The following is a 56,434-nucleotide window of genomic DNA, read 5'->3' on the forward strand; positions in this document are numbered from 1 at the left end:
TCGAGCAGCTGCAGCAGCCCCTCCACCACCTGGCGGCTGACGCCCGAATGGCCGTGGCTGTAGTTGACCACCGCGCAGCAGATGATCGCCCGTACCTGCTCGGCGCGCAGCGGCGCGCCGATGCCGCAGGCGTGGCTCATCAGGGTATGGCGCGACAGGCGCTGCAGCTCGTCGGGCGCCAGCACCACGTTGCACAGCGCGCCCAGCCCGGTATTGATGCCGTAGTGCGCCTGGCCCGAACCGGCCATGGCCAGCACCGCCGCCCGCGCCTCGTCGATGCGTGCCCAGGCCCCCGCCGACAGGCGCAGCGGCCGGCGCTGGCGGGCCACGGCCACCACCTGCTGCCAGTCGACCGCGCCGTCGCCGATGACGATTTCCGCCAGACTATTCATTCACCACTCCCGCCAGCGGCGCCGGCTCGTCGACTCGTTCGCCGTTCGGCTCGTGCCGCTTGAAGATAAACACCCGGGCTGCCGCGGCGACAATCAGGATGAACAGGAACAGCACGCTGAAACCGCCGGCCGCGGCCAGGTACTTGATGCCCTCGACGCCCTGCGCGCCACCGCCGTAGGCGACCATGATGAAGGCAATGGCGCCGATCGACAGGCCCCAGATCACCTTCTGCCGCTTCGGCGACTCCTCGTCCGCACGGATGTCGTGGGTGCAGATCGAGGCGATGGTCGAGGTCATCGAGTCGGCCGCGGTGGCGAAGGAGAGGATCAGGGTGAAGATCGCCAGCGGCACCAGGATGATGGCCAATGGCAGGTGCTGGAGGAAGCCCCAGAGCCCGGCGACCGCGCCGTTCTCGCTGACGATGCGCACCAGGTCGAGGGTGCCGTCGAGCTGCCACTTGATCGCCGAGCTGCCCCAGATGGCGAACCAGACGATGCCGAACAGCGACGGCAGGATCCAGTTGATCACCAGGAACTCGCGCAGGGTACGGCCGTAGGAGATGCGCGCGAGGAACAGGCCCATCAGCGGCGCATAGGCGATCCAGATCGACCAGTCGTACATGGTCCACCAGGTCACCAGCGCCTCGCCGCCGGACTCCTTGGTGTCGAACGACCAGAGGAAGAAGTTGCTCAGCCAGTAGCCGATGGAGGTGGTCGACAGGCTGAGGATGTAGCTGATCGGCCCGACCACCAGCAGGATGACCACGAAGGCGTAGAAGATGTAGGCGTTGATCGACGACAGCAGGCGGATGCCGCGTTTGAGCCCCGACAGCGCCGAGGCGATGAAGATGGTCGCGATCACCAGGGTCAGCAGCAGCCAGGTCATCGGCGTCGGGCGGATGCCGTACTGCGACTCGATGCCCGAACTGATCAGCGCCAGGCCGGCGCCGAGCGACGAGGCCAGACCGAGGGCGATGGCCAGCACCGACACCACGTTGACCAGCGAGCGCACCAGCGGCCGCTGTTCGTGACGGCCGATCACCGGAATCAGGGTCGAGGCGATGGAGAACGCCTGGCGGCGGTTGTAGTGCATGTAGCCGATCATCAGACCGACCACCGAATACATGGCGTAGGGAATGAAGCTCCAGTTATGGAAGCAGCGCGCCAGGGCGAAGATCGCCGCCTCGGCGCTGCCGGGGGCGAAGGTCTGGTTGCCGATCTCGCCGTAGACGTTGCCCAGGTAGATGATCGGCTCGTTGACCGAGTAGGTCACCACGCCGGTGGCGATGCCGCCGGTCAGCGCCATGGCGAAGGTGGTGGCCATGGAAAACGCTGGTTTGGCGTGCGCCCCACCGAGGCGAATGTCGCCGGCCTTGGAGAAGAAGATGTAGGCGGTGACCGCCAGTGCGGAAATGGCCAACAGCTGGTAGAGCCAGGCGAAATCGACCAGGGAGAAGTAGAAGATGCCCTTGGCCACCCGGACCAGGGCCGCGTTGTCGACCAGCCCCAGGACGACCGCGAGAAGAATGATGGTGAAGGCGGGGACGAACACCCCCACGTTCAGGCGTTTACGGCTACTTGTATTCATTGTTGCCTGCCTTTTCTGGGAACAGCGTTAGGAGGTCTGCCGACGCCGTGGGCCTCTGCCGCCCACGCCGCCGGCGTTGCGCACGATGCTCAGAGCATCGGCAGATCGAGGCCCTGTTCCCTGGCGCAATCGATGGCGATCTGGTAACCGGCATCGGCGTGACGCATCACCCCGGTGCCCGGGTCGTTGCGCAGCACGCGGCCCAGGCGGGCGCGGGCCTCGGGCGTACCGTCGGCGACTATCACCACCCCGGAATGCTGCGAATAGCCCATGCCCACGCCGCCGCCATGGTGCAGCGAGACCCAGGTGGCGCCGCCGGCGGTGTTGAGCAGGGCGTTGAGCAGCGGCCAGTCGGACACGGCGTCGGAGCCGTCCTGCATGGCCTCGGTCTCGCGGTTGGGGCTGGCCACCGAGCCGGAGTCCAGGTGGTCACGGCCGATCACCACCGGCGCCTTCAGCTCGCCGCTGGCGACCATGTCGTTGAACGCCTGGGCCAGGCGCGCGCGGTCCTTCAGGCCGACCCAGCAGATGCGCGCCGGCAGGCCCTGGAAGGCGATGCGCTCGCGGGCCATGTCCAGCCAGCGGTGCAGGTGCTCGTCGTCCGGGATCAGTTCCTTGACCTTGGCGTCGGTCTTGTAGATGTCCTCGGGGTCGCCGGACAGCGCGGCCCAGCGGAACGGGCCGATGCCCTGGCAGAACAGCGGACGGATATAGGCCGGGACGAAGCCGGGGAAGTCGAAGGCGTTGGCCACGCCCTCCTCTTTCGCCATCTGGCGGATGTTGTTGCCGTAGTCGAAGGTCGGCACGCCCATCTTCTGGAAGTCGAGCATGGCGCGCACGTGCACCGCCATCGACTGCTTGGCGGCCTTGACCACCGCCTCGGGCTGGCTCTTGCCGCGGGCCACGTACTCCTCCCAGCTCCAGCCGGACGGCAGGTAGCCGTGCAGCGGGTCGTGGGCACTGGTCTGGTCAGTGACCATGTCCGGACGCACGCCGCGGCGCACCAGCTCCGGCAGCACGTCGGCGGCGTTGGCGCAGAGGGCGATGGACACCGCCTTGCCCTCGGCGCAGTACTTGTCGATGCGCGCCAGGGCGTCGTCGAGATCGCTGGCCTGCTCGTCGACATAGCGGGTGCGCAGGCGGAAGTCGATGCTCGACTGCTGGCACTCGATGTTCAGCGAGCAGGCGCCGGCCAGGGTGGCGGCCAGCGGCTGGGCGCCGCCCATACCGCCCAATCCAGCAGTCAACACCCAGCGGCCCTTGAGGTTGCCGCCGTAGTGCTGGCGGCCGGCCTCGACGAAGGTCTCGTAGGTGCCCTGGACGATGCCCTGGCTGCCGATATAGATCCAGCTGCCGGCGGTCATCTGCCCGTACATGGCCAGGCCCTTGCGGTCCAGCTCGTTGAAGTGCTCCCAGTTGGCCCAGTGCGGCACCAGGTTGGAGTTGGCCAGCAGCACGCGCGGGGCGTCCGGGTGGGTCTCGAACACGCCCACCGGCTTGCCGGACTGGATCAGCAGGGTCTGGTTGTCTTCCAGGCGCTTGAGCACCTCGACGATCTTGTCGAAGCACTCCCAGTTGCGCGCGGCGCGGCCGATGCCACCGTACACCACCAGCTCCTTGGGGTTCTCGGCCACCTCGGGGTCGAGGTTGTTCATCAGCATGCGCAGCGGCGCTTCGGTCAGCCAGCTCTTGGCGGTCAGCTTATTGCCGCGCGGGGCGCGGATTTCGGTATCGCGGAACTTGGTCATCTTGCGGGCTCCTGTGGAGAACGAGTTAAGGGTGGGCGGTCAGAGCCAGCCCAGAAATTGTGCGAGGTAGGCCAGGGGAATGGCGAACAGCAGGCTGAGCAGGGTGCGCTGCAGCCAGATCAGCAGCAGGTGGCCCAGGCTCAGGGGAATCCGCGTGGCCAGCACGCAGGGAATCGAGGCGGAGAGAAACAGCACGCTGCTGACCGAGACGATGGCGGTGACGAACTTCACCAGCACGTCGGCGTCCTTGAGCAGCATCGCCGGCAGGAACATCTCCGCCAGGCCGGCGGAAATGGCGCGGGCCACCTGCATCGGCTCGTCCAGGCCGAACAGCCAGGTCAGCGGGTAGAGCAGCACGCCGAGCGCATCGAACAGCGGGGTGTACTTGGCCGCGAGCAGCCCGAACAGGCCGACGGCGAGAATGCTCGGCAGGATGGCGGCGGTCATGCGCAGGCCATCGAGGAAGGTTTCACGCAGGGCCGAGCCCAGCGATGGCGCGTTGCTGGCCTGCTCCATCCCGGCGCGCCAGGCGCTGCCCAGGCGGCTTTCACCGGGCTGCAGCGGCGCCTCGGGCGTGGACTCGGACGGCAGTCGCGACAGCGGGTAGATGCGCGCGCTGACCGCCGTCACGGCGAAGGTCACCGCCATGGCGCCCCAGAAGTACAGGTTCCACTGCCCCATCAGGCCCAGGGTCTTGGCGATGATCACCATGAACGGCGCCGACACGGTGGAGAAGCCGGTGGCGATGATCGCCGCCTCGCGCACGCTGTAGTGCCCCTGCTGGTACATGCGGTCGGTGATCAACAGGCCCACCGAGTAGCTGCCGACGAAGGAGGCCACGGCATCGATGGCCGACTTGCCCGGCGTGCGCCAGATCGGTCGCATCACCGGCTGCATCAGCACGCCGATCAGTTCCAGCAGGCCGAAGCCGATCAGGAACACCAGCGCCAGCGAGCCCAGCGGCACGATCAGCGCCAGGCTGAGCACCAGTTTCTCGAACAGAAACGGCAGCATGTCCGGCTGATACAGCGCCTGCGGACCGAGTTGCAGCAGGTAGGCGGCGCCGATCAGCAGGCCGAGCACCTTGAGCACGCTGAACACGCTATGGGTCAGGCTGCGACGCCAGCTGCCGTCGAACCAGGGCGCCAGCGCGCCGTAGAGCATGAACAGCAGCGCCACGCCGATCACCAGCGGCCGCGCATGCAGCTGCAAAGCGCTGGCGGCGTGGTCGAGGAGAATGGTCGAACGCCCGCCGAGCTCGAACGGCACGAAGAACAGCAGCAGGCCGATCAGGCTATAGCCGAGCAGGCGCGCCAGGGCCCGCGAGCGCGACACGCCGGCGCTCAACGGCAGGGACTCAGACATGGCGCGGCTCCTGGCCGCGGCGGCGGGCGGTGGTGAACATGGTGGTTTCCTCGTAGTTGTTGTTGTGCGGGAAAGGGCCGGGCTTGCGTGCTCAGAGGCTGAGCAGGTGGATCAGCCGCGCCGCCACGCGGGCGGTGCGGTTGTCGATGTCGTATTCGGGGTTGAGCTCGGCGAGATCGGCCAGGCGCAGCTTGCCGCTGCCCTTGAGCCGCTCGATCAAGGGCTCGAGCAGCTCCAGGCGCACCCCGCGCGCGGCCGGGGCGCTGACCCCGGGGGCCTCGCAGGCCGGCAGCACGTCGATGTCGATGGTCAGGTAGAGCACGTCGCAGGCGGCGGCAAAGGCCTCCAGCTCGGCGCCGATGGCGTCGAGGCTCGACTCGCGAATCTCGCGGTCCTCGCGCACCAGCACGCCGAGGTCGGCGGCCCGCTGGAACAGCGCGCGGGTATTGCTGGCGCGGCTGACACCAAGGCAGGCGTAGCGAAACGGCCAGCCGCGCGCGGCGCACTGCTCGGCGATCTGCGCGAAGGGGGTGCCGGAGGAATGCACATGGGCCGGGTCGCGCAGGTCGAAATGGGCGTCGAAGTTGACGATGCCGATCCGCGGGGCATGGTTGCCGGAGAGGTGCTCGGCCAGGCCGGACCAGCTGCCGAAGGCCACTTCGTGGCCGCCGCCGAGCACCACGGGGAAATGGCCGGCATCCAGCAGCGCGCAGACGGTGCGCCCGAGGCGGGCCTGGGCCGCTTCCAGGTCGCCGTCCTCGCAGACCACGTCGCCAGCATCGTAGGCCGGTGCCTGGCGGTGCCAGGCCAGGTTGGCCAGGGCCTTGCGCATCGCCAGCGGCGCGGCGGCGGCGCCGACCCGACCATGGTTGCGGCGCACGCCCTCGTCGCAAGCGAAGCCGAGCAGGGCCAGGCCCGGCTGGCTGTCGCGGCCAAGGGCGCGAATGCGCTGGTGCCAGCGCGGGCTGTCCGGCTCGGGGTCGGTACGCCCGCCCCAGGCCTCCATGGAATGGCGATCAGCGTGCATGAACGAGTTCTCCGTTGAAGATGCGCTGGCGCAGGCGGCCGGCCTGGACGGCGTAGGCCAGTTCGGCCGGGGACAGCACATCCCACAGGCACAGGTCGGCGGGCGACCCGACCTCGATCCGCCCCAGGTCGGGGCGGCCGAGGGCGCGGGCGGCCTGGGCGGTCATGCCGCTCAGCGCCTCGCGCGGAGTCAAGCGAAACAGGGTGCAGGCCAGGTTGGCCATCAGCGTGGGCAGGCAGATCGGCGAGGTGCCGGGGTTGGCGTCGCTGGCCACGGCCATCGGCACCTGGTACTGGCGCAGCAGCGCGATGGGCGGCAGCTGGGTTTCGCGCAGCACGTGGAAGGCGCCGGGCAGCAGCACGGCAACGGTGCCGGCCTCGGCCATGGCGCGCACGCCGGCTTCGTCGAGGTACTCGATATGGTCGGCCGACAGCGCGCCGTAGCGCGCGGCCAGGGCGCTGCCGCCGAGATTGGACAGTTGCTCGGCATGCGCCTTGAGCGCCAGGCCATGGGCCTGGGCCGCCTGGAAGATGCGCTCGCACTGCGCCGGGGAGAAGCCGATGCCCTCGCAGAACACGTCCACCGCATCGGCCAGGCCCTCGGCGGCGGCCGCCGGGATCATCACGTCGCAGACCAGGGCCACGTAGTCGTCGGCGCGGCCGGCGTACTCCGGCGGCAGGGCATGGGCGCCGAGCAGCGTGGTCAGTACGCGCACTGGGCGCAACTCACCAAGACGACGGGCCACGCGCAGCATCTTCAGCTCGTCCGCCAACGTCAGGCCGTAGCCGGACTTGATCTCCAGCGTGGTCACGCCATCGGCCAGCAGCGCATCGAGGCGCGGCAGGCTGGCGGCGATCAGCTCGTCCTCGCTGGCCGCGCGGGTGGCGCGCACGCTGCTGAGGATGCCACCACCAGCGCGGGCGATCTCTTCGTAGCTCGCCCCCTCCAGGCGCTGCTCGAACTCGCCGGCACGGTTACCGGCGTAGACCAGGTGGGTATGGCAATCGACCAGGCCGGGGGTCATCACCCCGCCGCGACCGGCGCAGGCGGCGCCCTGGGCGAACGCCTCATCGAACTCGCGCACCGGCCACAGGCCGGCGATGCGCTCGCCTTCGACCAGCAGATTCATCGGCTCGTCCAGCTGGGTCAGGCCATCGAAGACCCGCACGTCGCGCCACAGCTGTTTCGGGGTTGGGAATGCCGGCATGGGATTCTCCGCATTTATTTTGTATATACAATATGAGCCATCCGGGCGAGCGTCAAGCCATGCGAGGGAAAATGACCAGATGGTCAAAGGGCCTTTTCAAACCGATGGATACTGGCTGAATCAGCCTAAATAGAGCGATCAAAGCCGCCAAACAAGGTGACAACGGCCGCGCACCGAGCAATGACCGCTGGTCGCCCGAGCTTAATGTATATACATTAAGCTAAAGACCGCCCAGGAGGCTGCCATGCCCCATAGCCTGCTCGACCTCGCCACCGCCCATGCCATGCCCTGGAAGAACGGCGGCGGCGAAACCCTGGAACTGGCCATCGCCCCGGCGGGCGCCGGCCTGGACGACTTCGCCTGGCGCATCAGCAGCGCGCGGGTCGCGGCGGACGGGGCGTTCTCGCGCTTTGCCGGCGTCGATCGCAGCCTGGCGTTGCTCAGTGGCGCGGGGCTGCGCCTGCAGCGGGGCGACGGACGGGTCGAGGAATTGTTCAGCGGCGGCGCGGTGGCGCAGTTTCCCGGCGAGGAGGCGATCGCCGCGACGCTGGTGGACGGCCCGGTCGGCGACCTCAACCTGATGACCCGACGCGGTGTCTGGCGCCATCGCCTGGCCCCGCTACAGCTGCATGGGCGACAGGAATTGCACAACGATGCGGCGGTGATGCTGCTCTGGTGCCAGGCTGGCGCGGGCATCGAGTGCCGGCTGCCGGACGGCGAGATGCAGCGGCTGGAAAGCGGCCAGGGATTGCTGCTGGAAGACCAGCCCGGGCCACTGGCGCTGCAGGCGCCGCAGCCCGCCCTGCTCTATCTGGCCTGGCTGTATCGGCAGGGTTGACGCCCGCGGCAGCTGTCCCGCGCCCGCGAACGAAAAAAGGCGCAGCCCCTTGCGAAGCTGCGCCTCGGTCCTGCCAAGCTGGCCGCTAGAGCACGCCGATCTCCCGCGCGGTCTGGTCCACCGCCAGCTTGGTCTTGCTGACCAGCTCGTCCAGGTCGCTGCGCGTGGCCACCAGCGCCGGGGCCATGATCATGCGCCCGCCGGTGGCGCGGATGATCAGGCCGTTGTCGAAGCCGATGCTGCGGCAGCGCCAGGTCAGCTCGGTTTCGTTGGCGAAGCGCGTGCGGCTGGCCGGGTCCTCGCTGAACTGCAATGCCGCGACCAGGCCGCTGCCCTGGATCTCGCCGATCAGCGGGTGGCCGGCGAACGTCTCGCGCAGGCACTGCTGCAGGTAGGGGCCGGTATCGGCCTTGACCCGCTCGACCACGCCTTCGTCGCGCAGCGCCTTGATATTGGCGATGGCCACCGCCGCCGCCACCGGGTGGCCGGAATAGGTCAGGCCGTGGGCGTAGACCCCGCCCTGCTCCACCAGGGTGCCGGCGATGCGCTTGCTCAATACCAGACCGCCCATGGGGATATAGCCCGAGGTCAGGCCCTTGGCGATGGACAGGGTGTCGGGCTGGAAGCCGAAGTGCTGGTGGGCGAACCACTCGCCGGTGCGGCCGAAGCCGCCGATCACCTCGTCGGCGCACAGCAGCACGTCGTACTGGCGGCAGATGCGCTGGATCTCCGGCCAGTAGCTTTCCGGCGGGAAGATCATGCCGCCGGCGCCCTGGAAGGGCTCGGCAATGAACGCTGCGACCTTCTCGGCGCCCAGTTCGAGAATCTTCTCCTCCAGCTGCAGCGCGCAACGCCGGCCGAACTCAGCCGGGCTCAGCTCGCCGCCGGCGGCGAACCAGTATGGTTCGTCGATATGCGCAATATCGGGGATCAGTCCCCCCATCTCGTGCATAAATTTCATCCCGCCCAGCGCGGTGCTGGCCAGTGTCGAGCCGTGGTAGCCGTTCCAGCGGCCGATCATCACCTTCTTCTGCGGCTTGCCGACAATCTGCCAGTAGCGGCGCACGGTGCGGATCAGCACCTCGTTGGCCTCCGAGCCGGAGTTGGTGTAGACGGCGTGGCTGTAGTGGCTCGGCAGCAGGCTGAACAGCTGCTCGGAGAGCTCCACCACCGCCGGGTGAGTGGTGTGGAAGAACATGTTGTAGTACGGCAGCTGCTCCAGCTGGCGGCTGGCGGCGGCGGCCAGGTCCTTGCGGCCGTAGCCGAGGTTGGTGCACCACAGGCCGGACATGCCGTCGAGGTAACGCTGGCCGTCGTTGTCCCACAGCTGCAGGCCTTCGCCGCGCACCATGACCCGCGGGCCTTCGGCATTCAGCGCCTTCTGGTCGACGAAGGCATGGATGTGGTGGGCCGCGTCCAGTTGCTGATAGTCGCGGGTGGTACGGCTGGGGATGTGGGGGACTGTCATGGCAGTGACCTCGCCTCGATGGGTTGTCGGGTGCCGGGGCCAAGCCCCGGCGGAAATCGGTTAGTTACGGGCCAGCACCTGCTCCAGCGGCTCCGGGGTGAACAGCGGTTTGCGCATCACCAGCTTGATCCACAGCACCGCGATCAGCGACACCAGGCCAAGCACCGCGCCGGCGCTGTAGAAGATGCTCGCGGTCATCTCCGGGCTGGGCGAGACGTAGTAGATCGACACCAGCATGCCGGCGATGCCGAGCAGCTGCGGCAGCGGGTAGAACGGCGTCTTGAACGGCCGCGCCAGGTCCGGGTAGCGGCGACGCAGGGCGATCACGTCGAGGTGGCAGATGATGTAGGCCAGCAGCCAGGCGATGGCCGCGGCCAGCAGCAGCAGGCCGATGGCGCCCGGGTCGTCGCCCATCAGCAGCACCGGTGCGCCGGTGATGGCGGCGACGAACAGCACCGCCACCCAGGGCGTGTTGAAGCGCTTGCTGAGCCGCTTGAACTGCGGGAAGGCCTGGCCGTTGACCGCCATGCCCAGCAGCATGCGCGGGATGGCCGCCAGCGAGGTGTTGACCGTGCTGCAGGTGGCGGTGACCGCGGCGATCACCAGGAAGATCTTGCCGCCCTCGCCGAGCAGCGCGGTGGCGAACAGGTAGTGCGGCAGCGCGGCGCCGGCCAGCTCCGCCTGCGGCACGTAGAACAGCGCGCCGATGGAGTACAGGGCGATGGTGACGAAGATCACCCCGACGCCGAGCATCATCGACCAGGGAATGTTGCGCTCCGGCTGCTTGGATTCCTCCACCAGCGGGCAGACGAACTCGGCGCCGACAAAGCCCCAGATGGCCAGCGCCACCAGGGTCAGCACCCCGGCGCCGAGCGGGTTCCAGTCGTTGCTCAGCACCCCCTCCAGCGCCGGCTGGCTGCCGCTGCCGGTCACCGCGGTCAGGCCCAGGGCCAGCAGCACGATTACCATCACCAGCGCCAGGGCCGACTGCAGGCGGGCGAACAGGTCGATGCCGAGCAGGTTGAGCAGGGTGAACAGGATCAGCACGCCATAGGCGATGCTCATGCTGGGCAGCGCCCCGGGGTAGACCTCGCCGATGATCAGGTCGAGCAGCAGCAACTCGGCCGACAAGGCGAACATCGCCACCACCACGTAGCCGGAGAAGGTGGCGAGGATCGCCGGGAAGTGCCCCAGGGCCACCTCGGTGTAGCTGCTCAGACTGCCGGCGCGGGGAATCATCAGCGCCAGTTCGGAGAACGACATGACGTAGGTCAGAGCGAGGAAGAAGGCCAGGGTCAGCGGGATCAGAAAGCCCAGCCCGGCGATGCCGGCGCCCTGTAGCATCAGCACCATCACGCCCTGCGACACCACCAGGCCGATGGCCACGGCGAGCAGGGCGCCGAGGCCGAGGCGGGCCCGGGGCTTGGCGACGGGCCGCTCCGTGGCCAGGGTGGAAGCGAGGCTGATATCGGGATCGATCATGGTGGTTCTCCTGCAATCTTGTTGTTGTGACAGGTGGAACGACGGGCCCGCGCGCGGCTCAGCCGCGCAGTTGAACCCAGGTGGTTTTCAGCTGGCTGTACTTGTCGAAGGCGTGCAGCGACAGGTCGCGGCCGAAGCCGGATTGCTTGCAGCCGCCGAACGGCACGCAGACGTCGAGGGCGTCCACGGTGTTCACCGACACGGTGCCGGCGCGCAGGCGCCGGGCCAAGCGGTGGGCGCGGTTGAGGTCGTCGGTCCACAGCGAGGCGGCCAGGCCGTAGCAGCTGTCGTTGGCCAGGCGCAGGGCCTCGTCCTCGCTGTCGAAGGCGCTGACCGCCAGCACCGGGCCGAACACCTCCTCGCGGGCCAGGCGCATCTGCGGCCGCACGCCGGTGAAGATGGTCGGGGTGATGAAGTTGTCCGAGCCGCCCACGCGCAGGCGCTGGCCACCGCAGGCCAGCCGCGCGCCCTCGCCCTGGGCCTGGTCGATAAAGGCCATGATCCGTTCGGTCTGCCGCGCCTCGACTATGGCGCCCATGCGGCTGGCCGGATCCAGCGGGTCGCCCGGCTGCCAGTCGCGCGCCTTGGCCAGCAGGCGCTCGACGAACTGATCGTGGATGGAGCGCTCGATCAGCAGCCGCGAGTTGGCCGAGCACACCTCGCCCTGGTTGAAGAAGATGGCGAAGGCGGCCTTCTCCGCCGCCAGGTCGAGGTCCTGGCAGTCGGCGAACACCAGGTTGGGGCTCTTGCCGCCGCACTCCAGCCACACCTGCTTGAGGTTCGACTGCGCGGCGTAGGCCATAAAGTACTTGCCCACCTCGGTGGAGCCGGTGAAGGCCAGGCAGTCGACGTCCATATGCAGGCCGAGGGCCTTGCCGGCCGTTTCGCCCAGGCCCGGCACCACGTTGAGCACGCCCTCCGGCAGGCCGGCCTCCAGCGCCAGCTGGGCCAGGCGCAGGGCGGAGAACGGCGACTGCTCGGCGGGCTTCAAGACCACCGAGTTGCCGGCGGCCAGCGCCGGGGCCAGCTTCCAGGCGGCCAGGTCGAGGGGGAAGTTCCACGGCACCACCGCGCCGATCACCCCCAGCGGTTCGCGGCCGATGGTGGCCAGGGCATTGCTGGCGGTGGGCGCGACCTGGTCGTAGAGCTTGTCCAGCGCCTCGGCGTACCAGGCGAAGACCTGCGCGGCGCCCGGCACGTCGAGGTTGTAGGCATCCAGCACCGGCTTGCCCATGTTCAACGAATCGAGCAGCGCCAGCTCCTCGCGGTGGGCCAGGATCAGCTCGGCCAGGCGCAGCAGCACCGCCTTGCGTTCGCGCGGCGCCATGCGCGGCCAGGGGCCCTGCTCGAAGGCGCGGCGGGCGCTGGCCACGGCGGCGTCCACATCGGCGCCGGCGCAGGCGGCGACATTGGCCAGCAGCTTGTTGGTCGCCGGGTTGATCGACGCGAAACTGGCGCCGGATGCGGCCGGGCGCAGACGCCCGTCGATCAGTGCGCCGGTGGGGAAAGCCTGGGCGGCAGCCCGCTGCTGCCAGTCGGAGAGTTGCAACATCGCCTCGATCCTCGCCACGGCCGTGATGGGCGGCCCTTGTTGTTGTCGAGGTCGATGGTGGCGCAGGGGGGAAAACAGCGAAATTAGTAAATATATGCTCGCGACTTATGAAAAAACTGGGCTGCTGGCGACGGGCGCTGGAGTATGTTGAGGCCTGGAAATCCATGACAAGACGGGTCTGCAGATCCGCGCCTGAGGAGCCCAATGGCCACCTACACCTTGCGTCAGCTCAAGTACTTCGTGACCACCGTGGAATGCGGCAGCGTGGCCGAGGCCTCGCGCAAGCTGTATATCGCCCAGCCGTCGATCTCCACCGCGATCAAGGGCCTGGAGGACAGCTTCGGCCTGCAGCTGTTTATCCGCCACCATGCCCAGGGCGTGTCGCTGACCCCCGGCGGCGCGCGCTTCTACAAGAAGGCCCAGGAACTGCTGCGCATGGCCCGCGAGTTCGAGCAGAACGCCCTGGCCGACAACGACGTGATCGCCGGGCAGATCGATATCGGCTGCTTCGAGACCGTCGCCCCGCTCTACCTGCCGCGCCTGATCGCCGGCTTCAACGCGCTCTACCCCGGGGTGGAGATCCGCATCCGCGACGGCGAGCAGCAGGAGCTGGTGCAGGGCCTGACCGCCGGGCGCTTCGACCTGGCCATCCTCTACGCCCACGACCTCGACGCCACCATCGACAGCGAACCGCTGATGGCGCCGCAGAAACCCTACGCCCTGCTCCCCGAAGGCCACCGCTTCACCGGCCAGGCCCAGGTGTCGCTGCGCGACCTGTGCCTGGAGCCGATGATCCTGCTCGACGTGCTGCCGAGCCGCACCTACTTCGTCAGCCTGTTCGAGGAGCTGGGCCTGACGCCCAACATCGTCTTCAGCTCGCCGTCGATCGAGATGGTGCGCGGCATGGTCGGCCAGGGCTTCGGCTTCTCCCTGCTGGTCACCCGCCCGCACTCGGAATGCACCTACGACGGGCGAAAGGTGGTGATGGTGGACATCGCCGAAGAGGTCAGCGGCTCCGGCCTGGTCGCCGCCTGGCTCAAGCGCGCGCAACTGACCAAGCCGGCGCAGCTGTTCGTCGAGTACTGCAAGGAGCAGTTGGCGGCGGGGGAGTAAGGGCTAGGCCTGGACATGCGCCACGGCGGGAAACGCTGCGCAGCTTCCCTGCCTCACTCGCGCCGTAGCAGTAAGGCGAACAGCTCGGCGTGGCCGCCGACGTTGAGCTTCTGGTAGAGGTTGCGCCGGTGCACCTTGACCGTCTCCGGCGAGATGCCCAGCTGGCGGGCGATGGCCTTGCTGGAGAAGCCCTGGAGAATCAGTCGCGCGGTCGCCTCCTCGCGTTCGGACAGGCGTGCGCCGGAACGCTCCAGCAGGGCGCCGAGGCTGCCGACCGCCGGCTCGCCCACCAGCCCTTCCGGCGCGCTCAGCTCGGCGTGCCGGCGCATCGCCGCCAGCACCCAGTCACGCACGCAGAGCAGCGTGCCCAGTTCCGCCGCCTCGAAGGCCGTCTGCCGGCCCAACGACAGGCTGAGCACCGCGCCGTGGTGATTGACCAAGAACTGCAGCTCGTCGCTGCCGACCACCTTGCGGAAGTAGCTCAGGTAGTACTCGCTCTGGCGGAACTGGTCCGGCGCCAGGTTATCGAGGCTGTATAGGCCGTCGGCGATGCCGGCGCAGGCGGCCTGGTGGAAGGGGTCGAGCAGGTACATGCCGGCGCCGTAGTCGGCCATGTCCACCGCCCCGGCGAAGTCGAAGTCCGCCAGCAGCCGCGGCGCCTGGCCGCTGCGCATCAGGCTGACCAGGGCGTTGTCCAGCGGCACCAGCTGGCGCAGCAGGTCGACCTGGGCCCGCCAGAAGCCGTCGCCGCCGAGCTGGCCGAACAGGCGCGCCAGGCCCTGGTGCAACGGCAGTTCGCGCAACAGCGCCTGCATGCCTACCTCCTTCGGGTAACCCATGGGGGGAATTGGTGGCCGCGGCCGACGCCACTAGCCTGCAGTCTCCCGACCGATTCGGCCTGTCGCAGGCCAGGAGTGCCGCATCATGCTTCGTCACCGCGCCCATCTCAAGCTCGGCCTGGCCGTCTGCCTCGGCGGCTGGCTGAGCAGCGCCATGGCCCAGGCCGACAGCGTCCACGTCTACAACTGGTACGACTATATCGGCCCGAGCACCCTCGCCGATTTTCGCCGCGACACCGGCATCGCTCCGGTCTACGACACCTTCGACAGCGCCGAGGTGCTGGAAGGCAAGCTGCTCACCGGCGGCAGCGGCTACGACGTGGTGGTGGCGAGCAATTACAGCCTGCCGACCCTGATCGCCGCCGGCGTGCTGCAGCCGATCGACCGCGCGCAGCTGCCGCACAGCCGCCACCTCGACCCCGAGCTGCTGGCCAAGCTGGAACTCAACGACCCCGGCAACCGCCATGCCCTGCCCTACCTGTGGGGCACCAACGGCATCGGCTACAACCCGGACAAGGTGCGCGCCGCGCTCGGCGAGCAGGCGCCGCTGGACTCCTGGGACCTGCTGCTCGACGCGGCCAACCTGGCCAAGCTCGGCCAGTGCGGCGTGGCCCTGCTCGACTCGCCGGCGGAGGTGCTGCCCATCGTCCTCCACCACCTCGGCCTGCCGCCCAACAGCCACGACCCCGAGGACTACGCCAAGGCCCAGGCGCTGCTGCTCGAACTGCGCCCGCATATCACCTATTTCAACTCGTCGCGCTTTATCAACGACCTGGCCAACGGCGAGATCTGCGTCGCCCTCGGCTGGTCCGGCGCGGTGCTGGAGGCCAGGCACACCGCCGAGCAGGCCGGCAACGGCGTGCGGGTCGAGTACAGCCTGCCCAAGGAAGGCGCACCGGTGTGGTTCGACACCCTGGTGCTGCTCAAGGACGCGCCGCACCCGCAACAGGGCCTGCGCTTCATCGACTACCTGCTGCAGCCGCAGGTCATCGCGCCGATCAGCGAACACCTCAACTACCCCAACGGCAACCGCGACGCCACGGCGCTGATCGCCGCCGCCACGCGCAACGACCCCAGCGTCTACCCGCCGAGCGCAGCCATGGCCAAGCTGTACACCCTGCAGCCGCTGCCGCCGCGGATCGAACGCATCCGCACCCGGGTCTGGAGCGCGGTGAAGACCGGTCGCTGATGCCCTTTTCCCTCCCCTCAGATAGAGAACGATCATGAGCACACGCGCCCGCGACCTGGGTATTTCTTTCGGCCAGCTGCAGCCCGGCCCCCTCAACGCCATCACCGACGTGCCCGGCGTGCGCGTCGGCCACAGCAACGTGCGCGGCCGCTCGGCCCAGGGCCGCGACATCCATACCGGGGTCACCCTGATCGAGCCGCGCCCCGGCAGCACCGCCGAGCAGCCCTGCTTCGCCGGCGTCCATGTGCTCAACGGCAACGGCGACGCCAGCGGCCTGGAGTGGATTCGCGAAGCCGGCCTGCTGAGCAGCCCGATCGCCTTCACCAACACCCACAGCGTCGGCACGGTGCGCGATGCGCTGATCGCCCTGGAGCGGCGGACGCCTCCAGCTGACGGGCGCCTGTACTGGAGCATGCCGGTGGTGCTGGAGACCTTCGACGGCCTGCTCAACGATATCAACGGCTTCCACGTGCGGCCGGAGCACGTCGCCGCAGCCCTGGACGGCGCCAAGGGCGGCCCCCTGGCCGAAGGCGCGGTCGGCGGCGGCAGCGGCATGATCTGCCACGAGTACAAGGGCGGTATCGGCACCGCCTCGCGCCGGCTGAGCGCCGCGCAGGGCGGCTGGACGCTGGGCGCCATCGTCCAGGCCAACCACGGCACGCGCCGCGAGCTGCGCGTCGACGGCTATCCGGTGGGGCGCTATCTGGAGAAGGCCAGCTCGCCCTTCCTGCGCGCCGAACTGCCGCATCCGGGCATGGGTTCGATCGTCGTCTGTCTGGCCACCGACGCGCCGCTGCTGCCACACCAGTGCACGCGCCTGGCACAACGCGCCGGTCTCGGCATCGCCCGCACCGGCGGCGGCAACGAGGACTGCAGCGGCGACCTGTTCGTCGCCTTCTCCACCGGCAACCAGCCGGCGCCCGCCGACTACAGCCGCAAGGGTGCCTTCACCTGCGACGGCCTGCGCATGCTCAACAACGACCATATCGGCGAGCTGTTCCTGGCGGCGACCGAGGCGGTGGAGGAAGCCATAGTCAATGCCCTGCTGGCGGGCGAGACGCTGGCAGCCAACGGGCACCGGGTGCCGGGGCTGGACGCCGCGACGCTGCTGGCGGCGCTGCGCCAGGCCGGCTGGCCGGGGGCCACGGCAGAGTCGGCCTAGGCAGTGGCAGGCTGGCGCAGTGCAATCTGCGCCGCCTTTCCCGGATTGCATCCGGGCTAGCGGGCGCGGCATGGCCCGGATGCCATCCGCGGGCGTTTCAGGCGTCCTGCTGCAGCCACTGCGCCAGCCGCGCCAGCAGCGCGTCGCAGGCATCCAGCTGGGCCAGGCTGACGAACTCGTCGGGTTTATGGCCCTGCTCCATGCTGCCGGGGCCGCAGATCACCGTGGCGATGCCGGCTTCGTCGAACAGCCCGCCCTCGGTGCCGAAGGCCACGGTGCTGAAGTCCCGCGAGCCGCTGAGCAGCGCCAGCAGCTCGGCGGCTTCGCCCTGCGGGTCGGTGGCCAGCCCCGGGTAGGCCGACAACGCCTGGAACTCGATGGCGCTGGCCGCACTCACCGCGCGCATCTGCGGCAGCAGCTCGGTTTCGGCGTAGGTGCGCAGATCACGCGCCACCTGCTGCGGATCGTCGGCCGGCAGCGCGCGCACCTCGAAGTCGAACTGGCATTCGGCCGGGACTATGTTCAGCGCCCGGCCGCCCTGGATCAGGCCGGTCTGCACCGTCGAATAGGGCGGGTCGAAACGCGCGTCGCGGCGCGCCGGTGCGGCCAGCTGCGCGCCGATCTCGCCGAGCTTGCCGATCAGCTTGGCGGCGTACTCGATGGCGTTGACCCCCTGCGGCGCGTAGGCCGAGTGGCAGGCGGCGCCGTGCACCTGGCAGCGTATCGCCAGCTTGCCCTTGTGGCCGAGCACCGGGCGCATCTCGGTGGGTTCGCCGATCAGGCAGATGGCCGGGCGCTCGGGGCTGGCGCGCAGGCGTTCGACCAGGCTGCGCACGCCGAGGCAGCCGACCTCCTCGTCGTAGGAGATGGCGATATGCAGCGGCCGGCGCAACGGTCGTGCGAGCAAGCGCGGCACGGCGGCCAGCACGCAGGCGATAAAGCCCTTCATGTCCGCCGCGCCGCGGCCGTACAGCAGGCCGTCGCGCTCGGTCAGCGCGAAGGCCGGCACACTCCAGGCCTGACCGTCCACCGGCACCACGTCGCTGTGCCCGGAGAGCATCACCCCGCCGCCGCCGGCCGGACCGATGCGGGCATGGAGGTTGGCCTTGCTGCACTCGGCGTTGTAGTCCAGCTCGCAACTCAGGCCGAGGCCCTCCAGATAGTCGCGGACGAAATCGATCAGCGCCAGGTTGGAGTCGCGGCTGACGGTGGGAAAGGCGATCAGGCGGGCGAGCAGGTCGCGACTGGTGAACATGGGCTGTTTTCCCTGAAAAAATGGGGTTCGAAGGGCTGGTGGACGAAAAAAGCGTCGTCCACCCTACTGGGCATCACGCCGGCAATTCGTAGGGTGGATGACGCTTCATCCATCCATCAAACAATGCCAGATCATCGTCCGCCCTACTCGTCCCCCGGCACGCCATAGCTGGGCGCGGCGGTGGGGTCGAGGGCGCGGGTCAGGTAGTCCTGCATCTGCGGGGCATAGGCCTGCCAGAGTTTGTCCAGCTCGCCGATGGGGTCCTGCTCGGCCCAGTCGACGCGCAGGTCGACCATCGGCCAGGTCAGGTCGCCGACCACCTTGAGCGCCGCCGAATGCACCGGCCCGGCTTCGCCGCCGGCGGCCATGGCCGCGTGCATCGCCGCCAGCAGGCGCTCGGCCAGTTGCCCCGGGCTCTGTTCGAAGGCGCTGACCAGCGCCTCGATCACCGCTGCGGAGGCCAGCAGGTTGCCGGCGGCCACGCATTGTTCGCCGGCCAGGGCGTTATGCACGCCGAGCGCCTGGCTGCCGGAAAACAGCGCGCTGCGGCCCTGGCCGTCGAGCACCGCGACCTGGCGGTACTGGCTGTAGCCGTTGCGGGCCAGGGCCTGGTCCAGCGCCGCGGCGGGCTCGTGGCCGGCCTCGAGCAAATCGAGGATCTGCGGGCCGAGGGCCGGCAGGGTGACGTTCTGCGAGGCCACCGCGCCGACCCCGGCGCGCAGCCAGGGGCAACGCGCGCCGACGGCGATGCTCGAGGAGCTGATGGCGATGCCCAGCTGGCCGGTGTCACTGCAGCGGCCGACGATGGAAAAGGTCATGGGCGGCTCCTTAGCGTTGCCAGTCGTCCGGGATCACCGCGATCACGTCGATCTCCATCAGCCACTGCGGCTGGCCGAGGGCCGAGACCACCAGGCCGGTGGAGATCGGGAACACGCCCTTGAGCCACTTGCCGACCTCCTGGTAGACCGCCTCGCGGTAGCGCGGGTCGATCAGGTAGGTGGTGGTCTTGACGATGTGCGACAGGTCGCTGCCGGCCTCTTCCAGCAGCTGCTTGACGTTCTTCATCGCCTGCTCGGTCTGCGCGCGGGCGTCGCCGAGGCCGACCAGACGGCCCTCGAAGTCGGTGCCGACCTGGCCGCGCACGTACACGGTGTTGCCGGCGCGCACCGCCTGGCACAGGTCGTTGTCCAGGCTCTGGTTCGGGTAGGTGTCTTTGGTGTTGAACATGCGGATGCGGGTATGGGTAGGCATCGACTTACTCCCAGGAGGCGGCTTGTTGGACGGTGCTGGCCTGACGCTGCGCGGGGTCGCGGTACTCGGCGTACTTGCGCTGCGTGGCGATGTGATCGGCGATGTGCTTGGCGTCGTGCCACACGCCCCAGATAAAGGTGGAGCCGCGGCGCGACAGCCAGGGCAGGCCGACGAAGTACACCCCGGGTTCGCTGGACACGCCGCGCTGATGCCGCGGCTTGCCCGCCGCGTCGAAGGCGTCGACCTGCAGCCAGCTGAAATCCACGGCGTAGCCGGTGGCCCAGATGATCGAGGCGATGCCGGCGGCGGCCAGGTCGAGTTCGCGAATCGGCTGGCGGATGCACTCGGCGTCCGGGTAGATCCGGCGCGCCTCGGGCTCCTCCGGCAGGTCGAGGCCGTTGCGGGCGATATAGGCGTCGGCGGCATCGAGCAGCGCCAGATAGTTCTCGTCGCCGCGCGCCAGGTTGTCCGCCAGGTCGTTCTGGAAGCGCACCAGGCCGCCGTCGAACGCCTGGGTCAGGCCGACCAGGGTCATGCCCTGCTGCGCCAGGCGGCGAAAATCGATGGTCTCGCCGCCGCGCGCGCCGCTGACGGCGATGGTCACGTGCTCCTTGCCCGGCTGCGCGGCCTCGGCGTCCCACAGGCCGAGCACGCCCAGCCACCAGCAGAAGTCGCGGTTGCGGTAGCTGCGCGGCGGCCGGTCGTGCGGGCCCACCGAGAGGTAGACGCGGCGCCCGGCGCGCATCAGCTCGTCGGCGATCTGCACCCCCGAGGAGCCGGCGCCGACCACCAGCACGCCGCCCTCCGGAAGCTGCTGCGGGTTGCGGTAGGCGGCCGAGTGGATCTGGTAGAGCGATTCGTCCTTGGGCGCGATGGCCGGGATCACCGGGCGCTGGAAGGGGCCGGTGGCGGAGACCACGCGGTTGGCCTGGATCACGCCGGCGGAGGTCTCCACCGTGAAGCCGGCGCGGTCGGGGTTGCGCCGCACGCGCCGCACCTCCACGCCGGTGCGGATCGGCGCGTCGAACTGGCGGGCGTAGGCCTCGAAGTAGTCCGCCACCTGGTCCTTGGCGGCGAAGGCGTCGGGGTCGAGGTCGAATTCCCGGCCGGGGAAACGGTCGTGCCAGGCCGGTCCGTTGGCCACCAGCGAATCCCAGCGCCCGCTGCGCCAGGCTTCGGCGATGCGGTTCTTCTCCAGCACCAGGTGCGGCACGCCGAGCTTGCTCAGGTGCTCGCTGACGGCCACGCCGGCCTGGCCGGCGCCGACCACCAGGGTGTCGATTGCCGCGGGCACGGCCGTCGCATCCCGATAGGGCTGAAAGGCAGTTTGATTCAGGTCGGTCATGGCAGGGTTCCTCGGACGCTGATCGTTGTTGTTGTGCTGTCGCGGCTAGCCGCTGGGTGTTGGCCGCATTCTGTGCAGCGCGAGGGATTCGCGAAATTATGTTTTTTGTCGTCGCTGGCGAGGAAAAAGCTGCAGGCACGCCAAGCCCGCGGCCTGCGGGGCGAATGCCTGGGGCTATAGGATTTTTAGCGTTAGCAGCGACAAATCGGCGATGGGCCTGGTGTGCGCGGCGCACCAGGGGGCGAAAACGCAAAAGCCCCGGCACTGGGGCCGGGGCTTTTGGGTGTCGCCGGAGGCGCTTAGAACTGCGCGGCGTCCAGCAGGTACAGGCTCTCGCTACCGGCCTTGACCGAGGCGGTGAGCGAGTGGATGCGCGGCAGCAGGCGGGCGAAGTAGAAGCGTGCGGTGCCCAGCTTGCTGGCGTAGAACGCGTCCTGCCCTTCCTTGCCCAGCGCGGCGCGGGCCATCAAGGCCCACATATAGGCGTAGGCGGTGTAGCCGAACACCTGCAGGTACTCCACCGAGGCAGCGCCGATCTCGTTGGGGTTGCCCTTGGCGCGGTCCAGCACCCAGGCGGTCAGCTCATCCAGGTTCTGCACGGCAGCTGCCAGCGGCTGGGTGAACTCGTCGAGATTGGCATCGGCCGAAGCGATGAAGGCCTTGATCTCGTCGGCCAGGTGCTTGTAGTAGCTGCCGCCGCTGCCGACTATCTTGCGCCCCATCAGGTCCAGCGACTGGATGCCGTTGGTGCCTTCGTAGATCTGGGTGATGCGGCAGTCACGCACCAGCTGCTCCTGGCCCCACTCGCGGATAAAGCCGTGGCCGCCGAAGATCTGCTGGCCGTGCACGGTGGTTTCCAGCGCCATATCGGTGAGGAAGGCCTTGGCCACCGGGGTCAGCAGCGCCACCAGTTCCTCGGCACGCTTGGCGGTGTCCTTGTCCTCGCTGTACTTGGCGGTGTCGAGCTGCATGGCGACGTAGCTGGAGAAGGCGCGACCGCCCTCGTTCAGCGCCTTCATGGTCAGCAGCATGCGGCGCACGTCCGGATGCACGATGATCGGGTCAGCAGCTTTGTCCTTGGCCACCGGGCCGGTCGGCGCGCGGCTCTGGATGCGCTCGCGGGCGTATTCCACGGCGCTCTGGTAGCTGCGCTCGCCGAGGGCCAGGCCCTGGATGCCAACGCCCAGGCGCTCGTAGTTCATCATGGTGAACATGGCCGCCAGGCCCTTGTTCACTTCTCCCACCAGGTAGCCGGTGGCGCCGTCGAAGTTCATCACGCAGGTAGCCGAGGCCTTGATGCCCATCTTGTGTTCGATGGAGCCGCAGGAAACGGCGTTCTTCTCGCCCAGCGAGCCGTCGGCACCCACCATCACCTTGGGCACCAGGAACAGCGAGATGCCCTTCGGCCCGGCCGGTGCGTCCGGCAGCTTGGCCAGCACCAGGTGGATGATGTTCTCGGTGAGATCATGTTCCCCGCCGGTGATAAAGATCTTGGTGCCGCTGACCTTGTAGCTGCCGTCGGCCTGGGGCTCGGCCTTGGTGCGGATGATGCCGAGGTCGGTACCGGCGTGCGGCTCGGTCAGGCACATGGAACCGGCCCAGGCGCCGGCGTACATGTTCGGCAGGTACTGCGCCTTGAGCGCTTCGCTGGCGTGGTTGAGGATCGACAGGCAGGCGCCGGCGGTGAGCATCGGGTACAGGCCGAAGGACAGGTTGGCCGAGTTGACCATCTCCTCGACCTGCGCGCCGATCACCTTGGGCATGCCCATGCCGCCGAACTCCGGCGAGCCGCCAACGCCGACCCAGCCACCCTCGGCGTAGGTCTGGTAGGCCTCGGGGAAACCGGCCGGGGTCTTCACCGCGCCGCCTTCCCAGCTGCAGCCTTCCTCGTCGCCGCTGCGGTTCAGCGGGGCGATGCTGCCGGCGGTGACCTTGCCGGCTTCTTCGAGGATGGCGCTGGCGGTCTCGGCATCGACCACCTCGGCCAGGGCCGGCAGCTCGGCCCAGAGCTTGGAGACTTCGAAAACTTCATTGAGCACGAAGCGCATGTCGCGCAGGGGGGCTTGGTAATCGGCCATGGCACATCCTCGGAAAACGGAGTTACGTGAGGACTCCGAGTTTAATGGAACAACTTTATAGACACATAGGGTCGTGTTGTGACCAATTATTCACTAAAAGTTCGCATCCGCTTGATATGAAAAAGCCCGCCAACAGGCGGGCTCCAGTGACCACGACCGCCGGTCAGAAGGCGAAGTGTTCGGCCGGCAGTTCCATCATGCAGGCGCTGCCGGCGGCCAGGGCCAGGCGGTGCGCCTCGGTCCGCGGCAGCAGGCGCTGGAAGTAGAAGGCGCAGGTGGCCAGCTTGGCCTGATGGAAGCCGTCGTCGTCGCCAGCCGCCAGCTTCTCCTGGGCCACCACGGCCATGCGCAGCCAGAAATAGGCCAGGGTCAGGTAGCCCGAATACATCAGGTAGTCGACGGAGGCGGCGCCGACCTCGTCCGGATTCTTCATCGCCGCCATACCGACCTGCTGGGTCAGCTCGCCCCATTGCTGGTTCAATGCGGCCAGTTGGGCCACCTGCGCGCCGAGCTGCGGATGCCCGGCCTGAGCCTCGCAGAACTTGTGGACGATCTTGGTGAAGCCGCGCAGCAGCTTGCCCTGGCTGCCGAGCACCTTGCGCCCGAGCAGGTCCAGCGCCTGGATGCCGTTGGTGCCCTCGTAGATCGGCGCGATGCGGCAGTCGCGCACCAGCTGCTCCATGCCCCATTCGCGGATATAGCCGTGGCCGCCGAACACCTGCATGCCGAGGTTGGTCGCCTCCAGCCCGGTCTCGGTCATGAAGGCCTTGCAGATCGGGGTGAGGAAGGCCAGCAGGTTCTCCGCCTCCTCTCGCGCCTCGGCGCTTTCGGCCTGGTGCGCCACGTCGAGCAATTGCGCGGTGAAATAGGCCAGCGCGCGGTTGCCCTCGTTGAAGGCCTTCATGGTCAGCAGCATGCGGCGCACGTCGGGGTGCACGATGATCGGGTCGGCGGCCTTGTCCGGTGCCTTCGGCCCGCTCAGCGCGCGCATCTGCAGGCGTTCGTTAGCGTACTTCAGCGCGCCCTGGAAGCTCGCCTCGCCGAGACACAGGCCCTGCATGCCGGTGCCCAGGCGCGCGTGGTTCATCATGGTGAACATGCAGGCCAGGCCCTTGTTGGCCTCGCCGATCAGGTAGCCGCTGGCGCCATCGAAGTTGATCACGCAGGTGCTCGATGCCTTGATACCCATCTTGTGCTCGATGGCGCCGCAGCTCACCGCGTTGCGCGCGCCGGCCTCGCCTGCCGCATCGGGCAGGAACTTGGGCACGATAAACAGCGAGATGCCGCGGGTGCCGGCCGGCGCGTCGGGCAGCTTGGCCAGCACCAGATGGACGATGTTCTCGCTCATGTCGTGCTCGCCGGCGGAGATGAAGATCTTGCTGCCGCTGATCCGGTAGCTGCCGTCGGCCTGGGGCACGGCGCGGGTCTTGATCAGGCCCAGGTCGGTGCCGCAGTGTGCCTCGGTCAGGCACATGGTGCCGGTCCAGCGGCCTTCGCTCATGCGGCTCAGGTAAGTCTGCTTCTGCGCCTCGCTGCCATGGGCATGGATCGCCGACATGGCGCCGTGGGTCAGGCCCGGGTACATGGCCCAGGACTGATTCGCCGAGGCGACCATCTCGCTGACGATCAGCCCCAGCGACTGCGGCAGGCCCTGGCCGCCGTAGGCCGGGTCGGCCGCCAGGCCCATCCAGCCGCCCTCGGCGTACTGGGCGAAGGCCTCCTTGAAACCCTTGGGCGTGCTCACCTGGCCTGCGTCGAAGCGGCAGCCCTCCTCGTCGCCGCTGCGGTTGAGCGGTGCCAGCACCTGTTCGCAGAACTTGGCGCCTTCCTCGAGGATGGCGCCGAGCATGTCGGGGCTCGCCTCACTGGCGCCGAGTGCGGCGTAGTGGGCGGGAAAGGCGAAGACGTCGTCGATCAGAAAGCGCATATCGCGCAGCGGGGCCTTGTACTCGGGCATGGCGGTTCTCCAGTCGGGCAGCGGTCAGGTCGCCCCACGCTACTGCCGTACGGCGGCCGGCAACAACGACAGTTGGCCGGCTGAATGCGCGGCCATAAGCGACCTCAGTCGGCTTCGCCGGCCAGCTTCACCGCGCCGCGGCGCTGGCCGGCGCTGCGGATGCAGTTGCGCCCGGCGGCCTTGGCGCTGTACAGCGCCTTGTCTGCCGCCTTGATCACCGCCTGCGGGCTGCGCTGCTCGGCCTGGCGCGCGGCCACGCCCATGCTGACGGTCACCGACACCTCGCTCGCGCCCTTGCCGCCGCGGCGCTGCTTGCCCTGCTGGTCGCTGCGCGGACGACTCTGCTTGTCGCGCAGCTGCATGCGGTAGTGCTCGATGGCCAGGCGCACCGCCTCCAGATGGGGCTGGCACTGCTCGAGGCTCTTGCCGGGAAACAGCAGGGTGAATTCCTCGCCGCCGTAACGGTAGGCCTTGCCGCCGCCCCCGACCTTGCGCAGCTGGCTGGCGACCAGGCGCAGCACCTGGTCGCCGACGTCGTGGCCGTGAGTGTCGTTGAAGTTCTTGAAGTGGTCGACGTCGACCATGGCGATCACGTAGTCGCGGCCCAGGCGCTGCAGGCGTTCGTTCAGCGCGCGCCGCCCCGGCAGCCCGGTGAGCTCGTCGCGAAAGGCCATCTGGTAGGCCTCGTGGGCCACCGCGGCGACCAGCATGAGCATCGCCAGGCTGCTCATCACCTGCAGCGCGTGGGGCAGGATGAACACCTGCGGCAGCATCCACAGCACGCCGAGCAGGCCGCACAGCTGCGCCGCGTGCAACGGCCGCGGCTGCCGCAGGTACTGCAGCAGCAGGGCGACGAAGGCCAGCAGAAACAGCGGATAGGCCAGTTGCGCCAGGCTCATCCAGGCGCCGTGCAGGCTCGGCCAGTGGATCGCGGCCAGCCACTCGGCCAGCCCCTGCGGATAGCGCCGCGCCAGGCCCAGCGCCAGCCCCCCCAGCGCCAGCAGCACGGCGCCGCGGGCGAGCAGGTCCTGGGCCAGGTGCGAGCGCTCCTCCCAGCACCCGTAGAGGGCATAGAACAGCGGCAACAGCAGGCAGACCAGGTGGAACACCAGGGCCGCATCCTCGCGCACCTGGCCGCCGGCGCGGAAATGGTCGACCTGGATGTCGAGCAGGAAATAGGCGAGGTACAGCACCAGCAGCAGGAACAGCTCGCGCTGACGACCGTAGCCCAGGCAGAAGGCGCCGCCGAGCAGCAGCAACAGGGTCGGCAGTACATTGAACAGCGAGACGAAGAACTCGCTCAGCACCGGCAAACGCGCCGCCAGCAGCCCGCCGAGCAGCAACGGCAGCGAAGACAGGAAATGGCTGAGGCGCAGGCTGGCGAGACGCATCGCGGCAACGTCCATCACGGAGATGACGGCATTTTGCCTGCTTGCTGCGGCGAAAACAGCGACGGGTTGCGACATTCCGTTATCGCCAGCGCACCGGCATAAAAAAACGCCGCCCCGAGGGGCGGCGTTCTTCGACCAGCGGATGGCAGGCTTAGAAGCCCAGGGCGAAGTGCTCTTCGTCCATGTCCATCAGGTTGCTGGCGCCGGACAGCATGGCTTCGACGTGCATGCGGGTACGCGGCAGGATGCGCGCGTAGTAGAAGCGTGCGGTCTGCAGCTTGGCCTTGTAGAAGGCCTCGTCACCGCTGCCGGCGGCCAGCTTCTCGGCCGCCAGGCGCGCCATGTCGGCCCAGAAGTAGGCCAGGCAGGCGTAGCCGGAGTACATCAGGTAGTCCACCGAAGCGGCCCCGACTTCCTCGCGGTCCTTCATCGCCGCCATGCCGACCTTCATGGTGATGTCGCCCCACTCCTTGTTCAGCTTGGCCAGCGGCTCGACGAACTCCTTAACGGCATCGTTGGCCTCGTTGGCCTGGCAGAACTTGTGCACGATCTTGGTGAAGTTCTTCAGCGCGCCGCCCTGGGTCATGAGGATCTTGCGACCCAGCAGGTCGAGGGCCTGCACGCCGGTGGTGCCTTCGTACATCATCGAGATGCGGCAGTCGCGCAGGTTCTGCTCCATGCCCCACTCGCTGATGAAGCCGTGGCCACCGTAGATCTGCATGCCGTGGGAGGCGGACTCGAAGCCCACTTCGGTCATGAAGGCCTTGGCGATCGGGGTGAGGAAAGCCAGCAGTTCGTCGGCGGCTTTCTTCTCTTCTTCGTTCTGGCTGTGCTGAACGATGTCGACCTGCTTGGCGGTGAAGTAGACCATGGCGCGGTTGCCTTCGGCGAAGGCCTTCATGGTCAGCAGCATGCGGCGCACGTCCGGATGCACGATGATCGGGTCGGCGGCTTTTTCCGGCGCTTTCGGGCCGGTCAGCGAACGCATCTGCAGACGCTCGCGGGCGTACTTGATGCCACCCTGGAAGCCGACTTCGGCGTGGGCCAGGCCTTGCAGCGCGGTACCCAGGCGAGCGGTGTTCATGAAGGTGAACATGCAGTTCAGGCCCTTGTTGGCCGGGCCGATCAGGAAGCCGGTGGCGCCGTCGAAGTTCATCACGCAGGTGGCGTTGCCGTGGATGCCCATCTTGTGCTCGATCGAGCCACAGGACACCGCGTTGCGCTCACCGACGCCGCCATCGGCCGAGGGCAGGAACTTCGGCACGATGAACAGCGAGATACCCTTGGTACCGGCCGGCGCATCGGGCAGGCGGGCCAGAACGATATGGACGATGTTGTCGGCCATGTCGTGCTCGCCAGCGGAGATGAAGATCTTGGTGCCGGAAACCTTGTAGCTGCCGTCGGCCTGCGGTTCGGCCTTGGTGCGCAGCATGCCCAGGTCGGTGCCGCAATGCGGCTCGGTCAGGCACATGGTGCCGGTCCACTCGCCGGACACCAGCTTGGTCAGGTAGGTGTGCTTCTGCTCGTCGGTGCCGTGGGCGCTCAGGGTGTTCATCGCACCGTGGGACAGGCCCGGGTACATGCCCCAGGACCAGTTGGCCGAACCGACCATCTCGCTGATGGCCAGGCCGAGGGATTCCGGCAGGCCCTGGCCGCCGTGCTCGACGTCGTGCGCCAGGCTCGGCCAGCCGCCTTCGACGAACTGCTGATAGGCCTCTTTGAAGCCGGTCGGGGTCTTCACGCCGGATTCGCTCCAGGTGCAGCCCTCGATGTCACCCACACGGTTCAGCGGCGACAGCACCTGCTCGCAGAACTTGGCGCCTTCTTCGAGGATGGCGTCGACCATGTCCGGAGTGGCGTCCTGGCAGCCAGGCAGGCTCTGATAGTGCGCTTCGTAGCCCAGCAGTTCGTCACGGACGAAACGAATATCACGCAAGGGGGCCTTGTAATCAGGCATAGCGGTAAACCTCTGCGGTGGATTCCTAGTAGTTGGGGTGACCGGCTTGTCGGTCGCTTTCGGGATCACTCCCGGCTGCTGGGCCACGCATTCGCGGCCCAGCAATCAAACAGGCGTTTGAAACATACGTTTACGCCACCCCCTTGTCAAGCGCTCCAATCGCCCGGCTAGGCGAGCAGATCGATGCGCGAATCCGGCGCCGGCAATTCGCCCAGGCGCCGATACAGCTCAAGACTAGGCGCTGGCGGCAAGGACTGCTGCGCGGCGCGGTCTTCTTCGTCGCCTTCCTCGGCGTCCCGCTCGGCCTGGCGCGCCTCGGCCGCGGCGGCGGCCTCCGCGCGGCGCAGCTCGGCCAGTTCCACCCGCGCCTGAGCCGCCTGCGCCTGGGCCTGGGCGGCGACGCGCAGGTCCTGCGCGGACGGCTCGACCGGCGCCAGCGCGGCACGCAGGACCACCTCCATCTTGCGCAGGGTGGCTTCGGGATCATTGGGCACGGGGGCGGTGTCGATGCTGACTTCGCCGGAAACGGCGTAGCGCTGGCCGTCCGGGCCGCGCTTGAAGCTGTAGCTGGGCGCCCCGGCGTACTGTCCGCCCACCGCGGCATGGGCCTGCTCGTGGGCGCGCACTTCGCGGTCGCGCTGGCGCAGCTCGGCGATTTCCAGTTGTTCGAGACGTTGCTGCTGCGCACTGGGCTCGCCGTCGCCACGGCCATCGCGCTCGGCCGAGCGATCCGCCTCCTCGCGCCCGGAAGCGGAGGAGTCGGCCTGCGCCTCCTGCGTCGGGGCGGCAGGCGGCTGATCGGCGCGAGCGATATCGGGGGAAACTGCGGCCGAGAGTGGCCGGGCCGGCGCGACGGGCGGCGAAGGGACGAACGACGGCAGGCTGCTGCCGATCTGCATATGCTCCCTCCTACCCCGCAGTTGGCCGCATCCGCGGCCGGGGTGGAACTACTTAGGCACGCGTATCGATCAGGGTGCCAAGCACCTCGTCGGCGGTTTCCACGACGCGCGCACTGGCGCGCACCTCGTTCTCGCCGACGCGCAGGGCGACCAGGCTTTGCGCCAGGTCGGGGCGAGTCTGTTCGGCGGCTTGCGGCGCCGGATTGACCTGATTCTGCGGCGGGGTCTGACTGCCTTGCGGCGGCTGGCTGACGGCGTTGCTGGCGATCTCGCTGGCTGCCTGTTCGACACGGCGCTGCCCGGCCTGAATGCCGCTCAGACCCGAGTTGAATGCGTTGGCGGAGATTTCCATCGGCAGCTCCCGGCGCGATTAGAACCTAATGGCCGGTATTGAAGCAGAAACTGCCTAAATAACGTACAGGCAAAAGGCTATGGTCGGGTAACTGCTTATTACCGGCGGACCAGCCGGTCGAGATCCAGATGCGCCGCCACCGCCGCCGGGCTTGCCTGGGCCAGACGCGGCACGCGCCCCAGGCAGGGCGCCGCCAGACGTTCGGCGAGGGTGGCGAGGTTTTCCTCCAGGCGCGAGGTCTGCGCATCGACCACATTGGCCACCCAGCCGGCCAGGCGCAGGCCGTCGCGCTCGATGGCCTCCATGCTGAGCACGGCGTGGTTGATGCAGCCCAGGCGCACGCCGACCACCAGGATCACCGGCAGGCCCAGGGCCACGGCCAGGTCGGAGAGGTTCTCGTCGCCGGCCAGCGGCACGCGCCAGCCGCCGGCGCCTTCCACCAGGGAAAAATCGGCGCCCTTGGCCAGGATCGCGCGCACCGGGCCGAGCAGGCTGGCCACATCCAGCTGCACCCCGGCCTCGCGCGCCGCCAGGTGCGGGGCGATGGCCGGGGCGAAGGCCAGCGGATTGACCTCCTCGTAGCGCAGCGCCAGCGAGCATTCGCCGAGCAGGGCCAGGGCATCGTCGTTGCGCAGGCCGTCTGCGGTCATGGCGCAACCGGAGGCCACCGGCTTGGCCGCCGCGGTACTCAGCCCGCGCCGGCGAGCGGCATGCAGCAAGCCGGCGGCGATGGTGGTCTTGCCGATTTCCGTGTCCGTTCCGGTAACGAAGTAGGCTTGAGTCATCAGTCGAACCCTCTGCCGAAGTGGTCTTGCCGGCTTCTCATGCCGAGCCAGGTATCCGTTCCGGTGACGAAGTAGGCGTGGGTCACTGCGGGTGCTCCATTCGATCCACGCTCAACGGCTTCTGCAGCACGCCATAGACCACCTGGTAGGTGGCCGGCAGCCCCTCGGCCTGGCGGAAGCCCTCGTAGGACTCGATCAGCGCGCGAATCCGCGCGCGCCCGGTCAGCCCGCCCGGCCGCCCCGGGTTGAGGTTGTGCGCGCCGAGGTCCTTGAGCGAGGCGGTCAGGCTGCGCAGGTCGGGAAAATGCAGCACCTCGGCCTGGCGCTGCAGGCTCAGCAGCTGCAACTCGCCGGCGGCGCACAGGCGCTGGTAGTCCTCGAAGCGGCGAAAGCGGTTGACGTGGACGAAGCCGTCCACCGCCTGCCAGCTGCCCTGCAGCTCCTGCAGGGTGCCGACGCACAGACTGGAAAAGGCCAGCACGCCGCCCGGGCGCAGCACCCGCGCCGCCTCGCGGAGCACCTGCGGGAAATCGGCGCACCACTGCAGCGCCAGGCTGGAGAACAGCAGGTCGAGGCTGGCGGCCTGCAGCGGCAGCGCCTCGGCATCGCCGGCGACGAAATGCGCGGCGCCACCCAGCGGCCGGGCATGGCGCAGCATGCCCTCGGCGATATCCACGGCCAGGCCCTCGCTCCGCGGGAAGCGTGCGCCCAGGGCGCGGGTGAAATGCCCGGTGCCGCAGCCCAGGTCCAGCCAGCGCGCCGGCTGTAGCGAGACGGGCAGGCGCTCGAGCAGCTGCGCGCCGACGCTGCGCTGCAGCTCGGCCACCGCGTCGTAACTGTCCGCCGCACGGGAGAAGGAGGCCGCGACCTGGCGCTTGTCCGGCAGACCGCCGGGCTGGGCATGCTCGCTCATGGTCGGCCCCCGCGGAAGAAAGCCAGCACCCTACGACTCGCCATCACTGGCCTCGCGGATAAAGTCGAGCAACAGCGCCGCCAGGGCCTGCGGCTGTTCCAGCACGAAGGCATGGCCGCAGCCTTCCAGCACATCCACCTCGCCGGCCGGCAGCAGGGCCAGCAGCGCTGCGCCGGCTGCGGCCGGTACCAGGGCGTCCTGCTCGGCCAGCAGGTGCAACTGCGGCCCGGCGAAGGCGGCCAGCGCCGCGCGATTGTCCAGGCTCGCCAGCACCCGAAGCCCGGCCAGCAATTGCGCGCCATCCGCCTTGGTCAGCGCCGCTAGCAGGCGGCGCGCCAGGCCGCGGGCGTCGCTTGCGCCCTGGGCGCAGAGCATGGCGAAACGCTTGAGGGTGGCGCCGGCGTCCTGCGCGCAGCCGGCCTCGAACGCGGCGAAGGTCTCGACCGGCATGGCGCTCGGCCAGTCCTCGCGAGCGACGAAGCAGGCATTGGCGGCCAGGCTGATCAGCCCCCGGCAACGCGCGCCGCGGCGCGCCGCCAGCGCGGTGGCGAGCATGCCGCCGAGCGACCAGCCGGCCAGCCAGCAGTCTTGCGGCAGGCGCGCGTCCAGCTCATCGAGCCAATCGTCCACTGCCGCCGAGGTCAGCGCCGGCAGTTCGCACCATTCAACCCGCAGCTGGTCGCCCAGCGCCTCAGCCAACGGCTGCAACAGGGTGCTGTCCAGGCCCCAGCCGGGCAGCAGGATCAGTCGTTCAGTCATGCTCTTGCACCTGCGGCCAGCATTCGGCCAGCGCCTCCAGCAGCAGCTCCAGCTGCTCCTCGCTGTGCGCCGCGGACAGGGTCACCCGCAGCCGCGCGCCGCCGACCGGCACGGTGGGCGGGCGGATGGCGCCGACCAGCAGGCCGCGCTCCTTGAGCAGTGCCGAAAGCTTGAGGGCACGGGCACTGTCGCCGACCAGGATCGGTTGGATCGGCGTCGGGCTGTCCATCAGGCTCAGGCCGATCTCGGCGGCGCCGGCACGAAAGCGCGCGATCAACTGGTTCAGGTGCTCGCGGCGCCAGCCTTCGCTGCGCAGCAACTCCAGGCTCTTCAGGGTGGCGCAGGCCACCGCCGGCGGCTGGCTGGTGGTGTAGATATAGGGGCGGGCGAACTGGATCAGGGTCTCGATCAGTTCCTCGCTGCCGGCGACGAAGGCCCCGGCGGTGCCGAACGCCTTGCCCAGGGTGCCGACCAGCACCTGCACGTCGTCCGGGCCCAGGCCGAAGTGTTCGACTATGCCGCCGCCGGTGGCGCCCAGCGGACCGAAGCCATGGGCGTCGTCGACCATCACCCAGGCCTGCGTGGCGCGCGCCTCGGCGCACAGCGCGGGCAGATCGGCGAGGTCGCCGTCCATGCTGAACACGCCGTCGCTGACCACCAGGCAGTTGCCGCTGGCCTTGCGCAGGCGATTGGCCAGGCTCACCGCATCGTTGTGCAGGTAGCGCGAGAAGCGCGCCCCCGACAGCAGGCCGGCATCCAGCAAGGATGCGTGGTTGAGGCGGTCCTGCAGCACGCTGTCACCCTGCCCGACCAGCGCGGTGACCACCGCCAGGTTGGCCATATAGCCGGTGGAGAACAGCAGCGCGCGCGGCCGCCCGGTGAACTCGGCCAGCGCCTCTTCCAGCTGGTGGTGCGGCGTGCTGTGGCCGATCACCAGGTGCGAGGCGCCGCCGCCGACGCCCCACTTCTCGGCGCCGGCGCGCATGGCCGCGATCACCTCGGGGTGATTGGCCAGGCCCAGGTAATCGTTGGAGCAGAAGGCCAGCAGCTCGCGGCCATCGACCTGCACCAGCGGCCCCTGAGGTGATTCAAGCAGCGGGCGTTGGCGATAGAGGTTGGCGGCGCGGCGCTCGGCGAGGCGAGTGGCAAGATCGAAGCTCATGGCAAGACCTGGTGGATAACCGCAAGCGGGTTATCCACCCTACAGAAGGACTACGTAGGGTGGATGACGCGAAGCTCATCCACCGCCTGACTTCAGACCGCGGCGTTATAGAACAGCTTGGAATCGCGCTGCTCGACCAGGGCCTGCTCGATGGCGGCCTGGTGCACCTCGTCGGCATGCTCCTCGCGCTCCTCCGGCTTGATGCCGAGGCGCTTGAACAGGGCCATGTCCTTGTCCGCCTGGGGGTTGGCGGTGGTCAGCAGCTTCTCGCCGTAGAAGATCGAGTTGGCGCCGGCCATGAAGGCCAGGGCCTGCATCTGCTCGTTCATCTGCTCGCGGCCGGCGGACAGGCGCACGTGGGATTTCGGCATCATGATCCGCGCCACCGCCAGGGTGCGGATGAAGTCGAACGGATCGACGTCCTTCTCCTCGGCCAGCGGCGTGCCCTTGACCTTGACCAGCATGTTGATCGGCACGCTCTCCGGGTGCTCCGGCAGGTTGGCCAGCTGGATCAGCAGGCCGGCGCGGTCGTCCACCGACTCGCCCATGCCGAGGATGCCGCCGGAGCAGATCTTCATCCCCGCCTCGCGCACGTAGGCCAGGGTCTGCAGGCGCTCGCCGTAGGTGCGGGTGGTGATGATGTTGCCGTAGAACTCCGGCGAGGTATCCAGGTTGTGGTTGTAGTAGTCCAGCCCCGCCTCGGCCAGCGCCTGGGTCTGCTCCTGATCCAGCTTGCCCAGGGTCATGCAGGTTTCCAGGCCGAGTTTCTTCACCCCTTTAACCATTTCCAGCACGTAGGGCATGTCCTTGGCCGACGGGTGCTTCCACGCCGCCCCCATGCAGAAGCGCGTGGAGCCGATGGCCTTGGCCTCTTCGGCGGCCTTGAGCACCTTCTCCACCTCCATCAGCTTTTCCTTGTCCAGGCCGGTGTTGTAGTGGCCGGACTGCGGGCAGTACTTGCAGTCTTCCGGGCAGGCGCCGGTCTTGATCGACAGCAGGGTAGAAACCTGTACGCGGTTAGGGTCGAAGTGCGCGCGGTGCACCGTCTGCGCCTGGAACAACAGATCGTTGAACGGCTGTTCGAACAGCGCGCGGACTTCGGCCAGCGACCAGTCGTGGCGGGTGGGGGTGGCGGCGGTTGCACTCATCGGGAGCTTCCTTCGACGCTAGGCGGCGTCTGTTGTCGGGGCCCGCGCACGGGGCGACGGGACGTTCAGGCTTAGGGCATCATAAGTGGCCTTTGGATGCTGTCAACCACCAACAAGGCACAGGTTTACCACTGATCATTTATTGATCAATCGAACTTTCATACTGGCACCTGGCCAAACCCCCTATCGCGTCATCGGAATCTTCTGCATGCAGCTAACCGGCTTTTTCGACTGGCTGGGGCATACCCTGGGCAGCGCCATCCGCTTTATCGTCGAGCTGTGCTCCGGCGCCCTGGGCGCAGTGGCCGACGCCATCGATGCGTTCCTCGGCGGCATGGCGCGGGCCATCGGCATGGACGTGTCGATCTTCAGCTTCATCCTGCTGATCCTCGGCCTGCTGTTTCTCTACAAGGGCGTGCGCGCGCTGCTACGCAAAGCCATTTTCGCCGGGGTGCTCTGGCTGCTGCTGGGCCTGCTGCTGATGGGCTGGCTGATCCACTGAGCGCCGGCTAGGCTCAGGGCTTTCGCTCACGGACGAGCCGTCATGCCCCTGCTCCCCCTCAAGCTTCCCGCCTGGCTGCAACCGCGCCGCCATTGCCAACTCTGCGACGAGCCCGCCGACCACCCCCGACACGCCATCTGCAGCGCCTGCGAGACCGAGCTGCCCTGGCTCGGCGCGCAGTGCCAGGTGTGCGCGGTGCCGCTGCCGATGGCCGGCCTGATCTGCGGCGCCTGCCAGCGCCAGGCGCCGAGCTTCGCCCGGGTGGAGGCGCCGTGGCGCTATGCCTTCCCGGTGGACAACCTGATCACCCGCTTCAAGCACCAGGGCCAGTGGCCGCACGGCCGGCTGCTCGCCGAACTGCTGGCCGAACACCTGCAGCACGCCTACGACGAAGGCTTGCCCAGGCCGCAGGCACTGCTGCCGGTGCCCCTGGCGCGGCGGCGCCAGCGTCGCCGCGGTTTCAACCAGGCGCAGATGCTCGCCGACTGGCTCGGCCGCCGCCTGCAGTTGCCGGTGCACGGCGACTGGCTGCAACGGCGCCTGGACACCCCGGCGCAGCAGGGCCTGGACGCCGCCACGCGCAAGCGCAACCTGCGCCAGGCCTTCGCCCTCGACGCCGGCGCCGAGCTCGCCGGGCGCCACCTGGCACTGGTCGACGACGTGCTCACCACCGGCGCCACCGCCGGTATCCTCGCCCGCCTGCTGCGCCGCGCCGGCGCCGCGCGGGTCGACGTCTACTGCCTGGCGCGCACGCCGCGCCCCGGCGACGGCTGACTTGACTTGCCGGTCAGAGTCGCGCAACGTGCCGCCCATCGCCCTTGCCATCCGCAGCCCATGGCCCAGCCCGATCCTCTCGCCCAACTGCTCAGCCGCCGCCCGCAACGCCTGGTCCTGCTCGAGCAGATCGCCGTACAAGGCTCGATCACCCGCGCCGCCAAGGCCGCCGGGCTCAGCTACAAGGCCGCCTGGGACGCCATCGACGAACTCAACAACCTCGCCGAACAGCCACTGGTCAGCCGCAGCGTCGGCGGCAAGGGCGGCGGCGGCGCGCGCCTGACCCCGGCCGGCGCACGCCTGCTGGCCCTGCATCGGCGGGTGCAGGCACTGCAGGCGCAGCTGCTGCAGGCTGCCGAGGACGACGCCGACCTGCAGCTGCTCGGCCGCCTGCTGCTGCGCACCAGCGCACGCAACCAGCTGAGCGGCCGGGTGCGGGCGATCCAGGCACAGGGACGCAACGATCTGGTCGAACTGGAACTGCCGGGCGGCGCGCTGATCCGCGCGCAGATCACGCGCGACAGCACCGAGAAACTCGAACTGAGTGCCGGCGCCGGCGTGGTGGCGCTGATCAAGGCCGGCTGGCTGGAACTGCAGCCGCTGTCGGCGCCGCCCGATCCCGCACGCAATGCCCTGGACGGCTGGATCGAGCAGGTCCTGGCGGCGGACGACGGCCCCAGCGAAGTGCGCATCGGCCTGGCCAGCGGCCAGACCCTGTGCGCCCTGGTCGACCCCGCGCGCCTGGCGCAGCTGGGCCTGCGCGCCGGCGACCCGGTACGCGCGCAGTTCGCCGCCAGCCAGGTATTGCTCGGCACCCAGGTCTGACCCCGCTGGCCGGGGACAAAGGGCTACACTGTGCGCCCTAGCGCGCGGAGCCTGTCATGAGCCATCCCTTCTCCACCCTCACCCCGGACCTGGTGCTCGACGCCGTGGAGAGCCTCGGTTACCTCAGCGACGCCCGCGTGCTGGCGCTCAACAGCTACGAGAACCGCGTCTACCAGGTGGGCATCGAGGACGAGGCGCCGCTGATCGCCAAGTTCTACCGCCCCGACCGCTGGAGCGATGCGGCGATCCGCGAGGAGCACAGCTTCAGCTTCGAGCTGGCCGAATGCGAGGTGCCGGTGGTGGCGCCGCTGCTGCGTGACGGCGAGACCCTGTTCGAGCACGGCGGTTTCCGCTTCGCCCTGTTCCCGCGCCGCGGCGGGCGCGCGCCGGAGCCGGGCAACCTGGATCAGCTGTACCGCCTCGGCCAGTTGCTCGGCCGCCTGCACGCGGTCGGCGCCAGCCGCCCCTTCGCCCACCGCGAAACCCTGGCGGTGGACAATTTCGGCCACGCCTCGCTGGCCACCCTGCTCGGCGGCGGCTTCGTCCCGCGCAGCCTGCTGCCGGCCTACGAGTCGGTGGCGCGCGACCTGCTGGCGCGCCTCGATCAGCTGTTCGCCCGCGTGCGCTACCAGCCGATCCGCCTGCACGGCGACTGCCACCCCGGCAACCTGCTGTGCCGCGACGACAGCTTCCACATCGTCGATCTCGACGACTGCCGCATGGGCCCAGCGGTACAGGACCTGTGGATGATGCTGGCGGGCGAGCGCCACGAGCGCCTCGGCCAACTGGCCGAGCTGATGGACGGCTACCAGGAATTCCACGACTTCGATACCCGCGAGCTGCCGCTGATCGAGGGCCTGCGCGCGCTGCGCCTGATGCACCACAGCGCCTGGATCGCCCGACGCTGGGACGACCCGGCCTTCCCCCTGGCCTTCCCCTGGTTCGCCGGCGAGCGCTACTGGGGCGACCAGATCCTCTCCTTGCGCGAGCAACTGGCGGCGCTGGACGAGGAGCCGCTGCGGCTGTTCTGAGACGTAGCCCGGATGAGCCTTGCAATGATCGCCGGCAGGCCGGCCCAGACCGATACAGTTGCCCGCGCCGCGTAAACTTTGCCTTACGACTTTCCCGGCACGCGGCCATGGAGAAAAACTGAACGAACAGACAAGCCCGGGGCCCGGAGACTAGAATTCCGCGGCTACCGTTAGCTGCCTAAGCAAGGACTCCGCATGGCCACCGCCAACCCGCGACGCGGGTATCTCCTCGGCCTCACCGCCTACGTCATCTGGGGCCTGTTCCCGCTATACTTCAAGGCCATCCAGAGCGTGCCGGCACTGGAAATCATCGTCCACCGGGTGCTCTGGTCGGCACTGTTCGGCGGCCTGCTGCTGCTCGTGTGGAAACACCCGGGCTGGTGGCGCGAGCTGCGCGACCATCCCAAGCGCCTGGCGGTGCTGGCCGGCTGCGGCCTGCTGATCGCCACCAACTGGCTGGTCTACGTCTGGGCGGTGAACAACGAGCGGATGATCGAGGCCAGCCTGGGTTACTACATCAACCCGCTGATCAACGTGCTGCTCGGCCTGCTGATTCTCGGCGAGCGCCTGCGCCGCCTGCAGTGGCTGGCCGTCGGCCTGGCCGCCCTCGGCGTGCTGCAGCAGGTCTGGCAGCTGGGCAGCCTGCCCTGGGTGTCGCTGGTGCTGGCGCTGACCTTCGGCTTCTACGGGCTGATCCGCAAACAGGCGCCGGTCGCCGCCCTGCCCGGTCTGGTGGTGGAGACCTGGCTGCTGCTGCCGGTGGCGCTGGCCTGGCTGGCCCTGCACCCGGCGGCGGCGAGCAGCCAGGCGAGCTTCTGGACCAGTAGCGAGGCGCTGTGGCTGGCGGCCGCTGGGCCCATCACCCTGGTGCCGCTGGTGTGCTTCAACGCCGCAGCGCGCCACCTGCCCTACACCACCCTGGGCTTTCTGCAGTACATCGCGCCGACCCTGGTGCTGCTGCAGGCGATCCTGCTGTTCGACGAGCATTTCGCCCCCAGCACCCTGCTGGCCTTCGCCTGCATCTGGGCCGGGTTGGCGGTGTACAGCCTGGATATCTGGCTGAGCCTGCGCAAACGTCCGAGCGTGTAAGGGGTGGGGGGCGCAGCGCACGCACTCGGCTGAGCAGAAAACACCCAACCGCCGCCAGGCTGCGTCAGCCCTGGCGCGGGCCTTTCGGCCCCGGCTAAGCCACAGCTCCCCCGGCATTTGCGCACAAACCTTTGATCCTGCTGATTTTTTAGCCAGGCAAAGAAAAGCCCCGGGGCACTAGCGGGTGCGCCGGGGCTCCCCAGCTTATCCACAGGCTGATCCACGCCAGCCGTGAATATTCAGTCCTCCTGACGCAGATTCAGCTCCACCATCAGGTCGTCGGCCAGGGTCTCCAGGCGCGCCTGCAACTGCTCCAGCGGCAGGGTCTCCGGCACCGCCAGCAGCGCCTCGGCGGTGAACAGCAACTCGCCGCTCATCGGCGCCGGCGCCACTTCGGTCAGCAGGCTTTCCAGGTTGACACCCTGCTCGGCCAACAAGCGGGTGATGTCGCGCACGATACCGGGGCGGTCGTTGCCCACCAGCTCCAGGCGGATCGCGGTGAAGCGTCCGCCCGGCTCGCTGCCGCTGACCGCCAGTTGCACACGAATGCCCTGCGCACCGAGCGCCTCCAGGGCCTTGATCAGACCGCCGTGCGCCTCGGCCGGCACGTCCACCCGCACGATGCCGGCGAACTGCCCGGCCATGCGCGCCATGCGGCTTTCCAGCCAGTTGCCGCCGTGTTCGGCGACGCAGGCGGCGAGGCGCTCGACCAGCCCCGGTTGATCCTCGGCAATCACCGTCAGTACCAGATGATCCATGTACTACCTCACTCGTTCACAGGATTGGAAAGGCTCAGCCGCGCAGCGCCAGCCAGTAGGTGAGAAATTGCTCGTCGCGCACATAGCCCAGGCGCTCGTACAGGCGCTGCCCGGCCAGGTTGGTCTTCGCCGTCTCCAGCTGCAGGCCGCAGGCGCCGCTGGCCTCGGCATGAGCACGGGCGGCGTTCATCAGCGCCGCGCCGACGCCGGCGCGGCGAGCCGACTCGTCGACATAGAGATCGCTGAGCAGCCAGGCCGGTTCCAGCGCCAGGGACGAGTGGAAGGGATAGAGCTGGACGAAGCCCTGGGCCGCGCCCCGCTCGTCGCGGGCGATCAGCAGCTGCGAGTCGCCGCGCTGCAGGCGCTGGCGGAGAAAGGCGGCGATCTCCGTCTCGGCCCGCGGCACCTGGTAGAAGGCCAGGTAGCCGGCGAACAGGTGGGTGAGGTCGACGAGGTCGGCGGCAACGGCGGCGGATACCGGCATGGCAGGCTCCAGAACGGGTCAGCGCAGTATAGGCGAAGGCGGCGTAGGCCATATTCGCCCTCTTGTCAGTAGCCCGCGCAATTAATCGTGTACGTTTTTACAATTTTTATGAAACAATAGCGCACTTTTTTGCATACACAGCGTATTCAACGTGACCGCACAGAGCCTTCCGGTCGCAGACTGACGCACACCCACTGCATTTCCCCGGAATCTTGATGTAGTATGCCGCGCCTCGGACTACAAGACGGCAAACCCGTCTCCGACGAGCCCCTCTAATAACGTAGGCGAGGTAGCCAGCGCCAGGCGCAACGACCAACGGGAGTAACAGCCGAAGGCTGGCCCGAAGGGTGAGCGCCAGCGAATCGAACGGGCGAAGAAGCGGAGTTTACTTGGTGTAAATGAGCCTTCTGAGCCTGTTTCTAACGCAGCGATGGCAACGCAGGTAGTTTTTAGAGGGGCCCGAAGCGGCTATTGAGTAGAGCTCAGAGAGAGTGAGGCAAGTGATGACTGAACGCGTTCAAGTCGGTGGCCTGCAGGTCGCCAAAGTCCTGTACGACTTCGTGAACAACGAAGCCATCCCCGGTACCGGCATCGCTGCCGACCAGTTCTGGGCCGGTGCCGCCGCGGTCATCAAGGACCTGGCACCGAAGAACCGTGCCCTGCTGGCCAAACGCGACGAACTGCAGGCGCAGATCGATGCCTGGCACCAGGCGCGCCAGGGTCAGGCCCATGACGCCGCTGCCTACAAGGCCTTCCTCCAGGAAATCGGCTATCTGTTGCCGGAGCCGGAAGACTTCCAGGCCACCACCACCAACGTCGACGAAGAGATCGCCCGCCTGGCCGGCCCGCAGCTGGTGGTGCCGGTGATGAACGCGCGCTTCGCCCTGAACGCCTCCAACGCCCGCTGGGGCTCGCTGTACGACGCCCTCTACGGCACCGACGTGATCAGCGAAGAAGGCGGCGCCGAGAAGGGCAAGGGCTACAACAAGGTGCGCGGCGACAAGGTCATCGCCTTCGCCCGCGCCTTCCTCGACGAGGCCGCGCCGCTGGCCGCCGGCTCCCATGTCGACTCCACCGGCTACAAGATCGTTGACGGCAAGCTGGTGGTTTCGCTCAAGGGCGGCAGCAACAGCGGTCTGCGCGACGACGCGCAACTGATCGGCTTCCAGGGCGAGGCCAGTGCGCCGGTCGCCGTGCTGCTCAAGCACAACGGCCTGCACTTCGAGATCCAGATCGACGCCGCCAGCCCCATCGGCAGCACCGACGCCGCCGGCGTGAAAGACGTGCTGATGGAAGCCGCGCTGACCACCATCATGGACTGCGAAGACTCGGTCGCCGCCGTCGATGCCGACGACAAGGTGGTGGTCTACAAGAACTGGCTGGGCCTGATGAAGGGCGACCTGGCCGAGCAAGTCGCCAAGGGCGGCCAGACCTTCACCCGCACCATGAACCCGGATCGCGTCTACACCAAGGTCGACGGCTCCGAGCTGACCCTGCACGGCCGTTCGCTGCTGTTCGTGCGCAACGTCGGCCACCTGATGACCAACCCGGCCATCCTCGACGCCGAAGGCAACGAGATCCCGGAAGGCATCCAGGACGCGCTGTTCACCAGCCTGATCGCGGTGCACAACCTGATCGGCAACACCACGCGCAAGAACACCCGCACCGGCAGCGTGTACATCGTCAAGCCGAAGATGCACGGCCCGGAAGAAGTCGCCTTCGCCAGCGAGATCTTCGCCCGCGTCGAGGACGTGCTGGGCCTGGTCCGCAACACCCTCAAGGTCGGCATCATGGACGAGGAGCGCCGCACCACCGTCAACCTGAAAGCCTGTATCAAAGCGGCTTCGGAACGCGTGGTATTTATCAACACCGGCTTCCTCGACCGCACCGGTGACGAGATCCACACCTCCATGGAAGCCGGCGCCGTGGTGCGCAAGGCCGCCATGAAGAGCGAGACCTGGATCGGCGCCTACGAGAACAACAACGTCGACGTCGGCCTGGCCACCGGCCTGCAGGGCCGCGCGCAGATCGGCAAGGGCATGTGGGCCATGCCCGATCTGATGGCCGCCATGCTCGAGCAGAAGATCGCCCACCCGCTGTCCGGCGCCAACACCGCCTGGGTCCCCTCGCCGACCGCCGCCACCCTGCACGCCCTGCACTACCACAAGGTCGACGTGTTCGCCCGTCAGGCCGAACTGGCCAAGCGTACTCCGGCGTCGGTGGACGACATCCTGACCATCCCCCTGGCCAAGGACACCAACTGGAGCGACGAGGAAATCCGCAACGAGCTGGACAACAACTCGCAGGGCATCCTCGGCTACGTGGTGCGCTGGATCGACCAGGGCGTCGGCTGCTCCAAGGTGCCGGACATCAACGACGTCGGCCTGATGGAAGACCGCGCCACCCTGCGCATTTCCAGCCAGCTGCTGGCCAACTGGCTGCGCCACGGCATCGTCAGCGAAGCCCAGGTGATCGAAAGCCTCAAGCGCATGGCGCCGGTGGTCGACCGGCAGAACGCCAGCGACCCGCTGTACCGCCCGCTGGCCCCGGACTTCGACAACAATGTCGCCTTCCAGGCCGCGCTGGAGCTGGTGATCGAAGGCACCAAGCAGCCCAACGGCTACACCGAGCCGGTGCTGCACCGCCGTCGTCGCGAGTTCAAGGCCAAGAACGGTCTCTGATTCGCTGCCGCCGCAGAGAAACCGCCCTTCGGGGCGGTTTTTTATTGGCCGCGCGCAGGTCGGCGCGGTCGGCGCGTTGGGCTTCGCTACGCTCAGCGCCAACCTAGGGCGGCGGCAGCCCCCTCGCCCCCCTACTTAGGTGCAATGGCCAAGGCCCACGCGCGTGGCCACACTGGCAGCATCTCGAAACTGCGAGGCGCAAGTCCATGAGCAAGGCCGACGCTCTGGCCGATGCGGGCAAGACCGCGGTGCTGCAGAACATCCACGGCACCATGGAGTTCCTGCAGAAGTTTCCGCCCTTCAACCAGATGGACACCGCCCACCTGGCGTTTCTGGTCGAGCACTGCCAGCTGCGCTTCTACGGCGAAGGCGAGTCGATCATCAAGCCGAGCGACGGCCCGGTCGAGCACTTCTACATCGTCAAGCAGGGCCGGGTGCATGGCGAGCGCCCGCACAGCGCGCGGCGCGGCACCGAGACCACCTTCGAGATCACCGCCGGCGAATGCTTTCCGCTGGCCGCGCTGATCGGCGAACGCGCCACCCGCACCGAACACCTGGCCGCCGAGGACACCTTCTGCCTGCTGCTGGCCAAGCACGCCTTCGTCAAGCTGTTCGCCGTGTCCAACCCGCTGCGCGACTTCGCCCTGCGCGGGGTCAGCAGCCTGCTCGACCAGGTCAACCAGCAGGTGCAGCTGCGCGCGGTGGAGACCCTCGGCGCGCAGTATTCGCTGGATACCCGCCTGGGCGAACTGGCCATGCGCCAACCCATCGGCTGCGCCCCCGTCACGCCGCTGCGCGAGGCGGTGCGGCTGATGCACGAACAGCACGTTGGCAGCATCGTCATCGTCGACCCGAACGAGCGGCCGCTGGGCATCTTCACCCTGCGCGACCTGCGCCGGGTGGTGGCCGACGGCGTCGACCTGGCCCAGCCGATCAGCAACCTGATGACCCCCAAACCCTTCCACCTGGCGCCGGACGCCAGCGCCTTCGACGCCGCCATCGCCATGACCGAGCGGCATATCGCCCACGTCTGCCTGGTGGAACACGAGCGGCTCTGCGGGGTGATTTCCGAGCGCGACCTGTTCAGCCTGCAGCGCGTCGACCTGGTGCACCTGGCGCGCACCATCCGCCACGCCGGCAAGGTGGAGACCCTGGCCGGGCTGCGCAGCGACATCCGCCTGCTGGTCGACCGCATGCTGGCCCACGGCGCCAGCTCGACGCAGATCACCCATATCGTCACCCTGCTCAACGACCACACCGTGTGCCGGGTGATCGAGCTGACGATCGAGGAAATGGGCGACCCGGGCGTGCCCTTCACCTGGCTGTGCTTCGGCAGCGAAGGCCGCCGCGAGCAGACCCTGCACACCGACCAGGACAACGGCATCCTCTTCGAGGCGGCCGACGCCGCCGAGGCTGCCGCCATCCGCGGGCGCCTGCTGCCGCTGGCCGCCACCATCAACCAGCGCCTGGCGCAGTGCGGCTTCACCCTGTGCAAGGGCAACATCATGGCCAGCAACCCGGAGCTGTGCCTGTCGCGCCAGGAGTGGTCGCGGCGCTTCGCCGGCTTCGTGCTGGAGGCCACCCCGGAAAACCTGCTGGGCTCGACCATCTACTTCGACCTGCGGGCGATCTGGGGCCCGGACGAGGGTTGCGAGCAGCTGCGCGAGGAACTGCTCGGGCGTATCGGCAACAACAGCCTGTTCCAGCAGATGATGGCCGAGAACGCCCTGCGCCAGCGTCCGCCGGTGGGCCGTTTCCGCGACTTCGTGGTGGTCCGCTCCGGCGCCGACAAGGACACCCTCGACCTCAAGGTGCAGGGCCTGACCCCCTTCGTCGACGGCGCCCGCCTGCTCGCCCTGGCCCACAACGTCGCCGCGGTCGGCACCCTGGAGCGCCTGCGCGCGCTGGTGGCCAAGGGCGTGATCGAGGCCCAGGACGGCGCCGCCTTCGAGGAGGCCTACCACTTCATCCAGCAGACCCGCATGCAGCAGCACCAGCTGCAGGCGCGCGACGAGCTGCCCTACTCCAACCGGGTCGACCCCGACCGCCTCAACCACCTGGACCGGCGCATCCTGCGCGAGTCCTTCCGCCAGGCGCAGCGGCTGCAGAGCAGCCTGGCCCTGAGGTATCAGCTATGAGCAAGTTCACCTGGTTCACCGGGCGCGGCCCGGCCCTGACCCAGCGCCAGCTGGAGCGCCGCCGCGAGCTGGCGGCCCCGGCCGCGCTCGACGAGCGGCCGCTGCACGCGCAACGTTTCGTCGTCCTCGACCTGGAGACCAGCGGCCTGAACATGCGCCGCGACCAGGTGCTGTCGATCGGCGCGGTGGTGATCGAGCACGGCGCCATCGACCTCAGCCAGCAGTTCGAGTGCACCCTGCAGCGCGACGGCCACCAGGCCAGCGCCAGCACCCTGATCCACGGCATCGCCCCCAGCGAGATCGCCCGCGGCGAGGAGCCGGCCGAGGCCCTGCTGGCCTTTATGGAGTTCGTCGGCGACAGCCCGCTGCTCGCCTACCACGCCGAGTTCGACCAGCGCATGCTCGCCCGCGCGCTCAAGGAAAGCCTGGGCCAGCGCCTGCAGCACGCCTTCTTCGACGTCGCCGAACTGGCCCCGCTGCTGTGCCCCAAGGCCAAGCTGGCGCACGCCGGGCTGGACGACTGGACCCGGCATTTCGGCCTGCAGGTGCAGCAGCGCCACCACGCCAGCGCCGACGCCCTGGTCACCGCCGAGCTGGCCCTGATCCTGCTGAGCAAGGCCCGCCAGCAGGGCCTCGACAGCCTGCCGGCGCTGCTCCAGGCGCTCAACAGCCGGCGCCGCCAGCGCGCCTATTCGCTGTAGCCTGCGCCGACGATCCGGGCGTAGGGTGGATAACGCTCTTTCTATCCACCACGGGGCAGCCGCCGACAATCCTGGTGGATGGGTAAAGCGTCATCCACCCTACGCAGCCCTACAGGTCGCGCAGCAGCAGGCCGTATTCCAGCGACAGATTCTCCGGCAGCGGTAGATAGAGCACATGCCCGTCGCCCGGGGCCACGTCCACCGCCTGGCCCTGGCGGTTCTCCAACTGCGCCAGGGAGAAACGCCGATTGCCCTGCGGGGTCATCAGCTCCAGCCAGTCGCCGAGGGCGAAGCGGTTCTTCACCCGCACCTCGGCCAGCGCGCCGCGACGTTCGCCGGTCAGCTCACCGACGAACTGCTGGCGCTCGGCGCGCGAGCTGCCGCGCTCATAGTTCTGGTACTCGTCGTGCACATGGCGGCGCAGGAAACCCTCGGTGTAGCCGCGGTTGGCCAGTGACTCCAGGCGCTGCATCAGGCCCCTGTCGAAGGGCCGTCCGGCCAGGGCGTCGTCGATGGCCTGACGGTAGGCCTGGGCGGTGCGCGCCACGTAGAAATGACTCTTGGTGCGCCCCTCGATCTTCAGCGAATGCACCCCCATGCGCAGCAGGCGCTCGACGTGCTGCACCGCGCGCAGGTCCTTGGAGTTCATGATGTAGGTGCCGTGCTCGTCCTCGAACGCGGTCATTTCATCATCCGGTCGCCCAGCCTCCTGCAGCACGAATGCCTGGGTGGTTGGCGTGCCCTGGCCCAGGGTCGGCTCGACCACACGGACGATTTCGCCGAGTTGGTTCTCGCCAGCCGGCGTGGCCTGGTACTGCCAGCGACAGGCATTGGTGCAGCTGCCCTGGTTGGGGTCGCGGCGGTTGATGTAGCCCGACAGCAGGCAGCGCCCGGAATAGGCCATGCACAGCGCGCCGTGGACGAACACCTCCAGCTCCATGCCGGGCACCTGGCTGCGGATTTCCTCGATCTCTTCCAGTGCCAGCTCACGCGACAGGATCACCCGGCTCAGCCCCTGCTGCTGCCAGAACCGCACGCTGGCCCAGTTCACCGCGTTGGCCTGCACCGACAGATGGATCGGCATCTGCGGGAAGTGCTCGCGCACCAGCATGATCAGCCCGGGGTCGGACATGATCAGCGCATCCGGGGCCATCTCGATCACAGGCAGAAGGTCCTTGAGAAAGGTCCTGAGCTTGGCGTTGTGCGGGGCGATATTGACCACCACGTAGAAGCGCTTGCCCTGGGCATGGGCTTCGGCAATGCCCAGGGCCAGGTTGGCGTGGTCGAACTCGTTGTTGCGCACGCGCAGGCTGTAGCGCGGCTGCCCGGCATACACCGCGTCGGCGCCGTAGGCGAAGGCATAGCGCATGTTCTTCAGGCTGCCGGCCGGCGACAGCAGTTCGGGAAAACGGGGCATGACCGCAAGCTCGAAAAATCAGGGGCTGGCAATTCTATGCAGGTGACAGGCGTGGATATTGATCTGGGTCTATCGGGCGCGCAAAAGCGCCCGGGCGAGACGATGGGTCAGGATGGTACGCCGTGCGCGTTCACCGCAAAGCGGCGCGCTAGCGGCACACCTGCAGGTAGAGCGGATCGTCCTTGGCGATGCGCTTGAGCTGATCGAGCTGCGGCTGCTGCTGCGCGTTCAGCGGCAGCAGTTCGGCGCTGTCGCAGTTGAGCAGGTGCGCCTGGTGCGCGACGTGATCGATGTGCTGCTTCTCGAAGCGGTAGAGCATGAATTCGGCGACCACCCGGCCGTCGAGCTCGCGCTTCACCACGCTCGTGCTATCGAGCACGGTAAAGGCCGTGATCATCGGCACGAAGTAGCTCCAGGGGCGCCAGAACACGTGGCCGGCCTCGCTGGCCACCACCACCGACTCCTGCGGCTGGCGCTGCTGCTGATGCTCGAACCAGGAGTACTCGTAGAAGATCTGGTAGCCCAGCATCCCCAGGCCGCCGAACAGCGGCACTATCCACTTCGGCAGTTTGTTGCGCGTCAGCTTTCGCAGCAGCAGGGCGATACCGGCAGCGCCGAGCCCCGCCACCACGATGGCAAGCAAAGTCCATAACATTCGACTGTTCCTGAAATAAGACGGGCCTCCACTGGAGGCCCGTCCGTTAGACCCTGAACCATCGACCGATGGCCTCAGGCCTGGATTATGCTCAGTGGCTCAGCGCGCCACCAGCACCTTTCGGAGTACGCACGCTTTCCACCAGATCCTGGATTTCCTGCGGCGGAGCGGTGGTCAGCATCGCCACGGCATAGGCCACGCCGAAGTTGATCAGCGCACCGATGGTACCGAAGGACGCCGGGGAGATACCCATGAACCACTGGTCCGGGGTATTGGGCAGCATGTTGGTCTCCGGAATGAAGAACCAGCCCAGGTAGGTGAAGATGTACAGCAGGGTCACCACCAGACCGGCGACCATGCCGCAGATCGCGCCCTTGTCGTTCACCCGCTTGGAGAAGATGCCCATCATCAGCACCGGGAACAGCGTGGCCGCGGCGATACCGAAGGCCAGCGCCACCACCTGCGCGGCGAAGCCTGGTGGATTCAGGCCCAGGTAGGTCGCCAGCAGAATCGCGGCAGCCATGGAGATCCGCGCCGCATGCATCTCGTTCTTCTCGCTGATCTTCGGATTGATCAAGGTCTTGATCAGGTCGTGACTGATCGCCGAGGAAATCGCCAGCAACAGCCCCGCCGCCGTCGACAGTGCCGCAGCGATGGCGCCCGCCGCGATCAGCCCCACCACCCAGCCGGGCAGGTTGGCGATCTCCGGGTTGGCCAGTACCAGGATGTCGTTGTTGACGGTCAGCTCGTTGCCGTTCCAGCCACGCTCCTGAGCGGTCGCGGTGAAGGCCGGGGCGGCATCGTTGTACATCTGGATGCGGCCGTCGCCGTTCTTGTCCTGCCAGGCGATCAGACCGGTCTGCTCCCAGGTCTTGACCCATTCCGGACGCTCTTCGTAGGCCAGGGCCGGGGCAGTAGCACCTTCCGGATAAATGGTGGTCGCCAGGTTCAGGCGCGCCATCGAGGCCACGGCCGGCGCGGTGAGGTACAGCAGGGCGATGAAGATCAGGGTCCAGCCGGCGGACCAACGGGCGTCGGCCACCTTCGGCACGGTGAAGAAACGGATGATCACGTGCGGCAGGCCGGCGGTACCGATCATCAGCGACATGGTGAACAGCACCATGTTCAGCTTGTTGTCGACATCGGCGGTGTAGGCGGCGAAGCCCAGTTCACGCACCACTTCGTCGAGCTTCTGCAGCAGCGGCACGCCGGAGTCGACGTGGTCGCCGAACAGGCCCAGCGGCGGGATCGGGTTGCCGGTCAGCTGCAGGGAGATGAAGATCGCCGGGATGGTGTAGGCGATGATCAGCACCACGTACTGCGCCACCTGGGTGTAGGTGATGCCCTTCATGCCGCCGAATACGGCATAGGCGAACACCACGGCCGCGGCGATCCAGATGCCGGTCGAGTTGCTCACTTCGAGGAAGCGCGAGAAGGCCACACCGGCACCGGCCATCTGCCCGATCACGTAGGTGACCGAGATGATCACCAGGCAGATCACTGCCGTCAGGCGTGCGCCGCGGCTATAGAAGCGATCACCGATGAAATCCGGCACGGTGAACTTGCCGAACTTGCGCAGGTAGGGCGCCAGCAGCATGGCCAGCAGCACGTAGCCGCCGGTCCAGCCCATGAGGAAGGTGGAGTTGGCGTAACCGCCGGCGGCGATCAGACCGGCCATGGAAATGAAGGACGCGGCCGACATCCAGTCGGCGGCGGTGGCCATGCCGTTGGTGACCGGGTGCACGCCGCCACCGGCGACGTAGAACTCCTTGGTCGAGCCCGCGCGGGCCCAGATGGCGATACCGATGTAGAGCGCGAAGGACGCACCCACGAACAGCATGTTGATGACGAATTGGCTCATGACCTCTTACTCCTCGACGCCGAATTCTTTATCGAGTCTGTTCAGTCTCCACGCGTAGTGAAAAATGAGGCCGATAAATACGAGAATGGAGCCCTGCTGGGCGAACCAGAATCCGAGGTCAGCGCCGCCGATCATGATGCCCGCGAGCATGGGTCGGAGAATCATGGCGAAGCCGTAGGAAACCAGCGCCCAGACAACCAGGCTCCAGGTGATGAGCCGCACATTGGCCTTCCAGTAGGCCGCGGCATTTGCTTTTTCAGAAGTCATAGACGCCTCCGGTTATTGTTATTCTGATGCAGCTTCAAACTAGCAGCAGGCCCCGGCAAACCGACAGATAGACATTGGTATTAGCCGCCTGGAGACGTTCCGAGCGTAGTTGTCTTTACCCAGCTAACAGGCACTTGCACCAGCGTCGGCGGCCTAAAATCAACGGGGACGACTTTGGTCTTAGGAAACGCTGAAATAGCCGTCATTTCCGCGCAGGCGGGACAGCAGCTTTATCGCTGAACCGCGCTTGCGCTGGCCCGCAGGGGAATAATCCAGAACCTGCGTAATCCCTGGGCCCCCGTGCAGATTCGCCGCGCAATCGCCCTTGCCGCGCCTGCGCGAACAACCCGGCGATACGCCGCGCCAACAGATGCCCGGCACGCGCCTCCTCGCGCAGACCTATATGCCCGCTCATGGCCGATACCACAGGCGCATAAAGCCCAGCGCCAGCAGCAGGCCGACCTGGCCCAGCGCCGCACAGAGCGAGAGGAAGGAGCGCAGCGTGCCGTTGTTCGCCGCGTCCTGTATGCCGGTCAGGGCATTCCAGAAGCCCTCGGGCAACAGCATCAGGCTCACATGGGCGAGCGGCTTGCCGGTCAGCAGCAGGCCGTCGATCAGGTCGAACCAGCCGGCGAACATCAGACCGATGAGGATCATCACCGCCACCACCAGGCCCAGGGCCAGGCAGGCGGAAAACTGCATGAACAGACGCATGGGATCAGCTCCAGAGAAGGGGCGCGGCCCACGCCGCGCCGATCGGATTCAGGCGTGCGGAGCAGTGCGGCCGACGCCGTACCAGTCCAGCTTGCGGGTCAGCACCATGACGCTGGCGAGTACACCGAACACCAGCAGCGAGCCCATCAGCAGGGCATGGTCCTCGGCGCTGAGCAGGCCGTAGAGCATGGCGTACAGCGCCGCCAGCAAGGCGCCAAAGCCCAGGCCGCGCCGCCAGCTGTGCAGCACGAAGCTGACGTAGAAGCCGATCAGGCCGACGCAGGCACTGGCGGACAGGCCATAGGCCAGGGCGAACGCCAGGTGCTCGGACAGCGACAAGAGCAGCAGGTAGAACAGCGCCAGCGCCAGGCCCACCAGGGCGTACTGCACCGGGTGCACCGCCAGGCGCTTGAGCACCTCGAAGAGGAAGAAGGCGGCGAAGGTCAGGGCGATGAACAGCAGCGCGTATTTGATCGCGCGGTCGGTCTTCAGGTACTGGTCCACCGGGTCGACGAAGCTGACCCCGAAGTTGCGGCCGAGCAGCGCGTGACACTGCTCGCGGCCCACGCAGTCGGCCAGCGCCTCCTCCATGTTGGTGGCGAAGAAGCTGGTCTGCCACTGCGCGCTGAAGCCCTGCGCGTTCACCTCGCGCTGGCTCGGCAGGTACTCGCCGACGAAGCTCGGGTGCGGCCAGTCGGAACTCAGGCTGACCCGGCTGTCGCGCCCCACCGGCACCACGGCGAGCTGCTCGGTGCCCTGCAGCTTGAGGTCGAAGGCGAACTCCAGCAGCTGCCCGCCCTGCGCGTCGAGCGCCGGCAGCGGCGCATGCACGCCGGCGCCGAAACTGGCGTCGCCGCTGCCCGGGGCGAAGCCCAGGGTCTGGCCGTTGAGGCGCAGCTGCAGGTCGTTGCCGATGCCACGGATATCGCTGATGCCGACGGAAAGGAAGGGCTTGTCGAAGCGGTAGAAACCCAGCTCGTCGCCCAGCCCCAGGCGCGGCGGCAGGCGAAACTGGCCGCTGACCTGGCTATCGCTGCGGTACAGGCGCGCCTGGTAGATGCCGCGCGCGCGCAGCTCGGTGCTCACCTGGCCGTCGAGCACGAAGCGCTCCGGCAGAAAATACAGGCGCCCGCGCTGCTGGCGCTCCTGCTGGTAACGCTCGCCGGTCTTGTCGTGGGTCTTCCATTCATGGGTGGTCTTGACGTAGGGCAGCACCAGGATCGGCCCGGTGATCTGCTGGCGGTAGCTGGAGCTGCGGGCGATGTCCTGCAGCACCTGGTGGCGCAGGTTCTGACGTTCGTCGACCAGGCCGTCGATCATCAGCAGGGGAATCAGCAACAGCAGGATCAACAGGGCGATGGCGCCCAGCTTGAAGCTCAGGGTGCGGCTCATGGCGCGGCTCTCCGTAGCGAGTGAAGGTACGGCAGAGTCTGGGCAGCGCAGGTGGGGGCTTTATGGGGGGAACGTGGAGATTGCGTGGAGAAAGCGGAAAAGCATCAGGGCGCCGATTGCGGGCGCCCTGATTAACTGCTGCTGTGCGGCATCGAACTGCTCCCGCCAGAAGGGTTGGCGGGTCAGGCGATGCGGTTGATACCTACGCGGTCGGCACCGTCGGCGGCGATACGGTTGATTCCCACACGGTCGGCACCATCGGCGGCGATGCGGTTGATGCCTACGCGGTCGGCACCGTCGGCAGCGATGCGGTTGGTGCCTACGCGGTCGGCGCCATCGGCGGCGATGCGGTTGACGCCTACGCGGTCGGCGCCATCGGCGGCGATGCGGTTGACGCCTACGCGGTCGGCCCCGTCGGCGGCGATGCGGTTGACGCCTACGCGGTCGGCACCGTCGGCAGCGATGCGGTTGACGCCTACACGGTCGGCGCCATCGGCGGCGATGCGGTTGACGCCTACGCGGTCGGCGCCATCGGCGGCGATGCGGTTGGTGCCTACGCGGTCGGCGCCGTCAGCGGCAACCGCCGGGGCGTTGGACTGCTCGACGGAGACCTGCGGCAGGGCGAACGCACCGGCGGACAGGCTGGCAATAACGAGGCTGGCGAGGATTTGCTTTTTCATGATCGGGCTCCTGGGTGGGGCTGGAAAGTGGCTACGGGGCCCATGTTACGCACGCCCCAATTTGGCAAAAGGGACATGTCTCGATAGCGATCATCGACGCCATCGATACCCGGAAAATTTCTTATCGATCATGGACATAGTAGTGATGGGCGGGAGCCGCCCATCCATCCCGCCGCCGTTGCGCGACAGGGCGCACCCTGGTATCTGTACAAAAAACCAGTACCCAGCAGCGCGCCATGCCCGCCCTCGACGCCCCCGAACTCTATTACCTGGCCAACTTCCGCAAGGCCCTCGACTGGCTCGACGCCCATCACCGCGAGCTGATGGACGAGGCCGAGCAGGCCTTCATCGCCAGCTTCATCCAGCTGCCGCTGCCGGCCCAGGCCCTGCTGGTGCGCCTGGTGATGCGCAAGGGCGTGCACTTTCGCGCGAGTAAACTGCGCTACGCCGAGATCGGCGACATCGCGACCGCCGCCGCGCCGCTGTTGGCGCAGGGCTGGCTGATCGACGACGCCGCGCTGACCTTCGACGAGCTCGGCGCCCTGCTGCTCAAGGACGAACTGGCCGCGCATTTCGCCGCCGACCTGCCGGGCGGCGCGCTGAAAAAGAGCGAACTGCTGGAGCACCTGCGCGAGCTGCATGTCGAGCCGCGCAGCCTGGCCGACTGGTGCCCGCAGCTGGAAGACCGTCTGCTGAGCCTGGCCATCGGGCCGCTGTGCGACCGCCTGCGGCTGATGTTCTTCGGCAACCTGGCGCAGGACTGGTCGGAATTCGTCCTCGCCGACTTAGGGATATTTCGCTACGAGCAGGTGCCGATCACCCCGGGCTCGCGCGGTTTCCGCAGCCGCCAGGATGTCGACCACTACCTGCATCTGCGCGCCTGCCGCGACGCCTTCGACGCCGGCATGGCGGTAACCGAGGTGCTGCAACTGCTCGGCGATTTCTCCACCGACAATCCGCATATCGGCGAGCGCCACCAGCGCCTGCTGCTGCGCCTGGCCCAGCAGCTGGAACGCGCCGGCGAGCTGGAGTCGGCGCTGGCGCTGTACCGCGACACCGCCGCGCTCGGCTCACGGCAGCGGCAGATCCGCGTGCTGGAGCGCCTGGGCCGCGATGCCGAGGCGCTGGCCCTGGCCGAAGGGGTCATCCATGCGCCGCACAACGGCGAGGAGGCGCAGCTGGCCGAACGGGCGCGCACCCGGCTGTGCAGGCGCCTCGGCCTGCCGCCAGCGGCCAAGGCGGCGAAGCCGCTCGAGGATCGCCTCGACCTGAGCCTGCCGCGCGCCGCCAGCGTCGAGCTGGCCGTGGCCGCGCACCTGGCCGAGCCGGATGCGCCAGTGCATTACGTGGAGAACACGCTGATCTGCGGGCTGTTCGGCCTGCTCTGCTGGGAGGCGATCTTCGCCCCGCTGCCCGGCGCCTTCTTCCACCCCTTCCACGCCGGCCCGGTGGACCTGCACCGCGCCGACTTCCACGCCCGGCGCAGCGAGCTGTTCGCCGCCAGCCTGGCGCGCCTGGACGACGGCAGCTACGTCGAGGCCATGCGCCGCACCCATGCCGAGAAGTTCGGCATCCAGTCGCCCTTCGTGTTCTGGGAGCTGCTCGACGCCGAGCGCCTGGAGCAGGCGCTGGCCTGCCTGCCGCCGGCGCACCTGGGCGCCTGGTTCCGTCGCCTGCTCGCCGACATCCGCGAGAACCGCGCCGGCATGCCCGACCTGATCCAGTTCTGGCCGGCCGAGCGGCGCTACCGAATGATCGAGGTGAAAGGCCCCGGCGACCGCCTGCAGGACAACCAGAAACGCTGGCTGGCGTTCTGCGCCGAGCACGGCATGCCGGTCAGCGTCTGCTACGTGGAGTGGAGCGATTGAGCCTGCGCATCGCCGTGCGCGAGCTGTGCGAGTTCACCGCCAAGGAGGGCGACCTCGACCTGCGCTTCACCCCCTCGCCCACCGCCGCCGAAGGCATCGCCGGCCACGCCACGGTGGTCGCCAGGCGCGGCCCCGACTATATGTCCGAGTTGGCGGTAAGTGGCGAGTTCGAAGAACTGAGGGTCAGCGGCCGCATCGACGGCTTCGACCCGCAGTTTCGCCTGCTGGAAGAGATCAAGACCCACCGCGGCGACGTCGCGCGCATCCCGGCCAACCACCGCCTGCTGCACTGGGCGCAGGTCAAGGTCTACGGCTGGCTACTGTGCCAGGCGCTGGAACTCGATGAACTGGACCTGGCGGTGGTGTACTTCAACGTCATCAGCCAGAAGGAAACGGTGTTTCGCGAGCGCCATAGCGCTGAGGCACTGCGCGAGTTCTTCGAGCTGCAGTGCCGCCGCTATATCCACTGGGCGCGCCAGGAACAGGCCCACCGCCTGACGCGCGACGCGGCGCTGACGGCGCTGCGCTTTCCCTACGGCGAGTTCCGCCATGGCCAGCGGCAACTGGCCGAGGCCGTGTACCGCGCCGCGCGCGACGGCCACTACCTGCTGGCGCAGGCCACCACCGGCATCGGCAAGACCCTCGGCACCCTGTTCCCGCAGCTCAAGGCCATGCCCGGCCAGCAGCTCGACCGCCTGTTTTTCCTCAGCGCCAAGACTCCGGGCCGGCGCCTCGCCCTCGATGCCCTGCAGCGCCTGCGCGAACCGGAGACGCCGCTGCGGGTGCTGGAACACGTGGCCCGCGACAAGGCCTGCGAACACCCGAGCAAGGCCTGCCATGGCGACTCCTGTCCGCTGGCCAAGGGCTTCTACGACCGCCTGCCGGCGGCGCGCAGCGCGGCGCTGAAGGAACGCTGGCTGGATCAGCAGGCGGTGCGCGCCATCGCCCTCGCCCACGGCATCTGCCCCTACTACCTGAGCCAGGAGCTGTGCCGCTGGAGCGACGTGGTGGTGGGCGACTACAACTACTACTTCGACCTCGGCGCCCTGCTGCACAGCCTGACCCTGGTCAACCAGTGGCGCGTCTGCCTGCTGGTGGACGAGGCGCACAACCTGGTCGAACGCGGCCGCAGCATGTACAGCGCCGAGCTGGATCAGGCGCGCTTCAAGGCCATGCGCCGTGACGCGCCGGCCAAGCTGAAAGGCGTGCTGGAGCGGGTCGACCGGCACTGGAACCAGCTGCACCGCGAGCAGCAGGTGCCCTATCAGGTCCATCCGCTGGCGCCGGACCTGCTGCTGGCCGCGCTGGGCAAGGCGGTCAGCGCCATCACCGATCTGCTCACCGACCAGCCCGAGGGCAATGCCGGCGAGCTGCTCAGCTTCTACCTCGACGCCATGCTGTTCTGCCGCCTGGCGGAAAGCTTCGGCCCGCACTCGCTGTTCGACATCAGCCGCGTCGAAGCCGGCAACGGCCGCAGCTACTCCACCCTGTGCATCCGCAACGTCCTGCCGGCGCCCTTCCTCGGCCCGCGCTTCGAGGACGCGCACAGTGCCACGCTGTTCTCCGCCACCCTCAGCCCCAGCCACTACTACCTCGACCTGCTCGGCCTGCCGGAGGAGACCCAGTGCCTGGACGTCGCCTCGCCCTTTACCGCCGCGCAGCTGCAGGTGCGCGCGGTGCGCAACCTGTCGACCCGCTACCGCGACCGCGAGGCCTCGCTGGCGCCGATCTGCCGGCTGATCGCCCGCCAGTACCGCGAACGGCCGGGAAACTACCTGGCCTTCTTCAGCAGCTACCAGTACCTGCAGCAGGTGCTGGACCTGCTGGCTCGCGAACATCCCGAGATTCCCGTCTGGGTGCAGTCGCGGCAGATGGACGAGGCGGCGCGCCAGGGCTTTCTCGAACGCTTCCAGGTCGGCGGGCGCGGCATCGGCTTCGCCGTGCTCGGCGGGGTATTCGGCGAGGGCGTCGACCTGCCCGGCGACCGCCTGATCGGCGCCTTCGTCGCCACCCTCGGCCTGGCCCAGGTCAACCCGATCAACGAGGAAATCCGCCAGCGCATGCACGCGCTGTTCGGCAACGGCTACGACTACACCTACCTCTACCCCGGCCTGCAGAAGGTGGTGCAGGCCGCCGGCCGGGTGATCCGCACGCCGGAGGACGAGGGCGTGCTCTACCTGATCGACGATCGCTTCGCCCGCCCGCAAGTGCGCGACCTGCTGCCGAGCTGGTGGCAGGTCGAGGCCATGCGCCTGCCGGCAGAAACGACGAAGGCGCCCGAGCGGGCGCCTTCAGTCGAAACCTGAGCGAGGCGGCATCAGCCGATACGGCTGGCCCCGACGCGGTCGGCGCCGTCGGCGGCGATACGGTTGACG

The 56,434-nt window shown here is 68.2% G+C and carries 49 protein-coding genes (2 of these 49 cut by a window edge); 14 read left to right on the top strand and 35 right to left on the bottom strand.

Annotation, left to right across the window (positions count from 1 at the left end; genetic code table 11):
* From ACW9UL_RS20680 to hutI, 6 genes are all read right to left on the bottom strand, one after another.
* Window positions 1–392, bottom strand: partial view of an HAL/PAL/TAL family ammonia-lyase gene (locus ACW9UL_RS20680; RefSeq protein ID WP_457788124.1) — the beginning only. It extends 1,144 nt beyond the left edge of the window; 392 of the gene's 1,536 nt are visible here — the first part of the coding sequence; it begins with the start codon at window positions 390–392; its stop codon lies beyond the left edge, outside the window.
* Window positions 385–1,980: a BCCT family transporter gene (locus tag ACW9UL_RS20685; RefSeq protein ID WP_457788125.1), complete on the bottom strand. Its 1,596-nt coding sequence runs from the start codon at window positions 1,978–1,980 to the stop codon at window positions 385–387. The genes ACW9UL_RS20680 and ACW9UL_RS20685 overlap by 8 nt, the downstream gene beginning before the upstream one ends.
* A gap of 89 nt (window positions 1,981–2,069) precedes the next feature.
* Window positions 2,070–3,728 (bottom strand): urocanate hydratase, encoded by a 1,659-nt coding sequence (hutU, locus tag ACW9UL_RS20690; protein ID WP_457788126.1) that lies wholly within the window; start codon window positions 3,726–3,728, stop codon window positions 2,070–2,072.
* A 39-nt stretch (window positions 3,729–3,767) separates the two neighbouring features.
* Entirely contained in the window at window positions 3,768–5,093 is a 1,326-nt protein-coding gene (locus ACW9UL_RS20695) for a YjiH family protein (protein ID WP_457788127.1), read from the bottom strand.
* 91 nt (window positions 5,094–5,184) lie between these two features.
* Window positions 5,185–6,120, bottom strand: coding sequence for a formimidoylglutamase (hutG, locus tag ACW9UL_RS20700; protein WP_457788128.1), 936 nt, complete (start codon window positions 6,118–6,120; stop codon window positions 5,185–5,187).
* Window positions 6,110–7,327, bottom strand: coding sequence for an imidazolonepropionase (gene hutI, locus ACW9UL_RS20705; RefSeq protein WP_457788129.1), 1,218 nt, complete (start codon window positions 7,325–7,327; stop codon window positions 6,110–6,112). Before hutI ends, hutG begins: the two co-directional genes overlap by 11 nt.
* A gap of 244 nt (window positions 7,328–7,571) precedes the next feature.
* On the opposite strand from hutI, the gene ACW9UL_RS20710 reads away from it, so the two are divergent.
* Window positions 7,572–8,165 (top strand): HutD/Ves family protein, encoded by a 594-nt coding sequence (locus tag ACW9UL_RS20710; RefSeq protein WP_457788130.1) that lies wholly within the window; start codon window positions 7,572–7,574, stop codon window positions 8,163–8,165.
* A gap of 85 nt (window positions 8,166–8,250) precedes the next feature.
* Here ACW9UL_RS20710 and ACW9UL_RS20715 read toward each other — a convergent pair whose 3' ends face one another.
* Genes ACW9UL_RS20715 through ACW9UL_RS20725 form a run of 3 tightly spaced genes read right to left on the bottom strand, consistent with a single transcriptional unit; the run spans window position 8,251 to window position 12,667 of the window.
* Window positions 8,251–9,633 (bottom strand): aspartate aminotransferase family protein, encoded by a 1,383-nt coding sequence (locus tag ACW9UL_RS20715; protein WP_457788131.1) that lies wholly within the window; start codon window positions 9,631–9,633, stop codon window positions 8,251–8,253.
* A gap of 60 nt (window positions 9,634–9,693) precedes the next feature.
* The gene (locus ACW9UL_RS20720) at window positions 9,694–11,115 is read right to left on the bottom strand and encodes an APC family permease (RefSeq protein WP_457788132.1); all 1,422 of its coding nucleotides are present in this window, start codon (window positions 11,113–11,115) and stop codon (window positions 9,694–9,696) included.
* Between the two features lie 58 nt (window positions 11,116–11,173).
* Window positions 11,174–12,667 carry an aldehyde dehydrogenase gene (locus ACW9UL_RS20725; RefSeq protein ID WP_457788133.1) on the bottom strand — a complete coding sequence of 498 codons (1,494 nt, stop codon included), beginning with the start codon at window positions 12,665–12,667 and terminating at the stop codon, window positions 11,174–11,176.
* Between the two features lie 204 nt (window positions 12,668–12,871).
* On the opposite strand from ACW9UL_RS20725, the gene ACW9UL_RS20730 reads away from it, so the two are divergent.
* Window positions 12,872–13,780, top strand: coding sequence for a LysR substrate-binding domain-containing protein (locus ACW9UL_RS20730; protein WP_457788134.1), 909 nt, complete (start codon window positions 12,872–12,874; stop codon window positions 13,778–13,780).
* 53 nt (window positions 13,781–13,833) lie between these two features.
* Here ACW9UL_RS20730 and ACW9UL_RS20735 read toward each other — a convergent pair whose 3' ends face one another.
* Window positions 13,834–14,595 (bottom strand): helix-turn-helix transcriptional regulator, encoded by a 762-nt coding sequence (locus ACW9UL_RS20735; protein WP_457788135.1) that lies wholly within the window; start codon window positions 14,593–14,595, stop codon window positions 13,834–13,836.
* Window positions 14,596–14,704: 109 nt separating this feature from the next.
* Between ACW9UL_RS20735 and ACW9UL_RS20740 the strand changes: the two genes are divergently transcribed.
* Window positions 14,705–15,808: a polyamine ABC transporter substrate-binding protein gene (locus tag ACW9UL_RS20740; protein WP_457788136.1), complete on the top strand. Its 1,104-nt coding sequence runs from the start codon at window positions 14,705–14,707 to the stop codon at window positions 15,806–15,808.
* A gap of 34 nt (window positions 15,809–15,842) precedes the next feature.
* Window positions 15,843–16,970 (top strand): DmpA family aminopeptidase, encoded by a 1,128-nt coding sequence (locus tag ACW9UL_RS20745; protein ID WP_457788137.1) that lies wholly within the window; start codon window positions 15,843–15,845, stop codon window positions 16,968–16,970.
* Between the two features lie 97 nt (window positions 16,971–17,067).
* Here the strand turns inward: ACW9UL_RS20745 and argE are convergent, their stop codons facing one another.
* The 15 genes from argE to bioB form a co-directional block, all read right to left on the bottom strand.
* The gene (gene argE, locus ACW9UL_RS20750) at window positions 17,068–18,225 is read right to left on the bottom strand and encodes an acetylornithine deacetylase (RefSeq protein ID WP_457788138.1); all 1,158 of its coding nucleotides are present in this window, start codon (window positions 18,223–18,225) and stop codon (window positions 17,068–17,070) included.
* A 143-nt stretch (window positions 18,226–18,368) separates the two neighbouring features.
* Window positions 18,369–19,043, bottom strand: a complete 675-nt coding sequence (locus ACW9UL_RS20755) for a DUF1028 domain-containing protein (RefSeq protein WP_397497760.1) — start codon at window positions 19,041–19,043, stop codon at window positions 18,369–18,371.
* A gap of 10 nt (window positions 19,044–19,053) precedes the next feature.
* Window positions 19,054–19,476 (bottom strand): RidA family protein, encoded by a 423-nt coding sequence (locus ACW9UL_RS20760; RefSeq protein ID WP_021442260.1) that lies wholly within the window; start codon window positions 19,474–19,476, stop codon window positions 19,054–19,056.
* Window positions 19,477–19,480: 4 nt separating this feature from the next.
* Window positions 19,481–20,821, bottom strand: a complete 1,341-nt coding sequence (locus ACW9UL_RS20765) for a flavin-containing monooxygenase (RefSeq protein ID WP_457788139.1) — start codon at window positions 20,819–20,821, stop codon at window positions 19,481–19,483.
* A gap of 299 nt (window positions 20,822–21,120) precedes the next feature.
* Window positions 21,121–22,899: an acyl-CoA dehydrogenase C-terminal domain-containing protein gene (locus ACW9UL_RS20770; RefSeq protein ID WP_457788140.1), complete on the bottom strand. Its 1,779-nt coding sequence runs from the start codon at window positions 22,897–22,899 to the stop codon at window positions 21,121–21,123.
* A 163-nt stretch (window positions 22,900–23,062) separates the two neighbouring features.
* Window positions 23,063–24,856 carry an acyl-CoA dehydrogenase C-terminal domain-containing protein gene (locus tag ACW9UL_RS20775; protein ID WP_457788141.1) on the bottom strand — a complete coding sequence of 598 codons (1,794 nt, stop codon included), beginning with the start codon at window positions 24,854–24,856 and terminating at the stop codon, window positions 23,063–23,065.
* 104 nt (window positions 24,857–24,960) lie between these two features.
* Entirely contained in the window at window positions 24,961–26,247 is a 1,287-nt protein-coding gene (locus ACW9UL_RS20780; protein ID WP_122110071.1) for a GGDEF domain-containing protein, read from the bottom strand.
* Window positions 26,248–26,398: 151 nt separating this feature from the next.
* Window positions 26,399–28,204, bottom strand: a complete 1,806-nt coding sequence (locus ACW9UL_RS20785; RefSeq protein WP_122110072.1) for a phenylacyl-CoA dehydrogenase — start codon at window positions 28,202–28,204, stop codon at window positions 26,399–26,401.
* 167 nt (window positions 28,205–28,371) lie between these two features.
* Window positions 28,372–29,103: a putative metalloprotease CJM1_0395 family protein gene (locus ACW9UL_RS20790; RefSeq protein WP_457788142.1), complete on the bottom strand. Its 732-nt coding sequence runs from the start codon at window positions 29,101–29,103 to the stop codon at window positions 28,372–28,374.
* A gap of 52 nt (window positions 29,104–29,155) precedes the next feature.
* Window positions 29,156–29,455 carry a hypothetical protein gene (locus ACW9UL_RS20795; protein WP_397497755.1) on the bottom strand — a complete coding sequence of 100 codons (300 nt, stop codon included), beginning with the start codon at window positions 29,453–29,455 and terminating at the stop codon, window positions 29,156–29,158.
* A gap of 98 nt (window positions 29,456–29,553) precedes the next feature.
* Window positions 29,554–30,240 carry a dethiobiotin synthase gene (gene bioD / locus ACW9UL_RS20800; protein ID WP_457788143.1) on the bottom strand — a complete coding sequence of 229 codons (687 nt, stop codon included), beginning with the start codon at window positions 30,238–30,240 and terminating at the stop codon, window positions 29,554–29,556.
* A gap of 82 nt (window positions 30,241–30,322) precedes the next feature.
* Complete coding sequence (bioC, locus tag ACW9UL_RS20805; RefSeq protein WP_457788144.1) at window positions 30,323–31,153, bottom strand: malonyl-ACP O-methyltransferase BioC; 831 nt, start codon at window positions 31,151–31,153, stop codon at window positions 30,323–30,325.
* Between the two features lie 30 nt (window positions 31,154–31,183).
* Window positions 31,184–31,912 (bottom strand): alpha/beta fold hydrolase, encoded by a 729-nt coding sequence (locus ACW9UL_RS20810; RefSeq protein ID WP_457788145.1) that lies wholly within the window; start codon window positions 31,910–31,912, stop codon window positions 31,184–31,186.
* Window positions 31,905–33,074: an 8-amino-7-oxononanoate synthase gene (gene bioF, locus ACW9UL_RS20815; RefSeq protein WP_457788146.1), complete on the bottom strand. Its 1,170-nt coding sequence runs from the start codon at window positions 33,072–33,074 to the stop codon at window positions 31,905–31,907. The genes ACW9UL_RS20810 and bioF overlap by 8 nt, the downstream gene beginning before the upstream one ends.
* Before the next feature lie 92 nt (window positions 33,075–33,166).
* On the bottom strand, window positions 33,167–34,222 hold the full coding sequence (gene bioB / locus ACW9UL_RS20820) for a biotin synthase BioB (RefSeq protein ID WP_457788147.1): 1,056 nt from the start codon (window positions 34,220–34,222) through the stop codon (window positions 33,167–33,169).
* A gap of 208 nt (window positions 34,223–34,430) precedes the next feature.
* On the opposite strand from bioB, the gene ACW9UL_RS20825 reads away from it, so the two are divergent.
* The 5 genes from ACW9UL_RS20825 to rarD all read left to right on the top strand — a co-directional run bounded on the left by ACW9UL_RS20825 (window position 34,431) and on the right by rarD (window position 38,443).
* Complete coding sequence (locus ACW9UL_RS20825; protein WP_457788148.1) at window positions 34,431–34,724, top strand: hypothetical protein; 294 nt, start codon at window positions 34,431–34,433, stop codon at window positions 34,722–34,724.
* 42 nt (window positions 34,725–34,766) lie between these two features.
* Window positions 34,767–35,498 (top strand): ComFC family protein, encoded by a 732-nt coding sequence (locus tag ACW9UL_RS20830; protein ID WP_457788149.1) that lies wholly within the window; start codon window positions 34,767–34,769, stop codon window positions 35,496–35,498.
* Window positions 35,499–35,558: 60 nt separating this feature from the next.
* Window positions 35,559–36,323: a molybdenum-dependent transcriptional regulator ModE gene (gene modE / locus ACW9UL_RS20835; protein WP_457788150.1), complete on the top strand. Its 765-nt coding sequence runs from the start codon at window positions 35,559–35,561 to the stop codon at window positions 36,321–36,323.
* Window positions 36,324–36,379: 56 nt separating this feature from the next.
* Complete coding sequence (gene srkA / locus ACW9UL_RS20840; RefSeq protein ID WP_457788151.1) at window positions 36,380–37,354, top strand: SrkA family protein kinase; 975 nt, start codon at window positions 36,380–36,382, stop codon at window positions 37,352–37,354.
* A 195-nt stretch (window positions 37,355–37,549) separates the two neighbouring features.
* A complete protein-coding gene (gene rarD / locus ACW9UL_RS20845; RefSeq protein ID WP_021442079.1) occupies window positions 37,550–38,443 on the top strand; it encodes an EamA family transporter RarD in 894 nt (297 codons plus the stop codon).
* Window positions 38,444–38,682: 239 nt separating this feature from the next.
* Here rarD and ACW9UL_RS20850 read toward each other — a convergent pair whose 3' ends face one another.
* Both ACW9UL_RS20850 and ACW9UL_RS20855 read right to left on the bottom strand, forming a co-directional pair.
* Window positions 38,683–39,201 (bottom strand): glycine cleavage system transcriptional repressor, encoded by a 519-nt coding sequence (locus ACW9UL_RS20850; protein ID WP_021442080.1) that lies wholly within the window; start codon window positions 39,199–39,201, stop codon window positions 38,683–38,685.
* Window positions 39,202–39,235: 34 nt separating this feature from the next.
* On the bottom strand, window positions 39,236–39,685 hold the full coding sequence (locus ACW9UL_RS20855; protein ID WP_457788152.1) for a GNAT family N-acetyltransferase: 450 nt from the start codon (window positions 39,683–39,685) through the stop codon (window positions 39,236–39,238).
* A 503-nt stretch (window positions 39,686–40,188) separates the two neighbouring features.
* On the opposite strand from ACW9UL_RS20855, the gene ACW9UL_RS20860 reads away from it, so the two are divergent.
* The 3 genes from ACW9UL_RS20860 to ACW9UL_RS20870 all read left to right on the top strand — a co-directional run bounded on the left by ACW9UL_RS20860 (window position 40,189) and on the right by ACW9UL_RS20870 (window position 45,205).
* The gene (locus tag ACW9UL_RS20860; protein WP_457788153.1) at window positions 40,189–42,366 is read left to right on the top strand and encodes a malate synthase G; all 2,178 of its coding nucleotides are present in this window, start codon (window positions 40,189–40,191) and stop codon (window positions 42,364–42,366) included.
* A gap of 206 nt (window positions 42,367–42,572) precedes the next feature.
* Window positions 42,573–44,504, top strand: a complete 1,932-nt coding sequence (locus ACW9UL_RS20865) for a putative nucleotidyltransferase substrate binding domain-containing protein (protein WP_457788154.1) — start codon at window positions 42,573–42,575, stop codon at window positions 44,502–44,504.
* Window positions 44,501–45,205, top strand: a complete 705-nt coding sequence (locus ACW9UL_RS20870) for a 3'-5' exonuclease (RefSeq protein WP_122110090.1) — start codon at window positions 44,501–44,503, stop codon at window positions 45,203–45,205. Before ACW9UL_RS20865 ends, ACW9UL_RS20870 begins: the two co-directional genes overlap by 4 nt.
* Before the next feature lie 109 nt (window positions 45,206–45,314).
* Here ACW9UL_RS20870 and trhP read toward each other — a convergent pair whose 3' ends face one another.
* From trhP to ACW9UL_RS20905, 7 genes are all read right to left on the bottom strand, one after another.
* Entirely contained in the window at window positions 45,315–46,622 is a 1,308-nt protein-coding gene (gene trhP, locus ACW9UL_RS20875) for a prephenate-dependent tRNA uridine(34) hydroxylase TrhP (protein ID WP_457788155.1), read from the bottom strand.
* A 148-nt stretch (window positions 46,623–46,770) separates the two neighbouring features.
* Window positions 46,771–47,277 carry a hypothetical protein gene (locus ACW9UL_RS20880; RefSeq protein ID WP_031302652.1) on the bottom strand — a complete coding sequence of 169 codons (507 nt, stop codon included), beginning with the start codon at window positions 47,275–47,277 and terminating at the stop codon, window positions 46,771–46,773.
* Window positions 47,278–47,368: 91 nt separating this feature from the next.
* A complete protein-coding gene (locus ACW9UL_RS20885) occupies window positions 47,369–49,138 on the bottom strand; it encodes a sodium:solute symporter family protein (RefSeq protein ID WP_021442140.1) in 1,770 nt (589 codons plus the stop codon).
* 6 nt (window positions 49,139–49,144) lie between these two features.
* Window positions 49,145–49,405 (bottom strand): DUF4212 domain-containing protein, encoded by a 261-nt coding sequence (locus tag ACW9UL_RS20890; protein WP_021442141.1) that lies wholly within the window; start codon window positions 49,403–49,405, stop codon window positions 49,145–49,147.
* Window positions 49,406–49,816: 411 nt separating this feature from the next.
* Entirely contained in the window at window positions 49,817–50,119 is a 303-nt protein-coding gene (locus ACW9UL_RS20895; protein WP_021442144.1) for a hypothetical protein, read from the bottom strand.
* Between the two features lie 48 nt (window positions 50,120–50,167).
* Window positions 50,168–51,511: a cell envelope integrity protein CreD gene (gene creD / locus ACW9UL_RS20900; RefSeq protein WP_457788156.1), complete on the bottom strand. Its 1,344-nt coding sequence runs from the start codon at window positions 51,509–51,511 to the stop codon at window positions 50,168–50,170.
* A 182-nt stretch (window positions 51,512–51,693) separates the two neighbouring features.
* Window positions 51,694–52,191, bottom strand: coding sequence for a phage infection protein (locus ACW9UL_RS20905; RefSeq protein ID WP_457788157.1), 498 nt, complete (start codon window positions 52,189–52,191; stop codon window positions 51,694–51,696).
* A gap of 236 nt (window positions 52,192–52,427) precedes the next feature.
* On the opposite strand from ACW9UL_RS20905, the gene ACW9UL_RS20910 reads away from it, so the two are divergent.
* Both ACW9UL_RS20910 and ACW9UL_RS20915 read left to right on the top strand, forming a co-directional pair.
* A complete protein-coding gene (locus tag ACW9UL_RS20910; protein ID WP_457788158.1) occupies window positions 52,428–54,059 on the top strand; it encodes a VRR-NUC domain-containing protein in 1,632 nt (543 codons plus the stop codon).
* Window positions 54,056–56,365 carry an ATP-dependent DNA helicase gene (locus ACW9UL_RS20915; protein ID WP_457788159.1) on the top strand — a complete coding sequence of 770 codons (2,310 nt, stop codon included), beginning with the start codon at window positions 54,056–54,058 and terminating at the stop codon, window positions 56,363–56,365. The genes ACW9UL_RS20910 and ACW9UL_RS20915 overlap by 4 nt, the downstream gene beginning before the upstream one ends.
* Before the next feature lie 11 nt (window positions 56,366–56,376).
* Here ACW9UL_RS20915 and ACW9UL_RS20920 read toward each other — a convergent pair whose 3' ends face one another.
* Window positions 56,377–56,434: the 3' portion of a phage infection protein gene (locus ACW9UL_RS20920; RefSeq protein ID WP_457788160.1), read on the bottom strand. Its footprint extends 323 nt past the window's final position; 58 of the gene's 381 nt are visible here — the last part of the coding sequence; its start codon lies beyond the right edge, outside the window — the gene reads right to left on this strand; it ends in the stop codon at window positions 56,377–56,379.

It is taken from the genome of Pseudomonas sp. PL-6 (assembly GCF_054110165.1).

Coding starts and splice junctions, on each gene's coding strand:
- ACW9UL_RS20685 (WP_457788125.1), bottom strand. CDS start 1,980: ATGAATACAAGTAGCCGTAAACGCCTGAACGTGGGGGTGTTCGTCCCC.
- hutU (WP_457788126.1), bottom strand. CDS start 3,728: ATGACCAAGTTCCGCGATACCGAAATCCGCGCCCCGCGCGGCAATAAG.
- ACW9UL_RS20695 (WP_457788127.1), bottom strand. CDS start 5,093: ATGTCTGAGTCCCTGCCGTTGAGCGCCGGCGTGTCGCGCTCGCGGGCC.
- hutG (WP_457788128.1), bottom strand. CDS start 6,120: ATGCACGCTGATCGCCATTCCATGGAGGCCTGGGGCGGGCGTACCGAC.
- hutI (WP_457788129.1), bottom strand. CDS start 7,327: ATGCCGGCATTCCCAACCCCGAAACAGCTGTGGCGCGACGTGCGGGTC.
- ACW9UL_RS20710 (WP_457788130.1), top strand. CDS start 7,572: ATGCCCCATAGCCTGCTCGACCTCGCCACCGCCCATGCCATGCCCTGG.
- ACW9UL_RS20715 (WP_457788131.1), bottom strand. CDS start 9,633: ATGACAGTCCCCCACATCCCCAGCCGTACCACCCGCGACTATCAGCAA.
- ACW9UL_RS20720 (WP_457788132.1), bottom strand. CDS start 11,115: ATGATCGATCCCGATATCAGCCTCGCTTCCACCCTGGCCACGGAGCGG.
- ACW9UL_RS20725 (WP_457788133.1), bottom strand. CDS start 12,667: ATGTTGCAACTCTCCGACTGGCAGCAGCGGGCTGCCGCCCAGGCTTTC.
- ACW9UL_RS20730 (WP_457788134.1), top strand. CDS start 12,872: ATGGCCACCTACACCTTGCGTCAGCTCAAGTACTTCGTGACCACCGTG.
- ACW9UL_RS20735 (WP_457788135.1), bottom strand. CDS start 14,595: ATGCAGGCGCTGTTGCGCGAACTGCCGTTGCACCAGGGCCTGGCGCGC.
- ACW9UL_RS20740 (WP_457788136.1), top strand. CDS start 14,705: ATGCTTCGTCACCGCGCCCATCTCAAGCTCGGCCTGGCCGTCTGCCTC.
- ACW9UL_RS20745 (WP_457788137.1), top strand. CDS start 15,843: ATGAGCACACGCGCCCGCGACCTGGGTATTTCTTTCGGCCAGCTGCAG.
- argE (WP_457788138.1), bottom strand. CDS start 18,225: ATGTTCACCAGTCGCGACCTGCTCGCCCGCCTGATCGCCTTTCCCACC.
- ACW9UL_RS20755 (WP_397497760.1), bottom strand. CDS start 19,043: ATGACCTTTTCCATCGTCGGCCGCTGCAGTGACACCGGCCAGCTGGGC.
- ACW9UL_RS20760 (WP_021442260.1), bottom strand. CDS start 19,476: ATGCCTACCCATACCCGCATCCGCATGTTCAACACCAAAGACACCTAC.
- ACW9UL_RS20765 (WP_457788139.1), bottom strand. CDS start 20,821: ATGACCGACCTGAATCAAACTGCCTTTCAGCCCTATCGGGATGCGACG.
- ACW9UL_RS20770 (WP_457788140.1), bottom strand. CDS start 22,899: ATGGCCGATTACCAAGCCCCCCTGCGCGACATGCGCTTCGTGCTCAAT.
- ACW9UL_RS20775 (WP_457788141.1), bottom strand. CDS start 24,856: ATGCCCGAGTACAAGGCCCCGCTGCGCGATATGCGCTTTCTGATCGAC.
- ACW9UL_RS20780 (WP_122110071.1), bottom strand. CDS start 26,247: ATGCGTCTCGCCAGCCTGCGCCTCAGCCATTTCCTGTCTTCGCTGCCG.
- ACW9UL_RS20785 (WP_122110072.1), bottom strand. CDS start 28,204: ATGCCTGATTACAAGGCCCCCTTGCGTGATATTCGTTTCGTCCGTGAC.
- ACW9UL_RS20790 (WP_457788142.1), bottom strand. CDS start 29,103: ATGCAGATCGGCAGCAGCCTGCCGTCGTTCGTCCCTTCGCCGCCCGTC.
- ACW9UL_RS20795 (WP_397497755.1), bottom strand. CDS start 29,455: ATGGAAATCTCCGCCAACGCATTCAACTCGGGTCTGAGCGGCATTCAG.
- bioD (WP_457788143.1), bottom strand. CDS start 30,240: ATGACTCAAGCCTACTTCGTTACCGGAACGGACACGGAAATCGGCAAG.
- bioC (WP_457788144.1), bottom strand. CDS start 31,153: ATGAGCGAGCATGCCCAGCCCGGCGGTCTGCCGGACAAGCGCCAGGTC.
- ACW9UL_RS20810 (WP_457788145.1), bottom strand. CDS start 31,912: ATGACTGAACGACTGATCCTGCTGCCCGGCTGGGGCCTGGACAGCACC.
- bioF (WP_457788146.1), bottom strand. CDS start 33,074: ATGAGCTTCGATCTTGCCACTCGCCTCGCCGAGCGCCGCGCCGCCAAC.
- bioB (WP_457788147.1), bottom strand. CDS start 34,222: ATGAGTGCAACCGCCGCCACCCCCACCCGCCACGACTGGTCGCTGGCC.
- ACW9UL_RS20825 (WP_457788148.1), top strand. CDS start 34,431: ATGCAGCTAACCGGCTTTTTCGACTGGCTGGGGCATACCCTGGGCAGC.
- ACW9UL_RS20830 (WP_457788149.1), top strand. CDS start 34,767: ATGCCCCTGCTCCCCCTCAAGCTTCCCGCCTGGCTGCAACCGCGCCGC.
- modE (WP_457788150.1), top strand. CDS start 35,559: ATGGCCCAGCCCGATCCTCTCGCCCAACTGCTCAGCCGCCGCCCGCAA.
- srkA (WP_457788151.1), top strand. CDS start 36,380: ATGAGCCATCCCTTCTCCACCCTCACCCCGGACCTGGTGCTCGACGCC.
- rarD (WP_021442079.1), top strand. CDS start 37,550: ATGGCCACCGCCAACCCGCGACGCGGGTATCTCCTCGGCCTCACCGCC.
- ACW9UL_RS20850 (WP_021442080.1), bottom strand. CDS start 39,201: ATGGATCATCTGGTACTGACGGTGATTGCCGAGGATCAACCGGGGCTG.
- ACW9UL_RS20855 (WP_457788152.1), bottom strand. CDS start 39,685: ATGCCGGTATCCGCCGCCGTTGCCGCCGACCTCGTCGACCTCACCCAC.
- ACW9UL_RS20860 (WP_457788153.1), top strand. CDS start 40,189: ATGACTGAACGCGTTCAAGTCGGTGGCCTGCAGGTCGCCAAAGTCCTG.
- ACW9UL_RS20865 (WP_457788154.1), top strand. CDS start 42,573: ATGAGCAAGGCCGACGCTCTGGCCGATGCGGGCAAGACCGCGGTGCTG.
- ACW9UL_RS20870 (WP_122110090.1), top strand. CDS start 44,501: ATGAGCAAGTTCACCTGGTTCACCGGGCGCGGCCCGGCCCTGACCCAG.
- trhP (WP_457788155.1), bottom strand. CDS start 46,622: ATGCCCCGTTTTCCCGAACTGCTGTCGCCGGCCGGCAGCCTGAAGAAC.
- ACW9UL_RS20880 (WP_031302652.1), bottom strand. CDS start 47,277: ATGTTATGGACTTTGCTTGCCATCGTGGTGGCGGGGCTCGGCGCTGCC.
- ACW9UL_RS20885 (WP_021442140.1), bottom strand. CDS start 49,138: ATGAGCCAATTCGTCATCAACATGCTGTTCGTGGGTGCGTCCTTCGCG.
- ACW9UL_RS20890 (WP_021442141.1), bottom strand. CDS start 49,405: ATGACTTCTGAAAAAGCAAATGCCGCGGCCTACTGGAAGGCCAATGTG.
- ACW9UL_RS20895 (WP_021442144.1), bottom strand. CDS start 50,119: ATGCGTCTGTTCATGCAGTTTTCCGCCTGCCTGGCCCTGGGCCTGGTG.
- creD (WP_457788156.1), bottom strand. CDS start 51,511: ATGAGCCGCACCCTGAGCTTCAAGCTGGGCGCCATCGCCCTGTTGATC.
- ACW9UL_RS20905 (WP_457788157.1), bottom strand. CDS start 52,191: ATGAAAAAGCAAATCCTCGCCAGCCTCGTTATTGCCAGCCTGTCCGCC.
- ACW9UL_RS20910 (WP_457788158.1), top strand. CDS start 52,428: ATGCCCGCCCTCGACGCCCCCGAACTCTATTACCTGGCCAACTTCCGC.